This is a genomic window from Pseudovibrio denitrificans JCM 12308, assembly GCF_001310815.1.
GTDB classification, from domain to species: Bacteria; Pseudomonadota; Alphaproteobacteria; order Rhizobiales; family Stappiaceae; genus Pseudovibrio; species Pseudovibrio denitrificans.
The window spans coordinates 57672-109037 of the sequence record NZ_BAZK01000019.1; the positions used below are offsets into that span (position 1 = coordinate 57672).

The following is a 51366-nucleotide window of genomic DNA, read 5'->3' on the forward strand; positions in this document are numbered from 1 at the left end:
TACAGTGACATTGCCCGTTTTGCCGCTGGTGTTGTCGGTCTTTATGATCTGACTGGTGCAGTAGAGAGTGTCGCCGCCGAAGATGGGGGCGGTCATGGAGATATTCTCGAATGCCGTGATGCGTTCCTTGCGGGCGAAGGTCTTCCAACTCATGCCGAAGATCTTTTGCAAGGTGAGCGTGGAGACGACCAGCGGCTTTTTAAACTCGGTCTGGGCGGCGTAGTGCTCGTCATAATGCAGCATTGCGGAGTTGAGGGTGTCAAACGCTTCCTCTGCATTTTCCTGCTGAGAAACCGTCATACCGGGGCGATGATGAAACACCTGGTCTTCAGCAAATTCTTCGAAGTTCAGGCCATAGATCTCCAGAAACCGTGTTTCGGAGATTTGTGCGTAGGCTGAGTACATGGCGGGCTCCTTTCAGCCTAGTAGATGGTCAGTTTCCTGGCCTCTTCGCGCAGCTCATCGCGAAACTGAGGGGCGGCGAGCTCGATGAGAGCGTGGGCGCGCTCAGAGGTGGACATGCCGAACAAGTTGGTGCAGCCGTATTCTGTGACAACGAAGCTGACGTCGTTGCGCGGGGTGGTGACGATGTTTTGCAGGCGCGGGACGATCTTGGAAACCGTGCCGTTTTTCGCCGTTGCATGGGCTGCGAGCACGGCGATCCCTTCTTTGGAGCGGAAGGCGCCGCGCACAAAGTCCAGCTGCCCGCCACTGCCGGAAATCTGGCGCCAGTTGACGGATTCTGAGGCGACTTGCCCGAAGAGATCGATCTCGACGAAGGAGTTGACGGAGACCATGCGGTCGTTCTGCGCGATGATGTGTGGGTTGTTGACGTAGTGAGCCGGATGGCAGGCCATAGTGGGGTTGTTGTCCATGAAATCGTAGTAGTCGCGGTTGGAAAACAGGGCGACGTTGAACACGGAGTGGCCCACATCCAGCTGCTTGTAGCGGTTGGAGACGTTACCGGCCTGTATCAGCTCTATCATGGTGTCACCGAGCACCTCGGTGTGCACGCCCAGATCATTCTTGTGTTTCAGACGTTTGCCAACCTCATTGGGCACGGCGCCGATGCCCAACTGCACACAGGCATGGTCCGGCACCAGGTCTGCTACGAAATCGGCGATTTTGCTGTCTTCCGGGCTCTCGGCCTTTTCAGGAACAATGGTGAGTTCACTGGTGTGCTCGATGATGGTGGAGACCTGCGAGACGTGGATGACGCCCGGCCCGAAGGTGCGGGGCATGTTGGGATTGACTTCCACAATGAGCTTTTCAGCGGCAAAGGCGAGCGGAATGGACATGCTGCCATCCACCCCAAAGCTGAAGTAGCCGTGCTCGTCCATGGGGGAGACCTGAAAGAGGTGCACATCCGGCTTGCCACGGCGGGCCAGCACGCCTCTGGCATAGAGGCTGAAGTGTTCCGGCAGATAATGCGGGATGATCAGGTCTGGATGACTCTCGCTCATTTCCTGTGCCCGGTCGGCCAGCTGGCGCACGCTGCCGCCCAGAAACGGGCAGAGCAGGCGGATGCGTTTGAGGACCTCCACGTTGATGTACTGATCGACCACTTCTTTACCTGAGCGCAGCAGGTAGACATCCGGCGTGCCAGTGAAATAGTCAGCGGCGGCAGCTTCACAGAAGGCGCGGGTGAGGCGTGGAGGGGTGCCGCAATAGCAGCCAAAGGTGATCAGGCTTGTGTCTCGTGCCAGCGTTTTGATGGCCTCATCGGGGCTCATTAGTTTTTGATGATACAGCTGATCATAGTTGGCGGCTGGCATGAGGCTCTTTCCGGGATTTGCTAGATTTGGACCAGCTTGATCCTATCTATTCTCAGGAAATTAATTGTTACTGAGCTACGTTCTGCCTTAGCGGCATCAATGGATTAAGTTGGAGTTCCGGTGTGAAGAGCCTGTTATTCTTACCTGCAGACAAAGCCCATCTTTTCTCAAAGGCAATAGCATCGGGAGCAGGGTGCGTGGTGCTGGATTTGGAGGATGGGGTTGCTGAAACGCAGAAGCCCGCTGCACGAGATCTTCTGCGTGGTTTGCAGGATCAGATACGGGAGCAGGAGGGGTGTGAGATCGGCATCCGCATCTCCTCACTGGGTACACCGGATGGCTTACAGGATATGCTGCGCCTTCAGGAGCTGACCCATCTGCCGGACTGGGTGTTCCTGCCTAAATGTGAAAGCCCTCGGGATCTGGAGCAGCTGGACCACTTGCTGCAGGCGCATCCCAGTAAGGAAATGACGCGGATCTGTGCGCTGCTGGAAACGCCTGCCGGGCTTTCCAATGCGGAGGCGATTGCATCTACATGCACCGCTGCACGCCTTGGCTTTTGGCTATGCGGACTATACGGCGGAGACGGGCGGTACCATGGGGTGGAACAGCCTTGTTTGGCCACGTGGACAGCTGCTGAATGCGGCGGTTCAGAACCATCTTTGGGCGATTGACGGAGTGTTTCTGGATTTCAACGATCCTGAAGGGCTTGAGGATGAGGCACAGAATGCGCGTGACATGGGCTACAATGGAAAGTTTGCCATTCATCCCTCTCAGGTCAGTGTGATCAACACCTGCTTTGAGCCAAGCGATGAAGAGGTTCAGTGGGCGCTTAATGTGCTTGAGCAGCAGAAAAACTTTGCGGGTCAGGGTGCCTTTGTGGTCGATGGCAAAATGGTGGATGCGCCAGTCATCTTACGCGCCCGCCGTGTGCTGGGATTGACGGATAGTGATGCTCATCCATGAGGTTTTAAGAGGTTACGTGCAGTGCTGCACTCTCTGTTCTTTCAAGCAAATGTCTATCTCCGCGCCGTCATGTGTTTGCTTGTCTTGCTAAATGTTTATTTATGTATAGTTGTAGTATAATATAATAAATTGGCGCATAATTATGAGTAATTCCATAATCTACCTTATGCATATTTGGCGATAATTCACGATGGAAGGGGTTATTTTAAGTATAAGTTGGTTTATGGGTTTGATTTTGCTTTCGGTCGGTGGTCTAGGTGAGGGGTGTTTTCCGAAGAGTGGACTGGCAACTGAGAGAGACTCAGGTGTTCTGCATATCCTCGTATTTTCTTTTACGTAGAAAGACTAAGATACTGAATTCATTTCACTTTACGGAAATGTATGTCCTTGAATACATGATTTTTAGGGATGTGATTTGGGTTTGAAAGAACAAGCTTTTTTAACTTTGAATGACCCTGCTGAAACGCTGTTAACCGCAGAAGTATCCTTGAAATATCATCTCTTTTATACTTACCAGAAGGTTTGTTAGGCTTGCTGTAAATGCAGGTATTTTGTGCTCGCATTTGGAAAATTTAGCTGTCCCTGTATGCTTTTGGGCCGCTCTGGCCCGAACAGGTTTAGGAGCCCGTCATGTCTATGATGAGAGCAGCGGTTGTGCGTGAATTTGGTGCGCCGCTGGACGTGTGTGAAGTTGAAAAACCTACAGTAACTGACGACACAGTTGTGGTGAAGATTGAAGCCACAGGCGTGTGCCATACAGACCTTCATGCTGCTGAAGGTGATTGGCCGGTCAAGCCGACGCCAGCCTTTATTCCGGGCCATGAAGGCGTTGGGATTGTGGTTGAGAAAGGCCGCAATGTGACCTCGGTGAAGGAGGGGGATCGTGTCGGAATTCCCTGGCTCCACACGGCTTGTCGGTGCTGCAGGCACTGCGTAGATGGCTGGGAAACCCTTTGCGAAAACCAGCAGAATTCAGGTTACAGCGTCAATGGCAGCTTTGCAGAATATGCTGTGGCGGATCCGAATTTTGTGGCTCATTTGCCAAAAGAGCTTGAGTTTGCGCCAGCGGCTCCAATCCTGTGTGCAGGTGTGACAGTCTATAAGGGCTTGAAGGAAACCGAGACAAAACCGGGGCAAACCGTCGTGATTTCCGGTATTGGCGGTCTGGGCCATCTGGCTGTTCAGTACGCTAAAGCCATGGGTTTGCATGTGATTGCGGTTGACATTGCGGAAGACAAACTGGAGCTTGCAAAGTCTTTGGGCGCTGACATGACGCTTAATGCCTTCAAGTGTGATCCGGTGGCAGAAGTGCAAGCCGGCGGCGGTGCTGAGGGCGTGTTGGTGACAGCGGTGGCTGGCAAGAGCTTCCAGCAAGGCGTTGGCATGCTGGCCCGTGGTGGCACGATGAGCCTTGTGGGGCTGCCACCAGAAGATTTCCCGCTGAACATTTTTGATATGGTGCTGAACCGCAAAACACTGCGTGGTTCCATTGTGGGTACGCGAAATGATCTGCGCGAGTCTTTGGAGTTTGCTGGCGATGGCCAGGTCGCAGCGCATTACACCACAGAGCCGCTGGACAACATCAACGACATCTTCGATCGCATGCGTAATGGCAAGATTGATGGTCGTATCGTGATGGATATGTAAAAGCCTGATTTGAGTATTGTGATGCCGCAGACACATGCGTGTCTGCGGCATTGGCTTGTCTGTAGTTGGTTTGATGGAACGCGTTTGAAGCCAGTTCCGAGCTTGCCAGCACCACAAACCGTGCCATGGGGCGTCTATATCACTAATACGCATAAGGTAGATTATGGAACTAAATGATAAAAGGTCAGATTCTGATTAGTGGACTGACTTTATATGGTTTTCGACGGCAGCTGCGATGCGCTGTGATGCGTGGCCGTCGCCAAACGGGTTTTTGCGGTCGATCTTTGTCCGCTCACATTTCAGAATATGTGCAGCTTCGTCTGCGATTGTTTGCTCGCATGTGCCGACCAGTTTTGCAAGTCCGCTGGTCAGAGCTTCCGGTCGTTCGGTTGTCTTGCGCAGGATCAGCAGCGGCGTTCCGAACTCAGGCGCTTCTTCCTGTATGCCGCCGCTGTCTGTCAGGATCAGATCTGCATCCCGTTCCAACGCCACGAGCGCTTCATAGGACAGCGGCTTGACCAGATGAACGCGCCTGACGTTTTTCAGCACATCCTCAACAACGTCTCTGACCACTGGATTCGGATGCACCGGTAGAACCACCTGCAGATCATCATGGGTGTCGATCATGTGTTTTATGGCCTGGCAAATGCGGCGCATGGGATCGCCCCAATTTTCACGTCGGTGTGTGGTGACCAGTGCCAATCGCTTTTCAGGCCCCAGTACGTTCTTTAGCTCATGGAGCTCTCGTGCTGGTTTGATCTTCTGAGCCAGATGGCGCACGGCATCGACCACGGTGTTTCCGGTGGTGAGGATTTTGTCTTCGCTCAGGCCTTCGCGCAGCAAGTTGTCTTTGGCGATGGATGTTGGCGCGAACAGTCTGTGACAGAGTTGATCCGCCAGCCGCCGGTTCGCTTCTTCGGGAAACGGGTCCGTCAGCTCGCCGCTGCGCAGACCGGCTTCCACATGCCCAACTGGCACGGCGCTGTAAAAGCTGGCAAGCGCACCAACGAAGCCTGTTGTGGTGTCGCCATGGACCAAAGCGTATTTGGGATGATGCACGGCCATATAGGCGTTGATGCCTTTGAGCAGTTCACCGGCTTGGTCGGCCAGTTTGTGGCTGGTGCTGGACACATCGAGCCAGTTGATTTGGGTGATGTCAAAGGACTTTAGCGCTTCGGATGCGATTTCGCGGTGCTGGCCTGTCATGAGAACATGGGCATGAAGATTTGGGCAGTTTGCGATGGCAGAGATAACCGGCGCCATCTTGATAGCTTCCGGGCGCGTGCCGATGACGCACAGGACTTTCGCCGCGCCCGATCCGATGATCTCTGGTTCCTTCATCCTATGTGCTTCTGTCCTTTATTGCGGCGTTGACGTGTTTGCTGTTTCCAGCTCTATGCCATTGCAAACCTTGGTGTTTTGCTTCAAAAACGTCTCAATGTCCCGGCTGTGCTTGTTATCGAACTTGAGCACGTGACTGGATAATGAGAACAATGCCACCGGGTTGCCCGGAGCAAAGCGAACGTTTTTCAGGCGGCTTTTCATGGTGCCAACGGTGGTTGGGATTGTCTTGAAATCAGCGGTGCGCGGGTCAATCTCAAAGATCTCAACCACTGGAATAACTGTATGTTTTTGCTTACGAAACGCTGTGCTGACCGCATTGTGCAGGCTGCGGCTGGAATAAGGTTCCATAAGCTTGGCCCCTAGCCCATCCTGCAAAAGCAAGATGTCCATGGAGGACTTGCTCATCAGCTTATCCCAGTGACCGGCCAGTTTCTTCGGTTTGCTGTTCAAATCAGTGTATCCAGATATGGCCACCGGGCCTGGCAAGATGCTTTTCAGGATTGCCCGGGTCTGGGTGGTGTACCTGGTGACGAGCTTTCTGAGGTTGCTATCCAACAGCAGTTCGCCGTCGATTTCATCTGAGATATACCAGCCCGCGAAAATCTTATTGGGCTCGGATGAGACATAGAGGATCTGCGCCTTCAGTGCTTTGGCGAGCTGCTGGTTTCCTGAAGGCGTTGATGCAGATAGCGCTGCCGTTCTGTTTCAGCTTTTCGATGAAGGACGGATCGTAACGCAGGCCGAACCAAATCTTGGCACCGGATTCATCTGCACCGCGGATCGCTGCTTCCACCCACATGGGAAGTTTGACTGGCTGGCTGACATCCGTGCCCCACAAGGTCCACTGCAAGACCACTTCATTTATGCCAAGTCTTTGATGTGAAAGGAGTTCACTGCGCCATAATCTGGGGTTAGGAAAATATTCATCGCCCCACGGTTGAATGAAGCTCATGCGGATAGGAATACATTCCGGCGCACCCGAATCTTGTCGTGCAAGGGTTTTATGTGGTGCTATGAATGTGAGGAAAGAGAGGCAGAACAGCCCAAAAATCAAGTACTTAAAAGTTTGCTTGTAGGCCGAGAAGAACCCGGCTGGTTTGGCTGTCATCGGTGTTCAGTACTTCATGTCCTACTCGCCCGAACACTTCCAGCTGAAGCAGGTCACCGTAGGTTTCGGTGTACCACCCTCTCCACTTCAAAGATGCTCCCAGCCCTGCTTCTATGGCGACAGCGCTGGTTTGGGAGTTCCAGTTTCCGCTGCCTATGGAATACGCAAAGGGCGACAAAATCAGGTTAGGATCGAGCCTAAAAGTGTAACCAAGTCGGCCATCTCCATAGAACAGGATGGTTTTTTCGTTTTCGAAGAAACGACCACCTTCCACGTAAAGACTGACGTAAGGCTCTTTGTCGATGGGCTCACCGGAGTACATATCGTAAAGGGGCAGGAAGTCGTTTCCGGTGGTAAAGGACCAAAGCACCCTCCCCAGCCAATTGTCTTCGGTAATGCTGCCGCCCTTGAAGAAACGTTCCAGACCGATTTTGAGGTTCTGGGTCATAAAGGGCTTGAAGCGCAGGCCGACGATGGTTTGGTAGGTGTCCGGATTAGGGCGGAAGCTGTAGCGCTCGTTGAGCCATTGGGCGCGGGCGATAATCTCGAAGACGCGTCCGTTCTGGTAGCCGATCACCGGTGGTCGCCACGCCACCTCCAGGGAGCCAAATGGGCTACTGGAGGGAATGCCGAGGATGGCGCCTGCGAAGTCCTCTTCGTCTTGCCGTGATGGGCTGGCACCGTCGAAGAACAGGAAGCTGATCGGGATTTCAAGGATGCGGAGCTGGCGCTGGAAACGCTCCAGTTTGCCCTGCTCGTAGATGTCGAGATGCTGCTGGTTCAGGGCATGGATTCGCTTGCGAAACATTTCAGCAGCCTTCTTGTTCTCAAAGGCTGCCAGATAGGTGTATGCGAGGTCTTCCTCCAGATTGGCCTGATCCGGTTTTTCATGCAGCGAGTGCTCAAAGCGCGTGATGGCGAGGTCGTAATCGCCCTGTGCCCGCGCCAGATAGCCACCGAGGGCCAGAGTGGCCGGGTTGGTTTTATCTGAGGACGGCAGCTGCTCATATTCGGCCTCAGCTTCCTGCAATTGATCCAGCTGGAACAGAACCTGAACTACAGAGAAGCGATTGTCAGGTGTTGAGGATATGGCACGTGCTCTGCGGAAGTCGTCCAGAGCGCTTTCCAGCGCCTCGTAGGATTGATCGCCTTTGTGGAGGGTGAGCTGTGCTCTGGCGGCGTAATAGCCTGCCATTTGCTCCTGTGAGAGCTTTGCGGGGTCGAGATCGGCCAGAAGCTTTTCTGCTTGCGCATAATCCATCTGGCGCAGGTTGATGAAGAGCAGCGCCATGCCAGCGGTCTGGTCGTCGTGTTCTTCAAAGCTCTCCTCAAACCATTCCTCAGCTTCTTCGATCTCGCCCAGTTGCTGATAGAGGAAGCCCAACTGATTGGCTGTGGCTAGGCTTGGGCTCAGCTCATAGGCTTGCTGAAGCTCCTGACGGGCCTTGTCCCTATCTCCCAGACGCAAATAGAGGCTTGCCAGTGTCAGGTGTTTATCTGCGCTTGCGGGCTGGGCCAGTGCTTCTTCCTGAGCACAGGCCAGCGCTTCCAGGTTGCGGCCCAATGAGCGATAGGCTTCGCACTTGATGGCCATGATGCGTCGATGTTCTTGGTCTGGTCGAGCTTCTGGACCAGCATCAGCGCGCGTCTGGGGTGATTGAGCTGTAAGGCCAGATAAGCTGCTTCCAGCCGTGTTTCGACTGCCGGGTTTAGCCTCAGAGACTGGCGGTACATCCTTTGCGCCTCTTCCGGCTGGTCTTCTGTTTTCAGGAGCCGTGCCAGCGAGAGGAAAGACGCGGCGTACATCTCTTTGCTCTCAATAGTCAGGTTCGCCGTGTTGGTGTAGGCGAAAACGTAGTTGAGCCACATGTTGGCCGTGACGTCCTTGGCGGTACTTTCCTTCAGCATCAGGTAGGCTGGCAGGACGAGCGTAGGATCGGGCTGAAGCTTCCAGTCCGCGATCAGATAGTCCAGCGTGCTTGTCCAGTCCTCATTTGTGGCCGAAACGGCGGCCAGATCAAACAGAAGTCGTGCATAGGCTTTTTTGTCGTTCTCATTAAAGGCACCGGCAGCACGGGCTCGTTTGGCGCGGGCCAGAGCATCCTGAAGCACTGCGGAGGCGATGCGGTGTTTATTGGAGAGAAGGGCGACCTGCCCGCGCTTTGCCGTGATGCGCCAGTTGGGCATCAAGGCTTCAGCTTCCTTCAATACTTCGTTGGCGAGGTCCAGATCCCCTGCTCTTCGCGCCAGATCAGAGAGTGTTTGCAGCAGCTCCACCCATGCTTCCGGTGATTTTTGCCGGTCTGTGAACTGGGTGATGGCGCGCAGTTCCACAAGGGCGTTGATGGCCTGCGTTTCCCAGCCGTTGGCGAGCGCGACCTTACTGAGCTGGAGGCCGTACTCCGGACTGCGGGTGAGCTTGATCAGCAACCGACCTGCGGTGACGGCTCTGGCGTCATCTCCGGCGCGGATGGCGATGTCTGCGAGCGCCAGATAGTAGTTGGCGGCTTCTTCCGGTCCTGAGGCCTTGGTGTCCAGAATTCTGCCATCTGCGGTCAGCAGTGCCATTTCCGCTTCAGCGCTGGAGCCTTTCTTCACCAAAGCATAGGCGAGCTGCACCCGTGTCGATAATCCTAGAAGGTCAATGCGACCGGGAAGGAGGAAGGCTAGCAGTTCATCAAGGTGGCCGGAGTTAAGTGCGGCGGCTGACAGGGCTCTTGCGAAGGTGCGTTGTTCCAATGCGGAAGACTGGCGCCCTGTGAAGAGACCATTCATTTCACCCCGAAGCAGCAAGCGGTAGGCGTCTTCGTCCTTGCCTTGCTCTAAAAGCAGGAAAGCTTCATTGAGGATTGCTGTGCGCTGGGTTCTGGGCGCATTATCCAGTTTGGAGAGTTCATCCCACTCGCTGCGGGCTTCTTCCAGCTGATTGAAGTTGCGCAAGAGGTCGGCGCGGATCAGGCGCTGTCGCGGTGTGGCGGCGCCCAGCTCCCGCAGGATGTTGAGGGCGTGGAGCGCTTCCTTTGTTTTGCCGAGCTTGATGGCAGCTTCTGCGGCGCCGGCCAATGCTTCCTCCCGATCACTCGGCAGCAGCTTGCCGGTTTCGATGGCGAGGCGGAAGTCATCAAAGGCCTCGGCATACTCGCCCGTGAGCATTTGCAGGTGGCCGAGGGAGAGATAGCCGCGACTGAAAGCGGGTGCGAGGGTTTGCAGGGTTTCCAGTTGGTCGATGGCTGCCAGTGGGCGGTTGAGGCCAATCAGGAGCTGAACCTTTTGCCAACGGGCGACCAGATGATCAGGATCCTGTTTGAGCAGCTCATCCAATTCGCGCAGGGCATCTTCTGTTCTGCCTTCTGCCAGTAATCGGTAGGCCAGATCCAGCAAGGGGTATGAGCGGTAATCGCGCCATTTGCTTTGCAAAAGTGACTGGCTGTCCTGCCTGTCCTTCAGCAAACTGATGTAATAGGCATCCTTTTGAGCGTTGGTGTATGGCGTGTTGCCAGAAATGGTGCTCGGTTCAGGCTGAGGAGCCGGGTTCTGGGACTGGGTTGGAATGGACAGGCCCAGAGCAAACATAACCACCCACAGCAGATAGAATGCCGAGTTCCGGTTTGCCTCCTTTCGTGCGTTGTGGGATGAGCGGAAGCGGGTCATGTGGGCGCTTCCTGTTTCACCGGGATGTTATGAAGCTGTCATCATCCGGATAGTCGTGGGCTGTTTTGTCCCATCCGATCACCTCGCCTGTGCCCAGATGGCGGATCCATGTTTTGATGGCGCGCATCATGGCGATGTAATTGATGATGATGGAAACGAAATAGCGCAGGGTGACAGGCGCCAAAGCGCGCAGGCCGTAGTGGTAGCCGGTCCAGATATGACGTTGAAGGAGACGGTGGGCCAGCAGAAGCACGTTGAACCAGATCACGTACCAGAACGGGCTGTTTTCCGGCAGTAACGGAGGCAAGTGGTAGGCGTCTGGTGCGAGGTGCTCATAAGCGCGCAGGCACCAGTAGAAGATGAGTGAGATATAGCCGATGATGATGGCGTGGCTGAAGAACACCATCTTCCTGTCGCGCCAATAAAAGTACTTATCGGCGAGCCCTCCTTTCCACCCCAGCTGCGCCCAACCCTGAAACGCGATGCCGATGGTCCAGCGGGTTTTCTGGCGCACGCTCTGCCAGAAGCCGGAGGGAAACAGCTCCTGGGTGACTGCGAAGTCCGTGTGATCGCTCTTTTGGGATGGATGGACCCAGAGCAGGCGGTGGGTGAGCCCCTTCCCTGTAAGCCTCATAGCCAGATCATAGTCTTCTGTGAGTGAGCCGGTGTTGAAGACTTCCGGGATGCCGCTGTCATCTGTTCCGGATATGGACTTGGCGGTCTCAATTGTCTTCTTGGAATAACAGGTGCCAACGCCTGCGCCGGGGACGGTTCCGGTCAGAAACCCTCTGACGAGCACTTCCTTGGAGTGGAACTCGGCGAACTCGTCCATATAGTGGCCTGCTGTCAGGTCTCGTCGGCGGCGTGGCAGGGACAGAACGGGCAGCTGGACTACATCGGCCAGCTCCAGACTGGCGTTGAAGATGTGCAGGGCGTTTGGATTGAGGATGTCTTCGGCATCCTGCATGACTATGCCTGCAAAGGAGATGTTCTGCTCCTGTTCGAATTTTTCTATCTCCGCGATGATGGTATTGACGCAATCGGCCTTGCAGGTTGGGCCGGGGTTGTTGGTGACCACGACCCGCAGGTTCTCATGCTCTGCTGCGAGCCGGTTTGCGGCCTTCTGAGTAGCCTCGTCATTGGGATAGACGCCGATGAAGATCCAGTAGGACGGGTAATCCAGCTTGCGCATGATGCCGGTGACAGCGGGATAGAGGATAGCTGCTTCATCCCACGCGGGCAGCATGATGGCGAGCGGCCTTGGTGGCACATGGCCGGTTTCGTCAAACAGGCGCTCTTCAGTGCGCCCTACGAGCGGGCCGCGATACCAGGCGACGAAGAAGTAGTAGAGTGTGTCAACAAACAGGTCATCCGCGCCCGACACCGCAAAGACATAGGAGGCGACGAGGAAGAGGCCCTGGGTAACAAGAAACAACAAGACAAAAGCATCTGTTACCAGCATTCTCCGGTAGACCTCTTTCGCAGTAACTGATCAAAGTTACCCTAGGAGATTCGGGAGAATGCCCTCAGTCATGGGATGTTCTCAGAGGATTGGGCGGAGGCAGTTATGACGTGGGAGGGAGTGCTGAGGCCCCCTCCTTTCTCCGTTTGTTTCGCCTCGTTAATTAACGCAGATTCAGGCCAAAGTTTTGCTCTGCTGCATCTCATCGATGTCGCTTTCAGAAAAACCAAGCTCCTGTAAAACCTGTGAAGTATGGTCTCCGGTTCTTCCTGCTGGTTCAGGCGTTTGCGGAACAGTGCGGCTGAAGCGCGGTGCGGGTGCTGCCTGTGTGACGCCGCCCAGACGGATGCGATTGGCGCGTTCGGTGTTGAGAGCGGCTGCGTTGGCCTCTTCAATGGAAAGTACCGGAGCAACGCAGGCATCTGTTCCGGCAAAGACGCCGGTCCAGTGATCCAGCGTGTTGGCTTTGATGGCCGCGCCGATCTGTTCTTCCAGTTTCGGCCATTCCTTCATGTTCATCTGGATCTTGGAGAGCTCTGGCGGCAGGTCCAACCCTTTCAGCAGTAATGCGAAGAACTGAGGTTCCAGAGAGCCCACTGACAGGTAGCGGCCATCGGAGGTTTCATAGCAGCGGTAGAACGGGGCGCCACCGTCCAGCAGGTTGGTCTGGCGCTTGTCCTGCCACAGGCCACGGCCCATCAAGGAGTAAATCAGGCCCATCATGCTGGTACGCCATCGACCATGGCCGCGTCGATCACTTGGCCCTTGCCGCTTCTGGAACGCTCAAACAAGGCTGAGAGCACACCCAGCAGGAGGAACATGGAGCCACCGCCATAGTCTGCGGCCATATTGAGAGGCGGTACCGGTGGGCGGCCTTCTTCGCCAATGGCGTGGAGCATGCCTGTCATGGCGAGGTAGTTGAGATCGTGGCCTGCAGCATGGGCCAGTGGGCCGTCCTGCCCCCAACCGGTCATGCGGCCATAAATCAGGCCGGGATTTCTTGCGAGGCATTCGTCCGGCCCCAGACCAAGGCGTTCCATCACACCTGGGCGGAAGCTTCGATCAGGATGTCGGCTTTTTCAATCAGGGAGAAGAATACATTGACGGCGCCTTCGCTCTTCATGTTGAGTGCGATGGATTTCTTACCGCGGCGGTTCACATCCTTGTCGATGCGCTCGCCGGTGCGCCTGTCTATGACGATGACATCAGCCCCAAGATCGGCAAGCAACTGTCCAGCCATGGGCGCTGGGCCGAGGCCTGCCATCTCCACCACCTGAAGTCCTGAAAGTGGTCCTGCTTTTGCTGCTGTCACGTATGCCTCCCCAGTCAGCCAAGTTCTGCGTGCATGAGTGCCCTTGGTGAGCGCTCATTGCCGGAGCTGATTGCTCCCAGTGCAGATTTGAGTATTCAGTCTACCTGACTTCTGCGCTGGGCGGATAACTCCGGCTCGCTTTCTTAGATCAACCTTAAAGTGGCTGAGGGTGGCTCCACAACTCTCCATTTGGTGAATAGCCTATCCATTAGGTTAAGAGAGATTGTGGGGGCTGGGAGTTTGAGGAGGTGCTGTCCGATGAGGCTTGATGATGAAATGCGTTCATCTGGCGGGCAGCATAGCAACTTAAAGTAACGCATGAATCTCTTAAGCCACGCAAATGAACGCACATAAGAACGCAAAACTACGCGGTTTAGAAAGATCTATATATTACAGCATGATACAACTATGTATTCAACATAGTTGTGAGGAGAAGGCTATCTGCCTGTTCCAGTGCCTCTACCACGGTAAAATGGTTTTTGCCCGGGTCCTCATAGGCCGTGACCTGCGTTTCAAAACCGCCCCACATGGCACAGTGAGCCGCATTCTGACGGCGGAACTCGGCAAGCTCTTCTGCCCCAACCCAGCCGGTAAAGCGCAGGTTATCAAGAGGTTCGTGCAGCACTGGACTTTCCGTCAGCGCCTCCGCCTCGTCGATATGCAACGTCTCGTTCATCGCCGTCCTGCGGATCGGCCGCAGATCGTAGACACCACTGATGCCAAGGATGTGCTTGATCCTGCCAGTGATACTATCTGGTATCATCGCGTTTTTACAGCCGAGCCTTGCTACCAAGTGACCACCAGCGGAGTGACCGGTCAGATGAATCGGTCCTTTAACTTGTTCAGCTGTAACTTCAAGAGCACGCTGCATCTGTTTGGTAATATTAGTTATTTTCGTATCTGGCAAAGGTCATAGGATGGCACCGCAACGGTGTAACCCATCTCCGTTGCCCCCTTTGCCAGATGGCTGAATGCGGACTTGTCGAAGGCCTTCCAGTACCCGCCATGGACAATCATGACGAGCCCTTTGGATGCCTCGGGAGCTTTGGGGAAGAAGAGGTCAAGCTTTTCTCTCTCCCCGCTTCCATAGGCGATATCCAGCTGGTTGTTTGATGTTTCGCGAAACGCTTTGGAGCGCTCAACCCATTGATCGAACAGCACTTGCGCGTTCGGCACTATGCCGGAGTTATGGTAAGCCGCGTCCCAATCCCGCATCACGTTATCCCGCTTTTGGCAGCACTGCTGTTGCTTCAATTTCCACCTTGGCCTGATCTTCCACCAGATCAGCCACCTGGATCATGGTCATGGACGGGAAATGACGTCCAAATACAGAGCGATAGGCCTCACCCACTTCGCGCAGACGTGCGGTATAGTCCTTCTTGTCGACCACATACCATGTCAGGCGCACCACATGCTCTGGCTTTGCCCCTGCTACGGCTAGGATTTCGCGAATGTTCTCAAGCGTTTGCTTGATCTGATCGACGAGGTCATCGCTCTCGAACACTTGCTGTGCGTTCCAGCCGATTTGTCCGCCCAGAAAGATCGGAGTGCCTTCCGCCATGATGCCATTGGCGTAGCCGGAGGCTGGCTTCCAACCTTCTGGCTGGAGATGTTTGAACAGTGCTTGTTGTGTTGTCATGAAGGTCCCTCTTCCTTCAGGAAAAATTCCAATTGTTTTCTAATGGTTTGCGGCCAACTTACAGGCTTTTTGTCCTCGCCTTTGACGTAGACAATGACTGAGCGGCTGGTAAGACGAAGCTCGTCCTCGCATGTCACCGTGAACTCCAGGTGGACGCTGGAACGGCCCAGCTTAGTCACCTGAAGTGCGAATAAGAGTGTGTCGCCAAGCTTGCTTGGCTTTTTGAACTCTGTTTCGATTTTTGCGGTGGGGACTGCATCCCCTTGATTTATATGAATGTCTACGAACGACGCCCCGAGCGATTGCTCGAACCACTCCTCGGTGACCTGATTGATCATCTCGTAGTAGCGGGGATAGAAGACAATTCCAGCCGGATCGCAGTGCTGGAATGCCACTTTTATCGTGCGTTCAAAGACCAAGGTATCTGTCCTTCATTTCCTCAGTGAGCGTGTCCGGACGTCCCGCCCAGACGGACTCGCCTTTTTCCAGAATGACGGCCTGATCCGCCAATGGCAGGAGTTCCTTCAAGGTCTTATCGACGATAAGGATGGACAGTCCTTCCTTCTTCAACTTGGCAATAGCCTGCCAGATTTCCCCGCGGACCACCGGCGCCAGACCTTCTGTTGCTTCATCAAGGATCAGCAATTTCGGGTTTGTCATCAGGGCTCTGGAGATAGCGAGCATTTGCTGTTCACCACCGGAAAGCGTGTTGGCGCTCTGGTTTTTCCTCTCCTTGAGACGCGGAAACAGGTCGTAAACGCGGTCCAGCGTCCACTCTCCTTTACGCGCAGCGGCAGTGAGGTTTTCCAGAACGGACAGGTTCGGAAAGCAGCGGCGCCCTTCTGGCACCAGTCCCAGCCCCAATCGTGCTGCCTTGTGGCTGGACATGCGGTTCAGGCTTTGGCCGCGGAACTCGATGGTGCCCTTGGTTGGTGTAACCATCTGGCAAATCGAGCTGATTGTGGTTGATTTGCCCATGCCGTTGCGGCCAAGCATCGCCACCATCTCACCTTCGTTGACGGTAAGGTTGACGCCGAACAGCGCTTGCGCTGCGCCATAGTGGGCTTCTAAGCCTTTGACTTCTAACAGCATCAGGCTTCCTCCCCGAGATAGGCTTCTCTGACCAACGCACTGGCACGGATCTCGTCGACGGAGCCTGACAGGATGGCCGCACCGCCTACCAGCACCGTGATGCGGTCAGCCAGACGGAAGACAGCATCCATATCGTGCTCAATGAGCAGGATCGGAATTTCTGGGCGAATTTCCTCAAGGAATTCAGTGAGCTGAACTGATCCTGTCGGGCCGAGACCTGCCATCGGCTCGTCAAGCAGCAGCGCCTTTGGTTTCATGGCCAGAGCACAAGCCACTTCCACCTGACGGCGCTCGCCGTGAGACAGTTCAGAGACCGCGATATCCTCACGTCCGCCAAGACCGACCTTTTTCAGCCAGTTTCCGGCGGTTTCACGCAGCTCCTGATCGGATTTGGTCTGCTTCCAGAACCGGAAGCTGGAGCCCTGACTGGCCTGTACAGAGAGCATCACATTGCGACGTGCACTCACTTCCATAGCCAGTGAAGAAACCTGAAAGCTGCGCCCTAACCCCTTGCGGGAGCGGCTGGCGACTGTCTCTGTAGTGACGTCTTCTCCATCCAGATAGATGCTGCCAGCGTCTGGTGTGATCCAGCCTGCAATCTGTCCGATGAGTGTTGACTTACCTGCACCATTTGGACCGATAAGAGCATGAATCTCATTGGGTTTCAGATCCAGACTGACGTTTTTCGTGGCCTGAAGCGCGCCAAAGTTTTTGTGCAGGCCTTTGACTTCAAGAACCGGTTTAGTCATGGCGAGCCCTCCCTGAGATCAAGCCCATCACACCGCCTCGGGCGAAGAGAACGACACCAAGCAAGGCGAAGCTAGCAGCAGCTGCCAATGTTCTGTCCATTCGCCGATGTAGGTTTCCAGCAGCACGAACAGTGCAGCGCCGATCACAGGGCCGTAGAGACGCCCTACACCGCCTAGGATGACAAACACCATGATCTCGCCGGAACGGTGCCAGGAGAGCATTGAAGGGCCTACAAAGCCGTTCAGCTCGGCAAATAGTGCGCCAGCAAGGCCGGTGATCATCGCCGAGATGACAAAACCGGTGAGTTTGATCGGGAATGGATCGATGCCAGACGTCGCCAGTCGGGTCTCGTTCATACGCGCTGTGCCGAGAGCTGCGCCGAAGCGGGAGCCTGATAAGCGAGCGGAGACAAAGATGGAGCCAAGTAGCAGAATGAAGCAGATAAGGAAGAACGTCAGCGCGCTTTCTGCATCCACCATTGGCAGTTCGTTGCGCAGGTAAATGGAAAGGCCGTCTTCACCGCCGTAAGTTGGCCAGGAGATGGCGAAATAGTAGATCATCTGGGCAAATGCCAGAGTGATCATGATGAAGTAGACGCCTTCCGTACGCAGAGAAATTGCGCCAATTGCAAGTGCAGCAAGGCCGCAGAGCACCATAGCGACAATCCAGATAATGAGCATCTGATTGGTGCCGGAAATGGCAAATGGCATGGCCATGAAGAGTGTTTCTTCAAAGCTGTGAAAGGCTGCAATGCCAGTGGTGTAGCCGCCAATACCAAAGAAAGCTGCGTGACCGAAGCTGACCATACCACCCTGCCCGATGGCAAAGTTGAGGCCTACGCCAGCGATCGCGAAGATGGTGATCAGGCTCGCCAGATTAACGTAGTAGTCTTCGCCAATGGACGACGCCCACAGAGGCAGCGCCAACAGGATTGCCATGACGGCGATGTTGACTAAGGTCTCGCGGTTGAACTTAGGCATGGTGACAGATTGCGGAGCTGTATCAGTTTGCTGCATTGAAGAGCCCCTTTGGTTTTACTGCCAGAATGCCAGCCATCATCAGGTAGATGAGCATGGAAGACAGAGCTGCTCCAACGCTGTTCGCGCTGGCGTTTTCCATGAAGAACTTCAGAATAACCGGCAGGAAGATGCGGCCAAGAGTATCGACCAGACCAATCAGGATAGAGCCGATCAAGCGCCTTTGATGGAGCCAATGCCGCCGATGACAATCACCACGAAAGCCAGAATGAGTACAGGCTCGCCCATGCCAACCTGAACGGAGCGCAGTGCGCCAACGAGTGTTCCGGACAGGCCTGCGATTGCAGCGCCCAGAGCGAAGACGATGGTGTAAAGCGTTTTGATATCAACACCGAGGGCTGCGATCATCTCGCGGTCGCTTTCACCCGCGCGGATCCGCATGCCAAGGCGTGTTTTGGAAATGAGCATGTAAAGGAGCACAGCAACGGCCAGTGCTGCCAGAATGATAAACAGGCGGTAGACTGGATAGGCTTCCACGCCCGGCAAGGCTACGGTTCCGCTCAGTGCCTCAGGGATGTTGAGGTAAAGCGGCATGGAGCCGAACACCATACGGGTGCCTTCGGAGAAAATGAGAATGAGCGCGAAGGTTGCCAGCACCTGATCCAGGTGATCGCGGTCGTAAAGCCTGCGGATGACAAGCATTTCGATGAGAGCGCCCGCTGCTGCTGCTCCAAGGACACCACCGCCCAGACCCAGCCAGAAAGAGCCGGTCTGCTGAGTGATCCAAGCGCAACAAAAGGCACCGATCATATAAAGCGAGCCATGAGCAAGGTTGATCAGGCCCATCACGCCGAACACCAGCGTGAGGCCAGCTGCCATCAGAAACAAAGTGAGACCGAATTGCAGCCCGTTCAATATCTGCTCAAAAATCAAAGCTGCCATCATTTATGATATTCCCGAGGCTTCTTTTTCATTATCAGATCAGTATGAGGGGATCAGCGGAGAAGAATTGGGATTCCCCGCTGATTAATAATGTTAGTTCAATAAGTTGACTTACTTCATGCGGCACTTGGATGCGTAAGCATCCTGATGGCCTTTGATTGCGACACCAACGATTTTGTTGGTGATCTGGCCGTCTTCTTTAATCACCTCACGGACGTAAATGTCCTGAATTGGGTGGTTGTTGTTGCCGAACTTAAAGTCACCGCGTACGGAAGCAAAATCTGCCTCTTTCAATGCTGCGCGGAACTCGTCCTTGTCGCTCACATCAGCTTTCGCCATTGCGGAGAGGATCAGGTTTGCAGCGTCGTAGCCCTGTGATGCGTAAAGTGATGGCAAGCGGCCATAAGCTTCCTTGAAGCCTTTGACGAACTTCGCGTTTACTTCGCTCTCGATATCCTTACCCCACTGAGAGGAGTTCGCTACGCCAAGGGCTGCATCGCCGATCGCAGGCAGAATGTCCTGCGAGAAGGAGAAGGCCGGCCCCATGACAGGCACATCAACGCCGGATTGGGCATACTGCTTCATGAACGCAATGCCCATGCCGCCAGGCAGGAAGAAGAACACGCTGTCAGCACCGGATGCGCGGATTTGTGCGATTTCTGCAGCGTAATCGTCCTGACCGAGCTTAGTGAAGAGCTCACCTGCCAGCTCACCCTTGTACATACGCTTGAAGCCCTTCAGAGCGTCCGTACCAGCTGGGTAGTTTGGTGCCAGAATGAAGGTCTTTTTGTAGCCTGCTTTGTTGGCGTGCGACCCCATTGCCTCGTGGAGGTTGTCGTTCTGCCAAGCCACGTTGAAATAGTTTTCGTGGCATGCTTTACCCGCCAGTGCAGATGGGCCTGCATTCGGGCTGACGTAAAGTGTGCCTTTGCGGGTGGCTGACGGAACAACGGCCATGGCAAGGTTGGACCAGATAATGCCGGTCAGAATATCAACCTTGTCTTTTTGAATGAACTTATCTGCCAGTTTTTTGGCAACGTCCGGCTTGCGGGCGTCATCTTCTACCAGCAGCTTAACATCGGAAGCGCCTGCCTGTTTGAGAGCGAGCTCAAAACCATCGCGGACGTCGATACCGAGTGTGGAGCCACCGCCTGACAAGGTGGTGATCATGCCGATTTTGACTTCGGCTTGCGCCACGCCAGCTGTACAACACAGAAGGGCGGCTACTCCGGCTGAAACGAGTTTTTTCATATAAGTTCCCCTGATTTATCCTCGACCGGTTGTTCCTTCAGGCGGAATCTTTGAATTTTCCCAGTCGCGGTTTTTGGTAGCGAATCTACCAGTTTAAGTGAACGAGGGTATTTATAAGGCGCTATAGTAGATTTTACATAGTCCTGAAGACGTTTGATGACCTCTGCATCTTGTGGGTGGTCCTCCACCAACACCACATGTGCTTCGACAATCTGTCCCCGGTCCTCATCAGGCACGCCTATAACTGCACACTCGGACACTTCCGGGCTGCTTAGCAAAGCAGCCTCGACCTCAGGTCCGGCAACGTTGTAACCGGACGTGATGATCATGTCGTCTGCGCGGGCTGCGAAGTGGAAGTAGCCTTTTTCATCCTGATAAAAGGCATCTCCTGTCAAATTCCAGCCGTCACGCACATACTTCTGCTGTCGGTCATCCTGCATGTACCGGCAGCCTGTTGGTCCTCTCACAGCCAGTTTGCCAACTGTGCCGCGTGGAACCTCCTTCATCTCTTCATCCACCACCTTTGCGGAGTAGCCTTTAATCACGCGGCCTGTGGTGGCCGGTTTGGCGTCTTCCAAGTGATTGGAAATAAAGATGTGCAACATTTCCGTTGCGCCAATTCCGTCCAGCATTGGTATGCCGGTTTTAGATTTCCACTGCTCGAAAACAGGTGCTGGCAGTGTTTCACCTGCTGAAACTGCGATGCGCAGCGAGGACAGGTCTGCACCCTCTTCCATCGCGGCCATCATGCGCGATAAGCCGTTGGAGCCGTGAAGGAAATGGTCGCCTTGTAGGTCTCAATGATTTCAATGAGCTGCTTCGGGCCAGCCGTTTCCAGCAAGGTTGCAGTTGCACCAAAGCGCAGTGGGAAGATCGCCAGACCACCGAGGCCGAACGTAAAGGCCAGTGGTGGACTGCCAACGAAGACGTCTGTTGGCTGTACGTCCAGTACTTCCTTAGCGTAGGCATCTGCGATGATCAGCAGATCGCGGTGGAAGTGCATGGTTGCTTTGGGCTGGCCGGTGGTGCCGGATGTAAAGCCCAGGAGGCAGACATCGTCCCTGCCCGTTTTAACGGCATCAAACTGCACTGGTTTTGACAGGGCGACTTTGTCCAGCTCTCCAGCGAAGTTGGCCGTGCCATCAAAGCTGACGATCTTGGTCAGATGGTCGTTCTGCTCCAGGCAAAGTTCCATCTCTTCCATAAGACGCAGATCGCACATAGCGAGTTTGATTTCGGCCTTGTCAACGATCTGGCTCAGCTCGCCTGCACGCAGCATGGGCATGGTGTTAACCACCACTGCGCCTGCTTTTGTGGCAGCAAGCCAACAGGCGACCATGGCCGGATTGTTGGCTGAGCGGATCAGAACGCGGTTACCCGGTTCGATACCGTAATCTTCCTGCAGGGCGCGGGCGATGCGGTTCGTCCAGTCCGCAAGCTCCTTATAAGTGCGTTTCCTGCCATTGCCGATGAGAGCAATGTTGTCACCAAATCCGCGCTCGACCATTTTATCGGTCAGCTCTACTGCAGCGTTGATGTAGTCTGGGTACTCAAACCCCTCCAGCTGAAAAACTGGCTGCTGATCAACTGGTGGCAGCCTGTCCCTTGTGAAGGTGTCCTTGTGTGCGCTTGGTCCCAGCATTTCTCCCCTCCTGAGAAAGCAATTGCCTTGCTACTATTATTTTTTGAACATCGGATGCGCCTTCGTAAATGCGAAGGGCTCTGATTTCGCGATAAAGTTTTTCGATAGTATTGCCTGAACGGACGCCCTCGCCGCCGTGGATTTGTACTGCCTTATCAATAATTTGTTGGGCCTGATCGGTCGCAAACTGCTTTGCCATAGCCGCTTCGCGGGAAACCCGTGCAGCGCCCATGTCTTTCGTCCAGGCTGCGCGGTAGATCAGGAGTGCGGATGCATCAATATCGATGGCCATTTCTGCCAGATGACCCTGCACCATCTGCATGTCTGCCAGAACGCCACCACCAAGTTTGCGGGTTGTGGCGCGGGCAACGGCTTCTTCCAATGCACGGCGGGCAAAGCCTAAAGCGGCAGCGCCAACAGTGCAGCGGAAGACATCCAGAACCGACATTGAAATCTTGAAGCCCTCTCCAGCTCCTCCAATGCGGTTCGCAGCAGGAACACGCAGTTGCTTAAAGCCCAACCGCGCCAGCGGATGCGGTGCCATTACATCGAGCCGTTCTTCAATGGTCAGGCCCGGTGTATCTGCAGGCACGATGAAGGCACTGATACCTTTGGCGCCCGGTGCTTCGCCCGTCCTTGCGAAGACAACGTAAAGGCCAGCAATGCCACCGTTGGAAATCCAGGTCTTTTCACCGTTCAGCACATAGTCATCACCATCGCGGATGGCTGATAGCTCTATGTTTGCAACGTCAGAGCCAGAATCTGGTTCTGTCAGTGCAAATGCAGAAAGTGTCTGACCTGCTCTGGTCTTGTTGAGCCACCGCTGCTGCTCCGGGGTGCCAAACAGACTGATAGCACCTGTTCCAAGGCCCTGCATGGCAAAGGCGAAGTCTCCCAGTCCGTCATGACGGGCCAGAGTTTCGCGCATGATGCAGAGGCTGCGGACATCCAGTGGTTTGGGATCTGCTGGATCAACGGCAGTAAGCTTTAGGAAGCCAGCGGTACCAAGATCATTTACGAGCTTGATACAGGCAGCATCCGTGTCAGAGTGGTCTGCGGGAAGGTTCTCGCAGCACCAGGTTTCAATAGATTCGGCCAGCTCTCGGTGTTTTTCTTCAAAAAACGGCCATGTGAGGAAAGTGGTGTCAGCCATTTACGCTCCCTCAAAACCGGTTTTCTTTTGCTACGAAAGCTTTGTAGGCGGTTTCAAAATCTTTGGTCTGCATGCAGATGGCCTGTGCCTGCGCTTCAGCCTCGATGGCCTGATCCAGACCCATGTTCCATTCCTGATTGAGCTGTGTCTTGGTGATGCCATGGGCGAAGTTTGGACCAGCGGTGATACGCTGTGCCATGCGAATGGCATCGGCCTCCAAGGCTTCAGAGGTGGACATGGAGTTGAAGTAACCCCAAGTGTAGCCCTCTTCTGCGCTCATGGAACGACCTGTATAGAGCAGCTCGGCTGCACGGCCCTGCCCGATGATGCGTGGAAGAATGGCGCATGCGCCCATATCACAGCCTGCAAGGCCGACGCGGGTGAATAGGAAGGCGGTTTTTGCGTCAGGTGTACCAATGCGCAGATCGGATGCCATTGCCATGATCGCGCCTGCGCCCACGCTGATGCCGTCTACTGCTGAAATGATTGGCTTGGTGCAATTGATCATTGCTTTGACCAGATCACCGGTCATGCGGGTGAATTTCAGCAGATCCTTCATGTCCATGGAGACAAGAGGGCCGATGATATCATGGACATCGCCACCCGAGCAGTAATTGCCCTCATTGGACGCGATTACTACTGCGTTGACGTCATCGGCATAAACCAGATCGCGGAATGTATCGCGCAGCTCGGCATAACTCTCAAAAGTCAGCGGGTTTTTGCGGTCCGGTCGGTCAAGCTGAATGACTGCGACGTCGCCTTCCATGCGCCAGAGGAAATGCTTTGGCTGCAGATCCGCCATTTTGTAGGTTGTTAGCATTATCGGGCCTCCCCCTCCCAATCGCTGGCGAATACCTTCAGGGTCTCGGCAAGTGTTTCGGCTTCTTCCGGAGAAAAGTGCGAGAGAAGCTCGTTGATCCATTCACGATGACTGGCGGCCATTTGCTCGAAATTTTCTCTGCCAGCTTTGGTGAGCAGAACAACAGAGGTTCTGCGGTCGCCGTCTCTCAATGTGCGCTGAACTAACCCGTCCGTGGTCAGGCGATCAATGAGGCCGGTGACGTTGCCGTTGGATACCATCAGGTACTTTGAAAGCTGGGACATGAGCATGCCCTCTGGCTCCCGGTACAGTGCTGCCATCACATCAAAGCGTGGCAGAGTTACGTTATATGTGGTGCGCAGCCGTTCCCGCAGTTCGCTTTCAATTGCGCGAGAGGCACGAAGTAGCCTCAGCCAGAGGCGAACACGGGATTTGTCATCGGTTGCGTTGTTTGCTTTGAGCATTTCCTGAGAGGCTGTCATTGGGTCTCGCCTCCTGATACCGAAATGGATTGTCCGGTGACTGAACGGGCTCCATCGCTGATGAGCCAAGCAACCGTTGCAGCGACTTCATCTGGCTGGATGAAACGCTGCTGCGGGTTGTCCTTATAGAGCGCAGCGCGGGCCTGCTCTTCGTTCATTCCGGTTTTCTGCATGATGTTTTCAATTGAGCGTTGCAACATTGGGGTCTCTGTGAATCCAGGACACACAGCATTGACCGTAATAGGCTTGCTGGCAAGTTCAAGAGCGAGTGATCTGACCATGCCAACGACCCCATGCTTGGCGGCGGCGTAGTGAGAGACATAGGAGTAACCACGCAGACCTGCTGTCGAAGCGATTGCGATCAAGCGCCCGTATTCCTGCCCTTTCAGATGCTCCAGACCCTTCTGGAAGGTCAAAAAAGTACCAGTCAGGTTGATGTCGAGCATGCGTTGGAAGCTGCCCCGGTCAATCTTGCCAAATGGAGCAGATTCAGCTGCGCCCGCATTGGCAATTACGATATTGACCAGTCCGTTTACCTCGACAGCCTTTTCGAACATTTGAGCAACGGACACCTCATCTGTGATGTCTGCTGTCACTGCTTTAATGCGGCTGTTGGCGCTTGCGACCAGATCAAGCGGCTCGCGTCTGCGTCCTGCAACGGTGACCTTTACTCCGGCCTCCGCGAGGTGGCGGGCAATTTCGGCCCCAACTCCGGTACCGCCACCTGTTATGACTGCATGCTTTTCCAAACTGCTCTTCCTTACACGCGAACTTTCATCGTCTCGGCGCGTTCTGCCAGACGATACAACTGATCACGACCGGCATGATATGGTTCTGGCCAGTAAACGCCTTTATCACCCAACTCAGCCGCTGCGTGCAGGGTCCAGTATGGATCTGACAGGTGTGGACGTGCCAGACAGACAAGATCTGCGCGCCCTGCCATCAGGATCGAATTCACATGGTCTGGCTCGTAGATGTTGCCTACGGCCATGGTCTTCATGCCAGCATCATTGCGGATGCGGTCTGAGAACGGCACCTGGAACATGCGGCCATACACTGGCTGTGCGCGCGTGCTGGTCTGGCCCGCGGATACGTCACAGATATCAACGTCGGCTGCGTCGAGCATGCGAGCGATTTCAACGGCTTCTTCCGGAGTAAGGCCTTCGTCCTCTACCCAGTCTGTTGCAGAGATACGCACAGACATTGGTTTGTCCTGTGGCCATGTTTCACGCACGGCTTTGATGACTTCCAGTGGGTATCTCATACGGTTTTCGAGAGAACCGCCAAACTCATCCTCTCGCTTATTGGTGAGCGGTGAGATGAAGGATGACAGCAGATATCCGTGGGCACAGTGGACTTCGATCATATCGAAACCAGAGGCATCTGCCATTTTGGCTGCGTTCACGAACTCATCTTTCACGCGGTCCATATCTGCGCGATCCATCTGCTTTGGTGTCTGGTTGCGTTCGGACCAAGCAATTGGAGAAGCTGCGAGCAGAGGCCAGTTGCCGTCTTTCAAAGGTGCATCCATCTCTTCCCAGCCGAGCTGAGTGGACCCCTTTGGTCCCGCATGGCCGAGCTGGCAGCAGATTTTTGCGTGGCTGTGTTCATGGACAAAACTTGTGATGCGTTTCCACGCCTTCTCATGTTCCGGTGCATAAAGGCCCGGACATCCCGGTGTAATGCGGCCATCAGCGCTCACACAGGTCATTTCTACGACCACCATACCAGCACCGCCTTTGGCGCGTTCGCCGTAGTGAGCCAGATGCCAATCAGAAACAGTTCCGTTTTCCGCTTTATACTGCGCCATTGGAGAAACAACCACGCGGTTGTTCAGGTCCATCTCGCGCAGTTTGAACGGTGCAAACATTGGTGGGCGTGGTGCATTGTCAGTGTCAGACACACCAGCCTGATTTTGGAACCAGCCTTCAGCTGTGCCCAACCACTCCGCGTCACGCTCGCGTAAGTTCTCGTGGGAGATGCGCTGAGAGCGGGTCAGAAGTGAGTAGTTGAACTGGACCGGGTCCAGATGCAGATAGCGTTCAACGTTCTCAAACCATTCGAGGGAGTTACGCGCTGCGGACTGAAGCTTCAGCACTTCCAGACGACGCTCATCCTCGTATTTCTGGAAAGCATCCTGAACGGACTTTTCACTGTGCAGGTAGTCTGCCAGTGCGATTGCACTTTCCATGGCAAGCTTTGAGCCAGAACCGATGGAGAAGTGCGCGGTTGCAGCAGCGTCGCCCATCAGAACGAGGTTCTCGTGAGACCACTTTTCGCAAAGAACACGTGGGAAGTTGATCCATGCGGAACCGCGGATGTGGTTCGCGTTGGTCATCAACTCATTACCGCCGAGATGCTTTTCGAAGATCTTTTCGCAGGTTCGGCAGGATTCTGCCTGGCTCATGTCTGCGAAGCCGAATGCTTCGTAAGTCTCTTCGGTACACTCTACGATGAAGGTCGCGGTATCATCGTCAAACTGATAGGCATGTGCCAGATCCAGCCGTGCTCTGTTTCTTCAAAGATAAAGGTGAAGGCATCGTCGAACTTCTGGTGCGTGCCGAGCCAGACGAACTTACATTTGCGGGTGTCGATGTCTGGTTTGAAGTGTTCTGCAAACTCGGTGCGGCTGGTGGAGTTCAGACCATCAGCTGCAACAACGAGATCGTAGTCGCCCATGAACTCTTTGGCGCTGGTGTAGTTCCGTTCAAACTCCATGTTCACGCCAAGTTCGCGCGCCCGGTCCTGAAGGAGCAGAAGTAGCTGCTTGCGGCCAATGCCGCAGAAGCCGTGACCGCTGGAGACATGGCAGGTGTCTCTGTAGTGAACTGCGATATCATCCCAGTAGGCAAAGTGAGCGCGAATGGCTTCCGCGCTTTTTTCGTCGTTGACCTTGAAGTTGTCCAGCGTCTCATCTGAAAGAACAACACCCCATCCAAAGGTGTCGTCAAACTTATTCCGCTCAATGACTGTCACCTCATGCTGAGGATCACGAAGTTTCATGCTGATTGCGAAATAAAGACCTGCCGGGCCGCCTCCAAGACATGCGACTTTCATTGCTCTCTCCCCCCTCAGGCTGCAAGCGCCTAATTTCAACTTGGGACAAGCGTGACAGGTTTTTTGGATTATTTCAAACATAAAATATCTAAGCATAAAATATATGTGATGCTACAGAAAATATCTGTAACCTATTGTATTTTATAAATTTATGTCTGATTTAGAGTGAGCCGACTAAACCGACTTGAAAAATATATTTATCACGCACGCGTCGCTGATATATCTATATCAGCACAAAAAGCGGAGCCGTGGCAAGTAATGATTCTGTGTAGGTATCATAAAAAATGCGACGGCTTTAAACCGTCGCATGTGCTGGAAATTCGACTGCCCGGCCATCAAAAGCGGGAGACACGTTCTCAGGCAACTGTGATTTCAATCGCTGATAATCCAGATCACAGTGCAAGTTGGTGAGGATGCTGTTTGTCGGTTTCATCCGCTCAATCCACTCCAGCGCATCATTAACGCAGAAGTGGCTTTGGTGCGGTTTCTCACGCAGTGCATCGATGATCCACGTGTCCAGCCCCTTCAATGCATGAAAGCTGCTTTCCGGTATGTCGTTGACATCCGGTGTGTAGGCCAGATCCTGAAAGCGAAAGCCAAGGGCATCAATATCACCATGATGAACGAGAAATGGCAGAGCAGTGATCGGTCCCCCTGCTCCGTCAATGGTAACCGGTGTTCCGTCGGTCAGCCGGTTCTCACTCAAGATTGGCGGATAGCCGGAGCCCGGTGGCGTCACGAAGCAATAGTCAAAGGCAGAACGGACGCGCTTTGACGTGAACTCATCCATGTAGACAGGTACTTTGGCGCGCTGCATGAGCGCAAAAAAGCGCAGATCGTCGATGCCGTGCAAGTGGTCTGCATGAGCATGGGTGTACAGCACAGCATCAACATGTGCGACGCCAGCAGCCAGCATTTGCTCACGCAGGTCGGGGCCGGTATCAACAACGATGGTGGTGGTACCGTTCTCGGAGAACCTCTGGACCAGCAGAGCGCATCTACGGCGACGGTTTTTGGGCTCGTTGGGATCGCAAACGCCCCAATCTCCGCCAATCCGTGGCACGCCGGTCGATGAGCCGCAGCCCAGAATGGTGACCTTAAAATTACTGGTCATTGGTCCTCTCAAAGAATAGTGGCAATACGATCCGCGTCAGTCTAGCCAATCATGCTGGCCGTGGCACCTTGGAAAACAGGCGCAGGAAGTTTTGTGTTGTAGCGTCTGCCATCTCTTCTTCTGAAACGCCAAGAGCTTCCGCCAGTACCTTGTTGGTATGCGCCACATAAGCTGGTTCATTGCGTTTGCCGCGCCATGGTTGTGGTGCAAGATAAGGCGCATCTGTTTCAACAAGAAGGCGATCCATCGGCAGTTCTGCTGCGATCTCACGCAGTTCCGTAGAACGCTTGAATGTGAGAATGCCGGAGAAGGATACGTAAAGGCCAAGCTCAAGGCCCTTCATTGCCAGTTCTTTGCCGGAAGAGAAGCAGTGAAGAAGTGCTGGAAACGCACCGATCTTCATCTCGTCTTCCAAAATACGCATCATATCGTCGTCAGCATCGCGGCTATGGATTACCAGCGGCAGCTGCGTTTCGCGCGCGGCTTTGATATGCGTGCGCAGGACCTTTTCCTGATCTTCTGGAGATGCGTTGTCGTAAAAGTAGTCCAGACCAGCTTCACCGATTGCGACCACTTTGGGGTGCTTTGAAAGTTCGATCAGCTCTTCTGCGGTCACGTCGGTCTCTTCTCCAGCCTGATGCGGGTGAGTTCCAACGGAGCAATAAACGCTGTCGTAAGCTTCTGCGATCTCTTTGATCTGCTCAAACTTGCGGACGCGGGTGCAGATGGTGACCATCAGCTTGACGCCTGCTTCGTGGGCGCGCTCGATGATCTGGTCGCGTTCTTCTGCGAAATCCGGAAAATCCAGATGACAATGACTATCAACTAACATGGTCACAGCAAGAGCGCCTCCAGCGCGATTCTGTCAATTGGCCTTACCGACCTCTTGTGATATCCCTCGCGGAAAATGCCAGTGCACTTCCCTCATAAAAAAGGGAGGCTCATGCGCCTCCCCCTTCAAGCCAGATAGATTGGCGTTTTATTCTGCAGTTTCCGGCTCAACATAGCGTGGGAACACGCCCTGTGGCTTCGGCAGTTCACGACCGCCTTGCAGGCGGCCAGCTTCACCCAGCTCCGCAAAAGACCGCTCATCGTCAGAAAGCACCAGCAGATCCAGCAGTTTGCCTGCAGAAGTCGGCATGACTGGCTGCGCCAGAATACCAACCTGACGGATGATCTCTGCGGTGGTGTAAAGCACTGTGCCCATGCGTTCCGGATCGGTCTTCTTCAGCGCCCATGGCTCCTGAGAGGCGAAGTAACGGTTTGCTTCGCCAACAGTTGACCAAATACACGCCAGAGCGTGATGGATTTCCTGCTTTGCCATGAAGCCACGGCACTTTTCAAGCATCTCATCAGCCTGCAGCAAGATAGCCTTGTCGTCCGCGGAGAACTCGCCAGGAACCGGGAGTTTGCCTTCACAGTTCTTGAAGATCATGGAGAGCGAACGCTGCGCCAGATTGCCAATATCGTTGGCAAGGTCAGCATTGATGCGGTTCACCATTGCTTCGTGATTGTAGTTGCCATCCTGACCGAATGGAACTTCGCGCAGGAAGAAATAACGGATCTGATCCAGACCGTAGGTTTCCACCAGATCACGCGGTGCGATCACGTTGCCCAGAGACTTGGACATCTTCTCACCGGAGTTGAAGAGGAAACCGTGTGCAAACACGCGCTCAGGCAATGGAACACCAGCAGACATCAGGAATGCTGGCCAGTACACCGCGTGGAAACGGATGATATCCTTACCGATGATATGAGCGTTTGCAGGCCAGAACTTAGCCATATCGCCGTCCATATCCGGATAGCCAAGCGCGGTGATGTAGTTGGTCAGTGCATCGACCCAAACATACATAACGTGCTTTTCATCGCCTGGAACCGGGATGCCCCAGTCGAAGGTGGTCCGGGAGATGGAGAGGTCTTTCAGGCCGCCTTTTACGAAGCTCATCACTTCGTTGCGGCGTGCGTTTGGTCCGATAAAGTCAGGGTTCTTCTCGTAAAGCTCAATCAGCTTGTCTTCGTAAGCTGAGAGACGGAAGAAATAGCTTTCCTCTTCCACCCATTCAACAGGTGTGCCTTGAGGGCCGTAGCGAACACCGTCTTCACGAACTTCGGTCTCGCCTTCCTGATAGTAGGCTTCATCGCGAACGGAGTACCAACCGGCGTAGCTGTCTTTGTAGATGTCGCCAGCGTCAGCCATTTTTTGCCAGATTGCCTGACAGGACTTGTAGTGACGCTCTTCGTTGGTCTGAATGAAATCGTCGTTGGAGCAGCCAAGCATCTCAACCATTTCGCGGAAGAGCTTGGAGTTCTTGTCAGCAAGATCTGATGGTGACATGCCTTCCTTGACGGCGGTCTGAAGCATCTTCTGGCCGTGTACGTCAGTACCAGTCAGGAAGTGTACTTCACGGCCATCCAGTCTCTGGAAACGGGCCAGCACGTCAGTTGCAATTGCCTCATAGGCGTGGCCGATATGCGGCTCACCATTTGGGTAGGAAATTGCCGTTGTAATATAGAAAGGCGATTTTTCTGTCATATCCTAAGGTGATCTCTTGATCCGGGATCTAAATCTGGAAAGTTCTTTGAGTGTTAGCTCAAAGATAACAGTCGTACGTCAGCCAGAGCTTGCTTTCCGCAGGTCAACGAGGAAAGTCAACACAACTTGCTTCCGATCGAGGTTTAAAGCATCTGCCGTTGAAGCAGCGCGGCCAACCTTTTCCCACAAGTCAGCCCACCTGACAAGCGCATCCGGCTTTGTGCTTGCATCTTTACGCAGTTGATTGCTCAAGAATGTGCGCGCAAGCTCCAAAAATGTGTTCCAGGCATCCTCTGCACCGCGTGCCGCGATCTTATCTGCAAAGCCATGCGCACGGATCATGTCCAGATTTGTGATGGTCTCAACCAATCCGGTGAACTCCTGCGCAATATCCAGTGCGCCGCCGTTTGCAGCCAATGCTGCCTGACGAAGGCTCCCATCAGCCAACGTGTGAAGGGCTTCTGTGTTCCCTGAAGGGTTACATCCCATTTCTGTAAGGGCATGCTCAATCATCGTCTCTTCCAATTTGCGCATGGTGAGTTTGCGGCATCTGGAACGGATTGTTGGCAGCAACCGACCTGGATTGTGGGAGAGCAGAATGAACAAGGACTGTTTTGGTGGTTCTTCGAGAATTTTGAGCAGCGCGTTGGCTGCGGACTGGTTCATATCATCGGCAGAATCAACAATACAGATGCGCCAGTTCCCACCAGCTGCCGTAGAGCCAAAGAAACCTGTCGTCCTACGCACTTCGTCGACTGGAAGATCTCGCTTGAACCGTTTGCCTTTCAAATCCCATGGACGGCGCAAGTGCAGAAGGTCTGCATGGGAGCCTGCGGCAACCATTTGTGCGCTATGGCTTTCCGGTGGAACGTAAAGGCTGTTGGCTGCCATTACAGGCGTTGAAAAGCGATCAGGATGTTCAAGGATGAAGCGCGCGAAGCGAAATGCGAGCGTGGCTTTGCCAATGCCTTTGGGGCCTCCGAGAATCCAGGCATGATGAAACCGCTGCGATCTATAGGCATCAAGCAGTTCAGTTTCAGCTAGCTCATGGCCGTAAAGACGTGTTTGCTCGCGTGGGAGCGGTAGGCCGTCGACTTCGTCAAATTCAGGGACTTCTTCGATTATGGAAGCTTTTGCCATCCTCACCCTTCCCTGTTTGCGTCAGGTTCGCCTGCTTCCTGCTGGATCTGCTCAGCGAAGCGGTCCTGTACCGCCTGCCAGATGTCATCGGTTACTTTATCCTGAGGCTGGTCTCCGTCAATCACCACGATGCGATCTGGCTCATTGCGGGCCATGTCCAGAAACAACTCCTGTCGGCGGCGGTGCGTTTCCAGTGTATCTGTTTCAAACCGATCCGGGCCGTCAAACTCAACGGGTGCTGTGCGCTTTGAGACGCGGGCCAAGCCAACTTCTGGTGTTACGTTGATGAGCAACGTCATATCCGGATTGTGACCTGCGATAGCAACTTGCTGCAGAGCTTCCACAGTTGGTGTGGGTACACCGGATTCGCCCTGATAAACGCGGGATGAATCTGCAAAGCGGTCACACAGAACCCATTTGCCATCCTCAAGCGCAGGTTTGATGAGCGTATCTATGTGGTCCGCGCGGGCTGCTGCGAAAAGAACGGCTTCGGCAGTGACGCCGTAGTCTTTTGCTGCGCCAGACAGGAGAACTTCACGAACCAGTTCAGCGCCTTGTGAGCCGCCGGGTTCGCGTGTGGTGATAGCTTCAACTCCTTTGGCCGCGAGTTTGTCGCGTAAGCGCTGGATTTGAGTCGACTTACCGGCGCCTTCACCGCCTTCAAAACTGATAAAAATACCCGACAACGTCGAACAGGCCTCCAAGACCTTCGGAATTCAATAGTGCTGAAACCCGGTGCTAAAACAACTGGTAGAAGAACTCTCCAAGGGCATCCCAAGCGCGGCCCTGAAGGTCTCCAATGGCTACATCTTCTCCTGTAACCAGTGTTGCCCGATAAATCACGTCATTTTTGGAAAGAACTTGCAGTTCTCCCACTTCCATTCCTTTTTCGACAGGTGCTGGAATGGGGCCATTATAGACGACACGGAGCTTATACTTGTCTTTCTCATTCGGGTTGATGAGTGTTGCGACAGCATCATTTGTCTTTAAAGATACAGTCGTTTTCTTGCCACCGTAGACTTGTGCATCGCTAACAAGTTCGCCTTTGCGATAGAACTGCTGCAGCGTCAGGCCGGAAAACGTGGGCAACAGCAGCGTTTTCATGTCCTGAACACGATCCTGAAGCGTCGGAGAGGCTGCAATCGCTGCAACGTAGCGGTGCCCGTTGCTGTCCAGTGTTCCGAGCGCTGCGAAGCCTTCTCGCTCAGAGAACCCAGCACCAAATCCATCAAGGCCTTCGATATCACGCATGAGCGGGTTTTTGTTGCGCTGGGTGATTTTGTTCCAGGTGAAGCGGTCCATGGCAAAGACGGAATGCAGCTCCGGCTCATGTTCCAGAACGTAGGCGGCGAGAATAGTCAGATCTTCGAGAGTGGTCTTGTGGTTCTCATCGGGAAAGCCAGTTGGATTGGTGAAGTTTGAGTTCTCCATACCAATGGACTTGGCCAGCTTGTTCATTTCCCGGGCGAAGTTTTCTTCGCTGCCAGCAAGCCCTTCAGCCAAAATGATTGCGGCATCGTTTGCGCTGTGTACGATCAGGCCATACATCAGATCATTGACAGACACCGATGAGTTCAGTCGCGCAAACATTGTTGTGACGCGTGCTGGTGCACCGCCAGTGCGCCATGCATGTTCACTGACTTTGAACATGGTTTGTGGTGTGATGTCACCTGCATGGATGGCCTGCTGCACGGTGACGGCAGTCATCAGTTTTGTCAGGTTGGCTGGAGCATCAGAACCTGAGAGTTTTTGGAGAAGACGAGTGACTTGTTTGTGAAGTCGTAGAGCGTTGCGGCTTTGGCTTTGATTTCGACAGCCTGAGCTGTTGGGGCTGCGAGTATGCTGCAAAAAGCCAATACAGCGATGGCTGACGCTCTCCAGTTTTTAGGAGATGTCCAGTACCTGCAGTTGTCTTGAGATTTATGCTGTTTGCACTTCTTCCACCCAACTTGCACGCCTGCGTCTCCCTGATTGATTTTGGTGGGGCTATGCTACGCCCCATCCCTTAAAACAAACACTAACGCAGGTGTGCTGACTGGGTAAAGCCGTTTAGAACTAAATGACTTAGTGATTTTGACCAGTACGAGATAGCAGTAGCTCTTTCAGGCCTGAACCACCAGAAACAGACTTGAATGCATCATGCGCACTGTTGAGCCTGTGCTCAGAAGCATAAGATGAAATTGCATTGCCAGTCTGGAAGGTTGGCGCACTGCTGGTCGGTGTTTTGTAGACCCCAGAGCTTGGTGGTGGCAGCAGAGATGTTCCAAAGGAAGTCGAAACGGGCTGTGCTGCAATGGCTGGTTTTGGAGCGTTAGGATTTGCGCTGGAGGATAATGCGCTGTTGATCCGGTTTTTGAAACTGCTGATGGATGCAACCTGTGTTGTGCTCAGGTTACGCTCGTAAACCACTGCTGGATCAAGCTGGTTGGCATTGAACGCCAGAACGTTCTGTGCTGCCAAAATAGGTGTGTCGTATGGCCTGCTTTTCGGCATTGGTGCCGGGCCAGAGATACGGTTCACAGGATTTGCAAAGGCGAACATGGTGCGCGGTGCAGAGCTGCCGCCATTCCAGTTGCCACCGTTGCCGGAATAGGAAGCCAGAAGCTTTTTCTCATCCCGTCCATGGAGTGGTGCACGACCAACGTATTCCACGCGAACCTTTGCAACGCCGCTGGATTTGGTGCCGAGCATGCCAGCAACGCGTTCTGACAAGTCGATGATGCGATTGTCATGGAACGGGCCACGGTCATTCACACGCACAACCATAGACTTGCCGTTTTGCAGGTTTGTCACCTTGGCGTAGCTTGGTAGCGGCATGGTTGGGTGAGCGGCGGTCAGCGCGTTCCGATCAAAGATTTCGCCGTTAGCGGTTTTGCGGCCATGGAAGGTTGGGCCGTACCATGATGCCTTGCCGGTTTTTTTGTAGTTGTCGTCTCTTTTGGGATAGTACCACTTGCCGGCCACTTTATATGGTTTACCGACAACAGCGCGCCCGCCTCCCTTGGGAACCGGCTTCGAGCCTTTCACCACACGAGGACTCGCAGCTACGCCGTATTTCTTTTCACTGAACTTCACTTTATCCGTGCCGCCACCACAGGCTGCAATGCCTGCGCACAGGGCAACCACAGATATGCTGGTCGCTATGCGTTTGATCGTTTCGGGAGCAGGTGCTTTCACCGAATAGCCCCAATTCAGTAAAGAAGTCATACCGTTGTTACTCACTACATGTTCGGCACTGACGGATTTCAGATTGGTTGAGCAGAAATACCCGAGCTCACTACAAACTGAACCAATATTAAAAAGATAGCCGATAAACCTTAACTGAATCCGATCAAAATGTCTCCACAAGAAAGAGAGATTTTCCCCTAAGCTAACTTCCTTAGGGGAAATGGCGGTTTTGATAGGACTGATTGATTTCACTGTGAAAAAAATAAATTCATGCTGTGGAACAAGTTTTACGCCCGCTTGACTTTGAGGGCCGCATGAACGAAATAGAGCCCACACCACACAGCGCCGGAGAGGTGGCAGAGTGGTTGAATGCACCGGTCTTGAAAACCGGCGGGCGTGGAAGCGTCTCGTGGGTTCGAATCCCACCCTCTCCGCCATCTATCTTATTGATAGATAAGGCAAAAAGAACCCACCTTCGCGGTGGGTTTTTTGCTTTCTGGGCTAATGCAAAAATGGCCTGGACTTCTGAAAAAAATAGAGAGAGTGTTCCCGGTCATCTGGGGGAGGCGTTTCAGGATATGGTGCTTAGTCCTTCAGAATACCTTTGAGAAAATTGCAAGATGGACAGTCGGAAACGGCGTAGCCACACTGGCACTTTCATCACGGGGATTTTCTATGAAACGTTTAGTTTTGGCTGCCGGCCTCTCCTGCTCGCTCGCTGTGCCTGCTTCGGCACAAGCGCCTAAAGATATGATCAAAGAGATTTTTCTGATCGACACGATGGATAATTTCTGTGAGCTCGGCATCGTGCATGAGCGGACACTGGATTACATCAGGGAAAACAAACTCAAAGCTACGCCCAACTACATCATCCTTGTCCAGCAAAGTATCAGCCTGGCGGGTGAGGTTCAGCATACGCTGGAAGATGCTCATGAGGATGCAAGTGGTGTCGTCTGCATTCAGATCCGTGAGCGTGCTAGAGAGCTCAAGCTGCTAAGTAAGTAAGTCAAAGGTGCAGATTTAGGACGACTGGGTGCAAAAATGAAAAGAGCTGCAATCAATTGATCGCAGCCCTTCGTTTTGATTGATTAAATTAGCGATCAGCCCTGTGAGGATAGCGCTGCAGCCATGAGACGGTAGGTGATCTGAGCGGCGGTAAAGTCCCATGCGGCATTCCCATCTGGGGCCAGCTCAACAACATCAAGACCGACGCACTTGCGGCCTTTAAGGGCATGTTCCACCAGATGGATGGCCTGATAGTAGCCAAGGCCTCCTGGAACCGGTGTGCCTGTGGCTGGCATCTGGGATGGATCGAGGCCGTCAACATCAAAGGAAATATAGATGTTCTCCGGAAAGTCTTCCGGCAAATCAACAGCATGCAAGCCTCTGGTCACCAGCTCTTCCGCGTCGACAAAGAACACCTTGTTCTCTGAGCGACTATCCATTTCCTGCTGGCAGAGTGCACGTACGCCGAACTGTGCGAGGGAGTTCCCCCCTTCCACCAGAAGGTTCATGACAGAGGCGTGGGAGTGCTTTTCACCCTGATACGCAATGCGCAGATCTGCGTGCGCATCCACCTGTACTATCCCCACTGGCTTACCAAGTGCGCGAGCGACACCGGATACGGCGCCGTAGGATAGAGAGTGTTCGCCGCCGAGGGTAACCGGGATCTTGCCAGCTTTGACTGCAGCTTCAGTACGCTGTGCCAGACGTTCCATCACCTCTGGCAGAGGGCCATCGCACGCTACTGGCTCTTGTGTGGAGATGCCGGAAGCGCATGGCTCAACGCCATTGCTGCCGCGCTCAAGTTCGTTACTTGCTTCGATGATGCTTCTGGCCCTTTTACGGTGCCAGAGCCATAAGAAACGGTACGCTCCAGAGGCATTGGAATGATGGTGAAGAGCGCGTCTTCTGCCTTGCGTTCTGCTTCAGTTAGCTCACTGTCGAGAAAAACAGACATTTTGTACCTTTAGGAAAGACGGTTCAGGAAATCATTGTAGGAGAACTCGCGGATAATCTTGAGTTCGTCGCTCTCAGAGTTCCATAGGGCGATTGTTGGTAGAGGAACACCGTTGAAGGTGTTGGTCTTCACCATCGAGTAATGTGCCTGGTCAAGAAATGCGAAACGATCGCCAATCTGGAGAGGCTCTGCCCGGGTGTAATCTCCTATAACATCGCCCGCGAGGCAAGATGGACCGCCGAGACGGTATTTATGCCCCTCTTTCGCTTCACCCAGCATGGCTGGGCGATATGGTGCCTCGATGACGTCCGGCATATGACAGGTTGCGGAAATGTCCACGATCGCCAGATCCACGCCGTTTTTTGGCAGGTCCAAAACTTCGCCAATCAGAATACCTGCATCCAGTGCAACAGCTTCACCTGGCTCCAGATAGACTTCCAGGCCCGTTTCTGCGCGCACATCTTTGATGAAGGCGATAAGGGCTTCGCGGTCGTAATCTTCGCGGGTGATATGATGACCACCGCCGAAGTTGATCCACTTCAGCTGGTCGAAATACGGTGCAAGCTTATCCTTAACTGCGTTCCATGTACGCTGGAGAGGTTCGAACTCCTGCTCACAGAGTGTGTGCATATGGATGCCATTAACGCCTGTCAGAACTTCTGCACTCAGCTGGGAAACCGGAAAACCGAGCCGTGAGCATGGGGCGCAGGGATCGTACTTTTCTACTTCGCCTTCGGAATGCTCCGGGTTGATACGCAGGCCTACATCCACATTGTGTTTCGCGGCCCGTACATTTGGAAGAAAGCGATCCTTTTGGGCCGCTGAGTTGAAGATCATGTGATCGGTGTAGCCGATGATCTCATCAATCTCACTGGCCTTATAGCCGCGCAGAACGTAGCAACTTCACCACCATACTTTTCGCGGCCCAGACGCGCCTCATAAAGGCCAGAAGCACAGGTTCCTTCCAGATACTCACGTACCACTGGGGCCAATGCGAACATCGAGAAGGCTTTTAGGGCAGCGAGAACATGCGCACCGGAACGGTCAGCAACGTCTTTAAGCATAGAGAGGTTGCGGCGGACCGCAACCTCATCAACAACGAAACAGGGACTTGGTACTCGGGAGAGATCAAAAGATTTGAACGCTCCTGCGTCACCAGCCTGTGTCTGCATCAACTCTGCCATCAGCTTAGAACTGAACCGGACCGTCGAGTTCTTTAACCTGCCATGGCAGGCCGTGCTCGTTCAGCATGTCCATGAAGTTGTCTGGGTCCAGCTGTTCCATGTTCCACACGCCCGGCTCTTTCCAGTTCCCTTTCAGGATCTGTGCTGCGCCGATCATTGCAGGTACGCCAGTGGTGTAAGAAACCGCCTGAGAGCCTACTTCTGCGTAGCACTCTTCGTGGTCACAAATGTTGTAGATGTAGTAGGTTTTCTCGCCAGAACCGTCTTTTGCCTGACCGGTTGCGATATCACCAATACAGGTTTTACCTTTGGTCAGCTCCCCCAGACCGCTTGGATCTGGCAGAACGGATTTGAGGAACTGCAGCGGAATGATTTCGTGGCCTTCGTGCATGACTGGCTCGATTGAGGTCATGCCGATGCCTTCAAGCACGCGTACGTGGTTGATGTATGCATCGCCGAAGGTCATCCAGAAACGTGCACGTTCAATTTCGGTGAAGTGGGTTTTCAGGCTTTCCAGTTCCTCATGGTACATGAGGTACATGTTTTTCTCGCCAACACCAGGGAAGTCGAATGCCACTTTGTGGGTCATGGCTGGAGACGTTACCCAGTCGCCTTTTTCCCAGTGACGTGCGTCTGCGGTTACTTCACGGATGTTGATTTCCGGGTTGAAGTTGGTTGCAAATGCTTTGCCGTTGTCACCACCGTTACAGTCGAGGATGTCGATCTGACGGATGTTTTCGAGCTTGTGCTTCTTCAGCCAAGTTGCGAACACGGAGGTTACGCCCGGATCGAAGCCAGAGCCGAGGATTGCGGTCAAGCCAGCTTCTTTGAAGCGCTCCTGATAAGCCCACTGCCAGTGATACTCGAATTTTGCTTCGTCTTCTGGCTCGTAGTTGGCGGTGTCCAGATAGTTGATGCCAGCTTCCAGACATGCGTCCATCAGCTTAAGATCCTGATATGGCAGCGCCAGGTTCACCAGTAGCTCAGCGCCACTTTCTTTGATGAGAGCAACAACTGCTGCGACGTCCATTGCATCAACTTCAGCGGTCTTGATCTCTACGCCGGTCTTCTCTTTTACGCTTTTTGCGATGTCGTCACACTTGAACTTGCGACGGGATGCCAGCGTGATTTCGGAGAAGATGTCCGAGTTCATTGCCATTTTGTGTACGGCTGCGGAGGAAACACCACCAGCGCCGATTACCAGAGTTTTACCCATGTCTATTCCCCGGTCCTTGGATTATTCGTAATAGGTGTAGCCGTTGATGCTGTCACGGTAGGCAGCAACCAACGTACGTCGGTCAGCATTCTTGAGTGTGCCGGCGGAGACCGCCTCATCAATGAGTTTACGGAAAGCATCTACGCAGTCGCGCGGATCATACTCTACATAAGAGAGAACCTGCGAGATTGTATCGCCTTCAACTTCCTGAAGCAGATCAAATCCGCCATCTGCTCTCAGGTCAATGGTTGCGACATTGGTGTCGCCGAACAGGTTGTGTAGATCACCTAATGTTTCCTGATAGGCACCAACAAAGAAGACGCCAAGATAATATGGCTTACCTTCTTCTAGCGTATGCACCGGCAGAGATGGTGAGATACCATCTGCCAGGATGAACTTGTCTACTTTGCCGTCACTGTCGCAGGTAATGTCTGAGAGCACTGCGCGGCGATCAGGAACTTCGTTCAGGCGCTGCAACGGAACAATCGGATGCAGCTGATCAATTGCCCAGACATCTGGCAGAGATTGGAAGAGAGAGAAGTTGCAGTGATAGATATCAGCGACTTTTTCAAGCTGCTCATCAATCTCCGGCGCTGTACCCGCTGGTGGTGCAAGTTCTTTGATCTTGGACATCAGATGCAGATAGATGCGTTCAGCACGACCCATCTGGCGTAAGTTGATATAGCCACGGCGGAATAACGCGCGAAGCTCATTGCGATAGAAAGTGGCGTCGTTCAAGCACTCCTGAAGACGCTCTGCGTTGAGGTAACCTTCAACGGCTGCAAGGTCTGCGACCAAATGGTGGTCGTCTTCTTCAGGCTTTGGTGCGGTTGGCGCATCGAACAATGTCGCCTCAAGAACATTGAAGAGCAGCATTGAGGATGTTGCAACAACAGCGCGACCACTTTCTGTAATTAGAGTAGGATGCGTGAGTTCAGCTTCGTCCATTGCGTAGGCAACAGTTTCCACCACGTTGGCACAGTACTCTTCAACGGAGTAGTTGGTGGAGTTCTCGATTGCCTTCTTTTCGCCGGTATAATCAACACCGAGGCCGCCGCCCAGATCAAGATGGGTCAGTTCAGCCCCTTCCCTTGTCAGCTCAACGAAGTAGCGACAGGCTTCACCAACGGCACGGCGGACGTCATTGACGTCAGGTACTTGTGAGCCGAGATGGGAATGCTGAAGTTTCAGGCAGTGCAGAAGCTTTGCTTCGCGCAGCTTATCGATCACGGAGACGAGCTGGTCGGTGTTCATCCCGAAGGTGGAACGATCACCGGAACTTTCTTCCCATTTACCACCAATCTGATTGGTCAGCTTAACACGCACGCCGAGAAGCGGCTCTTCGCCCAGTTCTTCCACCACATCGATAACGGTTTCAAGCTCTTTCGGGCTTTCCAGAACGATGATGGTGTTGAAGCCGAGCTTGCGCGACAGAATTGCAAGACGGATAAACTCTTCGTCTTTTACCCCGTTGCAAACAATCAAGGCATCTTTTGGCAAGCGGTGCGCGAGTGCAATGACCAATTCAGGTTTTGAGCCAGCTTCCAAGCCGTAGGAGTAAGGGCGACCAAACTCAACGATACGATCAACAACCTGCGCCTGCTGGTTCACCTTAATTGGGAAAACACCGCGATATTTACCCTTGTAGCCAACGCGCTTGATCGCGTCCGCCATGGAGTTATTGATGTGTGCAATTTCGTTTTGCAGAAACGAGCTGACGCGCAGCAAAAGTGGAGAATGGATACCACGTTGTTCAAGGTCGTGAACGATCTCCGGAAGACTCACCTTCGGAGCGTCCGGCATCAAAGGATTACTTAGTGCAATATCGCCGTTCGGCAGCACAGAGAGAAGATCTTTACCCCAGCGCCCCATGCCGTAAATGGCATGAGCAGTACCTTGATTATTTGGCAACCATTTATCCCCTTCCAGAATTGATTTTGCCCCATTTACTCATGGTGTATCCATCTGACAAGCCCAATCTTAGTGTTCTAAACATCAGAGCGGGCAGAACAGGTGCACAAATCATTTTTTGCGGAAATTAAACCTACAACCTGAGATTTTGCTGATAGCGAAAATCGAGTAGTTTTCAAAAAGGTGTAAGCCAGTTGAAGACATCAGTAGGATGTCCCCCTGATTTTTTGCGGATATCTTTCTTGGTTATTTATTTGCGAGCAATCGGGGGATAGATTAATTGCACTAACCGGATTACTTCTCCATGAGACTTTGTTTTTAGCGACTGCAGAGCAACCATGACTTGGCAAGAGCGACTTCAAAAACTTCGCAAGCAGAATGACCTTACAGTTAAAGATTTGGCAAGGCGTGCAAACGTTGGTTATGACAATCTTTACAAGATCGAAAAAGGTCTCATCGAGAATCCGCGTGGGGACACGCTTGGAAAGCTGGCACAAGCGCTTGGCGTAAATGAGCAGTTTCTTCGTTTTGGTCTTCATGGAGTTGGAGACGCAAAGTATCTTGATGATGCGCAGATTTTGGCTGAGTTGGAAGAAAATACGAGCCAGACTGACCTTGATCTGATTGATAGTGCCTGGAAGCAAGCGCTTGAGATTGAAACTCAAGTGTACGGTCCCGGCAGTAAAGCTCCTACAAATTTTGTATCGATGATGTTTGCGCGTATCTACCAAGAGATGTTGAAGCGTAATGAGCACTAACTAATGCAGGTTTGTCTGTTAAAGGAGTTCAGCTTAACTCTGATAGATCGGATTGCGTGAGCATTCTGAAAATCGATGCAGTGGAAATAGCTTAGCCTCCCTGACCTAAAGTTCCTCAAATCTTATTTTGTCCTCCGTTCGTGATTTCAGTTAAACCTTGTAGGGGGTTTCCACCTATTGGGTAGAATGAGAAGCAAACTCTTTTTGCGAGTTATCCGAGATATTTTCTTTGGAATATGTTTTGTGTATTCATCAGTTCGTTAACTTATCCAATGCCGTTGATGTAATCCTACACGTCTGTATTTTATAAATAATTTCGGATGATGCTTGTTTAAGAACCTATTCATCAACTATGTGCGTGATGCATGTTATTTAAAGCTTGAGTTTATTTACCTTTCCACCATCTTAAATCTAAGATATGGATTTATTATCCAATTCAACTTTGATTTGTATGCCCTGTCCCATTTTGCAGGGAATAGCTTTGGGGATTGGAAACCTGTTTGGACGGCTTGTCTTGATTGGTACTTTTTGATTTTGCTTTTAGTTCTCTAGTTGAAAGAGCTCTTATGCCCATCGACTTAAATCGCGCTGATCATTCTAATGAAGTGGAAAATAAGCACTCAACTGCGCGGCAAGATGTTTTTGATGAACTTCTGAAATCAGCAACTGCACATGGTTCCGAAACCGGATCTGATGTCGATTTTCTGAACATGTTCGGTTCAGACATCTCACTTTGTGAACCCGAGCTGGGTTCTATTGTGAAGCATAGAGATACAGAAGAAGTTGGATTTGTATGCGGTGAGACGACGATGCTGTCCGGGCTTCGTGCGTTCAAGTTTAGGCCCTTTGATAGTGCCCCAACTGAAAGCGTAACGTGTGACCCGGATGAGCTAATAGTGGTCGGGGATCCTAAACTTCGGGTTGGCTATCCAGTTCATTGTAAAAACTGATAGAGGCTGTGATCAGCTAACTCAGACGTAACAAACAAAAAAACGCTCCATTTCTGGAGCGTTTTGTTTTTTTAAGCTTGCTTAACGGTTAATTGTTGGAAGCATCGCTAAGTGTAAACTCAACAGGTTTGAGCACATACTCACTCGGGATTTCGGCAAGCTTAACAATCTTACCTCCATTCTCAGCTGAGAATTTTTCTGCGCCTGCTTTGGTTCCAAATGGGATTGCCTCTGGGGCTCCCATTCCGCCTATTTGTGAACTCTCAATCACAAAGAAAGCGGCATCTGCATCTATCCAGTTGTTGTTACCTGGCTGCTCCCAGCTTTCGGCTTTGTCCATGTCATTCACATAGATAGCTACATAGTCTTTGGATTCTTCCGGAAGACGCGTGAATGCGACAGCGTCACGTATTTGAGAGAACCATAACGGGAATGGATTACCGGCAAGGTGGATCTGTGCCTTTGGTCCTTCGTGGTCCAATATGGTCATCTGGCAGTAGTGACCTGCAGCTTCAGCACTCAGCTCCATAGCAGCTGGTTTAGCGATTTGCTGCTCTTCCTGACAAGCTGCCAGAAGCAACGTGACTCCAACGACTGCAAACAGTTTCTTCATCATGGGGAGACCCTCTTAAGCAGTAGGATAGCACCAGACATGGCAACGCCAGCGAACACGAAGATGGAGCAAGTGCCGCTGCTGGTGGGAATGGAAGACTTTCTGCAACGCCCGCCATACCACCAACCATAGCGTTTGCATTCAACGCAGAGAGGTTGAAGAGACGGAAAGCATCTGCTGGATTTGCCAGTAGTGCAAACGGGAAGACGGTAGATGCAAAGAACCCTTCGCTATCTGCAACGAGTGCACCGAGCAAAGCCAGATCATAGAGAACGATCAGAACAAGCCAGATACCAATCGCCATTGCGGCTGCAGTTGTGACCTGACGCACCAATGCACTGACAATGTAACCAAGTGCGAGGAATGCAAAGCCGAGGATCGCAGAGGTACCGATCAATCGTGCGAAATCGATGAAACCGCTTGTATCTCCACCACCTGTTGCTGCCAGCATACCTGCTGTTGCTCCATAACCTAATGTCAGAGCCAGCAATAGGACGCAGATGTGACCGACTGCCTTACCAATGAGGAACTCACTTCGCGTCATTGGAGAGGAGAAGATCAAGAGCAATGTACCGCGTTCGATCTCGCCGGCAACTGCATCAAAAGCCAGCAATAGTGCGATCAAGGGAACCAGATAGACTGATAAGCTGGAGAGTGATGCCACGGTGATGGTCATGCGGCTCACGTCGAGTGTACCAGCTGGTGCAGAACCAAGTAGTGCGAGCGCCATGGAAAATGCTGCCAGAATAACAACGGACAGCAGGATCCAGCGGTTACGCAGACCGATACGGAACTCTTGGCCAGCTACTGTTAGGATACGCTGAAACATGACTCAAGCCTCCCCTGCACTATCTTCGGCATTCGCCTTTTCGGAGAAGTGCTTATAGACGTCGTCCAGTGTTGGCAGATGCACATCGATATCCTCGATCATGGCACCCAAGCTGGTAACAGCCGCAATTCTCGCGATCTTGTCTTCATGTGCGCACATGATCTCTACACTGCGGCAGTTAACTGGAGTGCCACCAAGACGGTTTGCCAGCTGCTCAGCTGGTTCGTCCTTGGCTTTCACCTTCAGGCGAATTGGCAGACGGGCTGCTGTGCGCAGGTGTTCCAGAGTGTCATTGGCAACAAGTTTGCCTTTAGACATGATCAAGATGCGATCTGTGCGAGCTTCCATTTCTGTCAGTGCATGAGATGACAGAAGTACGGTTGCGCCGTTTCCAGAAATCTCTGTTACGAGATCGTAGAAGTTCTGGCGTGAAATCGGGTCCAGACCACTGGTTGGCTCATCGAGCAACACCAGTTTGGGTGTGCCGATTAAGGCTTGTGCGAGGCCAAGACGCTGCCGCATACCTTTTGAGTAGGTGCCAACCCGGCGTGTACCAGCTTCTGCAAGACCAACGCGTTCGAGCAGTCCGACTGCTTTCTTCGGGTCTTCGCCTTTTAGCTTGGCGTAGTATTTGAGAACTTCAACACCTGTCAAAGTCCTTTGGAAGGCAACAGATTCTGGCAGAAACGCGGTGGAAGAGCGCGCTTTATCACTACCAGGCTCTGCGCCCAAAACTTCAATCCGTCCAGCAGATGGTGTCAGGAAGCCAAGTGACATTTTGAAGAATGTCGTCTTACCTGCACCGTTATGACCGAGCAGCGCTACCCTCTCTGCGCCTCCCAGTTCAAAGGAAAGATCTTTAACAGCATCCCGTCCATCGAAGGTCTTGCGGACGTTTTCAGCTCGAAGAACTGTATTATTCATCTTCTTGCTCCTACCTTCGGCATTGCTATTTCCGGAGCGTGCATCAGAGGTTTGGTATCTACGATGCCACCTGGCAAAAGTGCCGGAAACTGCGATTGGGTCCAGCTGAGGAGCTGGACTGCAGGACTTCCGGTGAGCAGCTTTGCGGCAGGCTGTGTCCAGAGAATTTGATCGACCATGTCGTTTGGCCGGTAGGCGGTGTCAGCTACTCCATCTCCATTCATGTCAAAGGCTGAATGATCACTCCAGAAGTTTCCGCGGCCTTCGTATGTCCATTCCAGGTGGCGTGTGCCCACGTACTTCACCTGTGTCTTGTTTCCAATGAAGGCATTGTTGGAAAATTTGTTTTTTGCAGAACCTGCAGTGAAGTGAACCCCGATGTCACAGCGCTCAAACTTGTTACCGTCAACAATGTTTTTGTTGGCGTTGTACATGAATAAACACTTCTCAGGAGAAGCTTTCACATAGTTTCCGGTAATCACGGCATTGTTGGCGTAGTTCAACATCAAACCATGGTCACGGTCATTTTTAGAGATGTTGCCCGTAATCGTGAGTTTGTCTGAGAACATCAGCGCATAACCGATGTGATTGCCGACTGACACGTTGTTGGAGATAGTGCCCTTATTGCCGTACATGTAATGCACCGCAAAGCGGGTTTTTTCGAAATAGTTGTTTTTGAAAGTATCGTTCGGGCTGGTGTTTACGAAAACGCCGTCCCGACCATATTTGATGGTGTTGTATTCCACCAAAAGTCTTGGTGAGTTCCAGACATAGATGCCATTTCCGCGCTCGTTAGGGCGCAGATCGCGACGACCTTCAATCAGGTTGTCGGCAATGTAAGCATCATCCGCTCCGTGCGCATCGACACCAACCAGATTGTTGAGGAACTTGTTACCTGTAATTCGGGCACGATCTGCTTTTTTTGTCAGCTTCACGCCTGAATCGATTGTTTGGTTGGAAAGACCTGAACCGGTGATGACCAGTCCATCGACGACCACATCTGGTGCTTCGACAGTTATTACTGAGCCTTTGCCATTGCCTTTAAGCTCTGCGCCTGGCTCTCCTTTAAGCACCAAAGACCGATCGATGACGACCGGTCCCTGATGAACTCCAGCAGATAAGCGCAAAACGTCTCCGTCCTGCGCCTCTCTCAAGGCGCGGGCTAAGGCATCAGGCTGTGCCGGTACAATGATTTCAGCGGCGTGAGCAGAAACGCTCACGCCAACCAAAGCCGTCGCACCTAGCAGCAATTGCCAGAGGGACCTTGTCATGCCCGCAACTCCCTTATGCGTCGCGTGGCTCAACGAACATACGACCGCGCATTTCCATGTGCAGTGCATGACAGAACCACTGGCAATAGAACCAGTGAACACCTGGACGCTCTGCGATAAAGGTTACGGAAGCAGTTGCCTGAGGCCCAATTTCCATTGCTACATTGTAGTTAGAAATACAGAAGCCGTGTGTCAGGTCATCGATGTCATCAATGTTGGTGACATAAACGGTAACTTCGTCGCCCTGCTTAACTGTGAACTTCTCAAGAGAGAAAGTTGGCGCAGCAGAGTGCATGTACACACGAACTTTGTTGCCGTCGCGGATGACGTGTTCTGCTTCTTCCAGATCCACACCGTCAGCTTTAGCCTGTGCGACAGCATCAGCGAACATTGGGTCGTCACGCTGCCAGACAGATGCAGGGTTCACAACGGAGTTGTGTACGATGATGACGTCGTGCGGTTCTGCAAAGGTAGGACCATCGTGAACGATCTTCATTTCGTCGCCAGAAATATCGATCAGCTGTTCGTTTTCTGGTTTCAGAGGACCAACGTTCAGGAAGCGGTCTTTAGAGAACTTGTTCAGAGATACAAGCCACTTACCGTCTGCTTCTGATGTTTCACCCATAGAGGTGTGGTTGTGACCTGGCTGGTATGCCACATCGATCTTGGAGTGAATTGGATCGACGTCTTCGCCTGCATACTGACGGATCGCTTTGTCGATGTCCCACTTAACCATCTGGCTGTCGAGGAACAGAGTGGTGTAAGCGAAGCCGCGGTTATCGAATGCAGTGTGGAGTGGGCCAAGACCCAGCTCTGGTTCAGCAACAACTGCGGAGCGTGGATCTGCACCGTCGAATACTGCGTCCAGTTTGGTCACGTCGATAACAGAAACTGTTGGAGACAGCTTACCGTTGATCATCAGGTGTTTTTTGTCTGGGCAGGTGTTACAGCCGTGTGGGCTGTTTGGTACAGGGATGTACGCGGTGTACTTTGAGCCTTTACGGCCATCAAGAACTGGAACACCGTTCAGCATCTGGTAGTCGCCGTTTTTGACGCCTTCTTCGATGCGTTTGATGTTGAACACCACGCAGTGGTCCATTTCAGAGGCTGTCATTTCTGCCAGGTTTGTACCCATTTCTGAGTTGTAGCTGGTAGAGAAAGCGTATTTACCCTGATAATCAGCGTCACAGTTGTCCAGGTTACCGGTTACGATGACCTGCCATGCAACTTCCATGGTATCACCATCGAGTGCGGTGAAGATGCAGCTGTACTTATCTGGCTCATCCAGGATTGTGCCGTCGTTTACGAGTGGAGCTTCATGCTCACCGTTTGCGAAGACGTAGCCAGTACGTGGGTACTTCTGAGGACGCAGACCGTGAATGTCATGTGCATTTGGAATTTCAGTGATCTTGTCACATTTCATAACGTCACAGCGTACACGTGCAACACGGGTGTTCGCTTTGTCGTTCATGAACAAGTAACGACCGTCATATGTACCTTCGGTGAAGGACATATGTGGGTGGTGAAGGTCACCGTTGTCGTAGTGTTCCATGCCATGCGCAGCCAAGAACTCTTTGGTTTCTGGCAGCATGTTTTCCTGCAGAATCTTCTTAGATTCGTTGGTCTGACCCCAACCGGTTGCAGAACAACGGTTGAATACAGGAATACGCATCAGTTCGCGCATGGATGGCAGACCCATAATGCGCAGTTCGCCAGTCTGACCTGATGACCAGAAGCCATAGTATTCGTCCAGCTCGCCTGGACCTACATGGTACTTGAGGCCACCTTCAGCAGCGCGAGCTGGTGCAAAACCACCAGCGCCTGCTGCAGCAACGGCACCCAAACCAGCTACTGCAGCGGTCTTTGCGGTACCACCAAGCAGTGCGCGGCGTGAAAGGCCTGTTTCTTTTTTATCAGTCATGAAAGTCTCCCTTGATACTTTCGAGTTGATTTGGCTTAAGCCGGTTGTTTGACGGAAGTGCCCTTTTCCGTCTTTGAAATACCCGTCTGCGCTTCGAATTTCTTGCGTCGTGCAAGCTTCTTGATGCAGACCGGACATTTATCGTCGCTCTGATACAGAACCTGACAATGCAGGCAGTTCAGGCATTCGTTTGGATTGATGTGACCCTCAGGATGGATAGCTCCGACCATGCATTCTTTTTCACAGCGAGCGCATGGGTTGCCGCATTCCTTGTAACGCTTGAGCCAATCGAACATGCGCAGGCGTGCCGGAATGGCGAGAGCTGCTCCCAAAGGACAGAGGTAACGGCAGTAGAACCGCTCGATGAAGAGACCAGCTGCCAAGAGTGCTACTGCAAAGAGCACATATGGCCACCCGCGCTGGAACTTCAGAATAATGGCGGTTTTGAATGGTTCGACTTCAGCATAATGCTCAGCCACTGCCAGTGAGTAGAGTGAGAGACCAAACAGTCCCAAGAAGATCATGTACTTCAGAGCCCACAGGCGTTCATGGAGCCCCCATGGCAAGGTTACCTGCGGTACTTTGAAGAACTTTGCAATTCGGTTTGACAGTTCCTGCAGGGCGCCAAATGGGCAGAGCCAGCCACAATATGCGCCGCGACCCCAGAAGATGAGAGCTGCTGCAACTGCAAACCAAAGCAGGAAGACCAATGGATCCATCAGGAATGCGCTCCAGCTGAACTCTGTGGTCAGCGCTGAGAAGAGCGCAAGAACGTTCACAACAGAGAGCTGCGCATTTTCCATCCAGCCGAGCCAGACCAGAACAAAGGTCAGGAAGCCAATGCGGAACCAGAAGGTGAATTTTTCAGACTTGGCGACCTGCATCTGGAAGAAGAAGACGCCTGTCAGGATCGTCAGAGCGACACCGAGGACCGCAATATCCACCTGACGGTCATTCCAGATGCGTTGCCACAGTTCAACGCGCTGTTCTTCAGCAGGAGCTGCAGCTGCGCCCTCGCCTGTACCTTCTGCTGCTACTGGCGCAACTTCTACCTTCTTCAGGTATTGCTGCGGTAACTGATAGCCCAGATCAAAGGTCAGGAAAGTCTTTTCAATCGCGCCAATTTCGCGATGAACCAAAAGCTGTAGACGGAACGGCTTGCTTGGATCAAAACCTGAATCTGCTGGAATTGTGAAGATGTCCAGTTCTTTGAATGTTGGAGCATCACCAGCATCAATAACATTCAAACGCTTATGTTGACGATCTTTGAAGCGGACAGAAATATCGTTCTGGATCAACTGAATTCGGTCGAAGATACCACCACGAACATACCCAGTGCCTTTGAAGGAATACCGACCACGACCAAGCACCACTATGGCGTGGTCACCTTCCTTCATGCGTTTTTTGAGGTTGGCGTACTCTGCGTCTCCCAGGATGGTGCGACCAATAACCGGGACGTCAGCAAGGCCCATATACATATCAACATAAGAGTCGGTATCAGGACCTTTTGCAGGGCGTTTGATGGCCTTCGGATTGCCTTGCTCAACAAAGGCAGCATTAATCTGCCCCACATCAAGCGTGAGGCGGCGAAGTGAGCCATCACCCGTTAGTGTCATCCAATCTGAGGCTGTAGTCTTGTCCGGATCAATGACGAACTTTGGACCGGTGTCTGCCTCAGCACCTTTAAGACCGCCGATTCCAAGGGTGCGTGCTACTTTCAAGCTCGCTCTCACAACAGAATCGTCAATCACCATGATGGTGACGGTTGCGCCAGAAATAATGTCGAGTTCGTGAGCAGAACCACCCTGCTCTGCTTCTTTCTTTATATCGAGGCCAGCGTAGTTCTCTGTGACTTGCTTGATCTCGCTATCAGGGATGCCGATAAGAACGATTGGTTCTGCGTGTTTAACCAGCTGCACGCTTGTGAGCATGCCATTTGGATCAATGCCAACCAATGTGTCGATTGGCTTACCGGAGTACCCGGTCGTGGAGACCAGATCGGTGGTCAGAAAGACCCAGCCCAACACTTCCTCGCCGGCCATTGCAGGTAGAACCGCGATGTCCTCACGCAGTTCCCCATATCTGTCGGCTTTCGGGAAGAATTTGGTGACCTCAACTTTCTTAGAGAAATTAAGGACACGATTTGAAGAGTCCGACGCAGCTATCGCGTAGTTCGACGCACTGAGAAAGAACGTAAAAATAAGAAGGAAGACAGTGCGCAACCTGAGAGCTCGCATTTCCGAGACACCTTATCTCGCATGAAAAATATACATTAAGTAGGTGCGCTTATTCGGGACGGAGTTCTTTGCGAAAAATCAAAAAGCGTTTTGCCCTCATCGATGAAAACCGTCATCTCCACAGTATTTAGATATTTCACAACTTTTGATTGATTTTGCAGATATGTGTCGCACGATTTGGTGTGACACATCCGCTTAATCTATTGTTTTTATTTAGTGTTATTCGAAATTTTAAAGTGCGATGGTATGGGCTGAGATCACAATAAATGCAGTGAATATACGTAGGTAATCAGGTGTTTGGTTGTATTTCTGCGTAGAAATCGGGACAATTTGACCTAGGGAGAAAGTCGCGATGAGGAATGCTTTGAAGCTGATCTGCTCTCAATCTTCTGATTGGTGTGTTCAGGGCGATTCCTTGAATTGAACGAGTTCTCATTTTTTGTAATGGCTACATCATTCATATTTAAGGATCTCATTGATGGTGCATCGAAAGCCAACCCTCTTTAAGTTCGAGGTGATGGCTCTCAAGCTCTCGAAAAGCAATTTTGCTGCACTGTGTGGAAAATC

At 52.8% G+C, this 51366-nt stretch carries 45 protein-coding genes, 1 tRNA gene and 5 pseudogenes (1 of these 51 cut by a window edge); 7 read left to right on the forward strand and 44 right to left on the reverse strand.

Going from position 1 to position 51366, the window contains the following annotated elements:
• Together JCM12308_RS21110 and JCM12308_RS21115 are read right to left on the reverse strand one after the other, a co-directional pair.
• Positions 1-405, reverse strand: partial view of a MaoC family dehydratase gene (locus JCM12308_RS21110; protein ID WP_054784981.1) — the 5' end (the start) only. 639 nt of this gene lie to the left of the window's left edge; 405 of the gene's 1044 nt are visible here — the first part of the coding sequence; it begins with the start codon at positions 403-405; its stop codon lies off the left edge, out of view.
• 17 nt (positions 406-422) lie between these two features.
• Positions 423-1775: an acetyl-CoA hydrolase/transferase family protein gene (locus JCM12308_RS21115; RefSeq protein ID WP_054784982.1), complete on the reverse strand. Its 1353-nt coding sequence runs from the start codon at positions 1773-1775 to the stop codon at positions 423-425.
• Positions 1776-1897: 122 nt separating this feature from the next.
• On the opposite strand from JCM12308_RS21115, the gene JCM12308_RS30625 reads away from it, so the two are divergent.
• From JCM12308_RS30625 to adhP, 3 genes are all read left to right on the forward strand, one after another.
• A complete protein-coding gene (locus JCM12308_RS30625; protein ID WP_208978815.1) occupies positions 1898-2449 on the forward strand; it encodes an HpcH/HpaI aldolase/citrate lyase family protein in 552 nt (183 codons plus the stop codon).
• Positions 2373-2741 carry an HpcH/HpaI aldolase/citrate lyase family protein gene (locus tag JCM12308_RS32530; protein WP_280138411.1) on the forward strand — a complete coding sequence of 123 codons (369 nt, stop codon included), beginning with the start codon at positions 2373-2375 and terminating at the stop codon, positions 2739-2741. Before JCM12308_RS30625 ends, JCM12308_RS32530 begins: the two co-directional genes overlap by 77 nt.
• A 630-nt stretch (positions 2742-3371) precedes the next feature.
• Positions 3372-4388 (forward strand): alcohol dehydrogenase AdhP, encoded by a 1017-nt coding sequence (gene adhP / locus JCM12308_RS21125; RefSeq protein ID WP_008547091.1) that lies wholly within the window; start codon positions 3372-3374, stop codon positions 4386-4388.
• Positions 4389-4583: 195 nt separating this feature from the next.
• Here the strand turns inward: adhP and wecB are convergent, their stop codons facing one another.
• The 30 genes and pseudogenes from wecB to JCM12308_RS21255 all read right to left on the reverse strand — a co-directional run bounded on the left by wecB (position 4584) and on the right by JCM12308_RS21255 (position 35064).
• Positions 4584-5729 (reverse strand): non-hydrolyzing UDP-N-acetylglucosamine 2-epimerase, encoded by a 1146-nt coding sequence (gene wecB / locus JCM12308_RS21130; RefSeq protein WP_054784983.1) that lies wholly within the window; start codon positions 5727-5729, stop codon positions 4584-4586.
• 18 nt (positions 5730-5747) lie between these two features.
• Positions 5748-6377, reverse strand: a complete 630-nt coding sequence (locus tag JCM12308_RS30635; RefSeq protein ID WP_373282400.1) for a DUF4434 domain-containing protein — start codon at positions 6375-6377, stop codon at positions 5748-5750.
• On the reverse strand, positions 6337-6840 hold the full coding sequence (locus JCM12308_RS30640) for an alpha-amylase family protein (RefSeq protein ID WP_208978817.1): 504 nt from the start codon (positions 6838-6840) through the stop codon (positions 6337-6339). The genes JCM12308_RS30635 and JCM12308_RS30640 overlap by 41 nt, the downstream gene beginning before the upstream one ends.
• Entirely contained in the window at positions 6791-8434 is a 1644-nt protein-coding gene (locus tag JCM12308_RS30645; RefSeq protein ID WP_208978818.1) for an NfrA family protein, read from the reverse strand. The genes JCM12308_RS30640 and JCM12308_RS30645 overlap by 50 nt, the downstream gene beginning before the upstream one ends.
• Positions 8326-10491: a tetratricopeptide repeat protein gene (locus JCM12308_RS30650; RefSeq protein WP_208978819.1), complete on the reverse strand. Its 2166-nt coding sequence runs from the start codon at positions 10489-10491 to the stop codon at positions 8326-8328. Before JCM12308_RS30650 ends, JCM12308_RS30645 begins: the two co-directional genes overlap by 109 nt.
• Positions 10492-10507: 16 nt before the next feature.
• Positions 10508-11953, reverse strand: coding sequence for a glycosyltransferase (locus JCM12308_RS21145; RefSeq protein WP_054784984.1), 1446 nt, complete (start codon positions 11951-11953; stop codon positions 10508-10510).
• Positions 11954-12127: 174 nt separating this feature from the next.
• Positions 12128-13265: pseudogene (locus JCM12308_RS33110) on the reverse strand (CaiB/BaiF CoA transferase family protein).
• Between the two features lie 406 nt (positions 13266-13671).
• Positions 13672-14136: an alpha/beta hydrolase family protein gene (locus tag JCM12308_RS30655; protein ID WP_208978820.1), complete on the reverse strand. Its 465-nt coding sequence runs from the start codon at positions 14134-14136 to the stop codon at positions 13672-13674.
• A 17-nt stretch (positions 14137-14153) separates the two neighbouring features.
• On the reverse strand, positions 14154-14480 hold the full coding sequence (locus JCM12308_RS30660) for an alpha/beta hydrolase (RefSeq protein WP_208978821.1): 327 nt from the start codon (positions 14478-14480) through the stop codon (positions 14154-14156).
• A gap of 4 nt (positions 14481-14484) precedes the next feature.
• Positions 14485-14904, reverse strand: coding sequence for a RidA family protein (locus JCM12308_RS21160; RefSeq protein ID WP_008547140.1), 420 nt, complete (start codon positions 14902-14904; stop codon positions 14485-14487).
• Positions 14901-15323 carry an acyl-CoA thioesterase gene (locus tag JCM12308_RS21165; RefSeq protein WP_083416401.1) on the reverse strand — a complete coding sequence of 141 codons (423 nt, stop codon included), beginning with the start codon at positions 15321-15323 and terminating at the stop codon, positions 14901-14903. Before JCM12308_RS21165 ends, JCM12308_RS21160 begins: the two co-directional genes overlap by 4 nt.
• Entirely contained in the window at positions 15313-15996 is a 684-nt protein-coding gene (locus JCM12308_RS21170) for an ABC transporter ATP-binding protein (protein WP_054784985.1), read from the reverse strand. The genes JCM12308_RS21165 and JCM12308_RS21170 overlap by 11 nt, the downstream gene beginning before the upstream one ends.
• A complete protein-coding gene (locus tag JCM12308_RS21175) occupies positions 15996-16745 on the reverse strand; it encodes an ABC transporter ATP-binding protein (protein WP_054784986.1) in 750 nt (249 codons plus the stop codon). The genes JCM12308_RS21170 and JCM12308_RS21175 overlap by 1 nt, the downstream gene beginning before the upstream one ends.
• Positions 16738-17762: pseudogene (locus tag JCM12308_RS21180) on the reverse strand (branched-chain amino acid ABC transporter permease). The gene JCM12308_RS21175 and the pseudogene JCM12308_RS21180 overlap by 8 nt, the downstream one beginning before the upstream one ends.
• A pseudogene (locus JCM12308_RS21185) lies at positions 17749-18668 on the reverse strand (branched-chain amino acid ABC transporter permease). Before JCM12308_RS21185 ends, JCM12308_RS21180 begins: the two co-directional pseudogenes overlap by 14 nt.
• A 108-nt stretch (positions 18669-18776) precedes the next feature.
• Positions 18777-19916 carry an ABC transporter substrate-binding protein gene (locus JCM12308_RS21190; RefSeq protein ID WP_054784987.1) on the reverse strand — a complete coding sequence of 380 codons (1140 nt, stop codon included), beginning with the start codon at positions 19914-19916 and terminating at the stop codon, positions 18777-18779.
• Positions 19913-21558: pseudogene (locus JCM12308_RS21195) on the reverse strand (AMP-binding protein). Before JCM12308_RS21195 ends, JCM12308_RS21190 begins: the two are co-directional and overlap by 4 nt.
• Entirely contained in the window at positions 21500-22711 is a 1212-nt protein-coding gene (locus JCM12308_RS21200; RefSeq protein WP_054784988.1) for an acyl-CoA dehydrogenase family protein, read from the reverse strand. Before JCM12308_RS21200 ends, JCM12308_RS21195 begins: the two are co-directional and overlap by 59 nt.
• A gap of 10 nt (positions 22712-22721) precedes the next feature.
• The gene (locus JCM12308_RS21205) at positions 22722-23531 is read right to left on the reverse strand and encodes an enoyl-CoA hydratase family protein (protein WP_244271979.1); all 810 of its coding nucleotides are present in this window, start codon (positions 23529-23531) and stop codon (positions 22722-22724) included.
• Entirely contained in the window at positions 23531-24013 is a 483-nt protein-coding gene (locus JCM12308_RS21210) for a MarR family winged helix-turn-helix transcriptional regulator (RefSeq protein ID WP_008546910.1), read from the reverse strand. The genes JCM12308_RS21205 and JCM12308_RS21210 overlap by 1 nt, the downstream gene beginning before the upstream one ends.
• Complete coding sequence (locus JCM12308_RS21215; RefSeq protein ID WP_054784989.1) at positions 24010-24762, reverse strand: SDR family NAD(P)-dependent oxidoreductase; 753 nt, start codon at positions 24760-24762, stop codon at positions 24010-24012. Before JCM12308_RS21215 ends, JCM12308_RS21210 begins: the two co-directional genes overlap by 4 nt.
• Positions 24763-24773: 11 nt before the next feature.
• Positions 24774-27070, reverse strand: a pseudogene (locus tag JCM12308_RS21220) (bifunctional salicylyl-CoA 5-hydroxylase/oxidoreductase).
• A gap of 295 nt (positions 27071-27365) precedes the next feature.
• On the reverse strand, positions 27366-28184 hold the full coding sequence (locus tag JCM12308_RS21225) for an MBL fold metallo-hydrolase (RefSeq protein WP_054784990.1): 819 nt from the start codon (positions 28182-28184) through the stop codon (positions 27366-27368).
• 49 nt (positions 28185-28233) lie between these two features.
• Complete coding sequence (locus JCM12308_RS21230) at positions 28234-29016, reverse strand: TatD family hydrolase (RefSeq protein ID WP_054784991.1); 783 nt, start codon at positions 29014-29016, stop codon at positions 28234-28236.
• Between the two features lie 147 nt (positions 29017-29163).
• A complete protein-coding gene (gene metG / locus JCM12308_RS21235; RefSeq protein ID WP_054784992.1) occupies positions 29164-30717 on the reverse strand; it encodes a methionine--tRNA ligase in 1554 nt (517 codons plus the stop codon).
• 78 nt (positions 30718-30795) lie between these two features.
• On the reverse strand, positions 30796-31857 hold the full coding sequence (locus JCM12308_RS21240; protein WP_054784993.1) for a DNA polymerase III subunit delta': 1062 nt from the start codon (positions 31855-31857) through the stop codon (positions 30796-30798).
• Positions 31858-31859: 2 nt separating this feature from the next.
• Positions 31860-32543 (reverse strand): dTMP kinase, encoded by a 684-nt coding sequence (gene tmk / locus JCM12308_RS21245; RefSeq protein ID WP_054784994.1) that lies wholly within the window; start codon positions 32541-32543, stop codon positions 31860-31862.
• Between the two features lie 52 nt (positions 32544-32595).
• Positions 32596-33564 carry a D-alanyl-D-alanine carboxypeptidase family protein gene (locus tag JCM12308_RS21250; protein WP_208978822.1) on the reverse strand — a complete coding sequence of 323 codons (969 nt, stop codon included), beginning with the start codon at positions 33562-33564 and terminating at the stop codon, positions 32596-32598.
• A gap of 8 nt (positions 33565-33572) precedes the next feature.
• Entirely contained in the window at positions 33573-33713 is a 141-nt protein-coding gene (locus tag JCM12308_RS30665; protein ID WP_208978823.1) for a hypothetical protein, read from the reverse strand.
• A 208-nt stretch (positions 33714-33921) separates the two neighbouring features.
• On the reverse strand, positions 33922-35064 hold the full coding sequence (locus JCM12308_RS21255) for a septal ring lytic transglycosylase RlpA family protein (RefSeq protein WP_054784995.1): 1143 nt from the start codon (positions 35062-35064) through the stop codon (positions 33922-33924).
• Between the two features lie 308 nt (positions 35065-35372).
• On the opposite strand from JCM12308_RS21255, the gene JCM12308_RS21260 reads away from it, so the two are divergent.
• Together JCM12308_RS21260 and JCM12308_RS21265 are read left to right on the forward strand one after the other, a co-directional pair.
• Positions 35373-35462 (forward strand) — tRNA-Ser (locus JCM12308_RS21260).
• Between the two features lie 238 nt (positions 35463-35700).
• Positions 35701-36030 (forward strand): hypothetical protein, encoded by a 330-nt coding sequence (locus JCM12308_RS21265; RefSeq protein WP_054784996.1) that lies wholly within the window; start codon positions 35701-35703, stop codon positions 36028-36030.
• A 95-nt stretch (positions 36031-36125) separates the two neighbouring features.
• Here the strand turns inward: JCM12308_RS21265 and JCM12308_RS21270 are convergent, their stop codons facing one another.
• From JCM12308_RS21270 to speA, 6 genes are read right to left on the reverse strand one after another with little or no spacing between them, the layout of a single operon-like run.
• Positions 36126-36854 (reverse strand): agmatinase family protein, encoded by a 729-nt coding sequence (locus JCM12308_RS21270; protein WP_208978828.1) that lies wholly within the window; start codon positions 36852-36854, stop codon positions 36126-36128.
• Positions 36770-36985: a hypothetical protein gene (locus JCM12308_RS30670; protein WP_208978824.1), complete on the reverse strand. Its 216-nt coding sequence runs from the start codon at positions 36983-36985 to the stop codon at positions 36770-36772. The genes JCM12308_RS21270 and JCM12308_RS30670 overlap by 85 nt, the downstream gene beginning before the upstream one ends.
• Positions 36986-36994: 9 nt before the next feature.
• On the reverse strand, positions 36995-37822 hold the full coding sequence (locus JCM12308_RS21275; RefSeq protein ID WP_208978825.1) for a type III PLP-dependent enzyme domain-containing protein: 828 nt from the start codon (positions 37820-37822) through the stop codon (positions 36995-36997).
• Positions 37819-38169: a type III PLP-dependent enzyme domain-containing protein gene (locus JCM12308_RS30675; RefSeq protein WP_208978826.1), complete on the reverse strand. Its 351-nt coding sequence runs from the start codon at positions 38167-38169 to the stop codon at positions 37819-37821. Before JCM12308_RS30675 ends, JCM12308_RS21275 begins: the two co-directional genes overlap by 4 nt.
• A gap of 4 nt (positions 38170-38173) precedes the next feature.
• Positions 38174-39385, reverse strand: a complete 1212-nt coding sequence (locus tag JCM12308_RS21280) for a saccharopine dehydrogenase family protein (protein WP_054784997.1) — start codon at positions 39383-39385, stop codon at positions 38174-38176.
• 21 nt (positions 39386-39406) lie between these two features.
• Positions 39407-41296: a biosynthetic arginine decarboxylase gene (gene speA, locus JCM12308_RS21285; RefSeq protein ID WP_083416409.1), complete on the reverse strand. Its 1890-nt coding sequence runs from the start codon at positions 41294-41296 to the stop codon at positions 39407-39409.
• Positions 41297-41634: 338 nt separating this feature from the next.
• Here speA and JCM12308_RS21290 point away from each other — a divergent pair, with 338 nt between their 5' ends.
• Both JCM12308_RS21290 and JCM12308_RS21295 read left to right on the forward strand, forming a co-directional pair.
• Positions 41635-42054, forward strand: a complete 420-nt coding sequence (locus JCM12308_RS21290; protein ID WP_054784999.1) for a helix-turn-helix domain-containing protein — start codon at positions 41635-41637, stop codon at positions 42052-42054.
• A 566-nt stretch (positions 42055-42620) separates the two neighbouring features.
• Positions 42621-43004, forward strand: coding sequence for a hypothetical protein (locus JCM12308_RS21295; RefSeq protein ID WP_041768579.1), 384 nt, complete (start codon positions 42621-42623; stop codon positions 43002-43004).
• Between the two features lie 88 nt (positions 43005-43092).
• Here the strand turns inward: JCM12308_RS21295 and JCM12308_RS21300 are convergent, their stop codons facing one another.
• From JCM12308_RS21300 to JCM12308_RS21325, 6 genes are read right to left on the reverse strand one after another with little or no spacing between them, the layout of a single operon-like run.
• Positions 43093-43620: a nitrous oxide reductase accessory protein NosL gene (locus JCM12308_RS21300; protein WP_014285693.1), complete on the reverse strand. Its 528-nt coding sequence runs from the start codon at positions 43618-43620 to the stop codon at positions 43093-43095.
• Positions 43544-44446 (reverse strand): ABC transporter permease, encoded by a 903-nt coding sequence (locus JCM12308_RS21305; RefSeq protein WP_208978827.1) that lies wholly within the window; start codon positions 44444-44446, stop codon positions 43544-43546. The genes JCM12308_RS21300 and JCM12308_RS21305 overlap by 77 nt, the downstream gene beginning before the upstream one ends.
• Before the next feature lie 3 nt (positions 44447-44449).
• Positions 44450-45370, reverse strand: a complete 921-nt coding sequence (locus tag JCM12308_RS21310; protein ID WP_054785000.1) for an ABC transporter ATP-binding protein — start codon at positions 45368-45370, stop codon at positions 44450-44452.
• Positions 45367-46641, reverse strand: coding sequence for a nitrous oxide reductase family maturation protein NosD (locus tag JCM12308_RS21315; protein WP_083416411.1), 1275 nt, complete (start codon positions 46639-46641; stop codon positions 45367-45369). The genes JCM12308_RS21310 and JCM12308_RS21315 overlap by 4 nt, the downstream gene beginning before the upstream one ends.
• Positions 46642-46654: 13 nt before the next feature.
• Positions 46655-48562 carry a TAT-dependent nitrous-oxide reductase gene (nosZ, locus tag JCM12308_RS21320; RefSeq protein ID WP_008546345.1) on the reverse strand — a complete coding sequence of 636 codons (1908 nt, stop codon included), beginning with the start codon at positions 48560-48562 and terminating at the stop codon, positions 46655-46657.
• Positions 48563-48597: 35 nt separating this feature from the next.
• Positions 48598-50799, reverse strand: coding sequence for a NosR/NirI family protein (locus JCM12308_RS21325; protein WP_054785002.1), 2202 nt, complete (start codon positions 50797-50799; stop codon positions 48598-48600).
• Between the last annotated feature and the right edge of the window lie 567 nt (positions 50800-51366).

Coding starts and splice junctions, on each gene's coding strand:
- JCM12308_RS21255 (WP_054784995.1), bottom strand. CDS start 35,064: ATGACTTCTTTACTGAATTGGGGCTATTCGGTGAAAGCACCTGCTCCC.
- JCM12308_RS32530 (WP_280138411.1), top strand. CDS start 2,373: ATGGGGTGGAACAGCCTTGTTTGGCCACGTGGACAGCTGCTGAATGCG.
- JCM12308_RS21295 (WP_041768579.1), top strand. CDS start 42,621: ATGCCCATCGACTTAAATCGCGCTGATCATTCTAATGAAGTGGAAAAT.
- JCM12308_RS21315 (WP_083416411.1), bottom strand. CDS start 46,641: ATGACAAGGTCCCTCTGGCAATTGCTGCTAGGTGCGACGGCTTTGGTT.
- JCM12308_RS21275 (WP_208978825.1), bottom strand. CDS start 37,822: ATGATCTTCAACTCAGCGGCCCAAAAGGATCGCTTTCTTCCAAATGTA.
- JCM12308_RS21280 (WP_054784997.1), bottom strand. CDS start 39,385: ATGGGTAAAACTCTGGTAATCGGCGCTGGTGGTGTTTCCTCCGCAGCC.
- JCM12308_RS21210 (WP_008546910.1), bottom strand. CDS start 24,013: ATGACAGCCTCTCAGGAAATGCTCAAAGCAAACAACGCAACCGATGAC.
- JCM12308_RS21190 (WP_054784987.1), bottom strand. CDS start 19,916: ATGAAAAAACTCGTTTCAGCCGGAGTAGCCGCCCTTCTGTGTTGTACA.
- JCM12308_RS30660 (WP_208978821.1), bottom strand. CDS start 14,480: ATGCGGGATTGGGACGCGGCTTACCATAACTCCGGCATAGTGCCGAAC.
- JCM12308_RS21205 (WP_244271979.1), bottom strand. CDS start 23,531: ATGCTAACAACCTACAAAATGGCGGATCTGCAGCCAAAGCATTTCCTC.
- adhP (WP_008547091.1), top strand. CDS start 3,372: ATGTCTATGATGAGAGCAGCGGTTGTGCGTGAATTTGGTGCGCCGCTG.
- JCM12308_RS21300 (WP_014285693.1), bottom strand. CDS start 43,620: ATGATGAAGAAACTGTTTGCAGTCGTTGGAGTCACGTTGCTTCTGGCA.
- JCM12308_RS21115 (WP_054784982.1), bottom strand. CDS start 1,775: ATGCCAGCCGCCAACTATGATCAGCTGTATCATCAAAAACTAATGAGC.
- nosZ (WP_008546345.1), bottom strand. CDS start 48,562: ATGACTGATAAAAAAGAAACAGGCCTTTCACGCCGCGCACTGCTTGGT.
- JCM12308_RS30655 (WP_208978820.1), bottom strand. CDS start 14,136: ATGCAGCGTGCTCTTGAAGTTACAGCTGAACAAGTTAAAGGACCGATT.
- JCM12308_RS30650 (WP_208978819.1), bottom strand. CDS start 10,491: ATGACCCGCTTCCGCTCATCCCACAACGCACGAAAGGAGGCAAACCGG.
- JCM12308_RS21265 (WP_054784996.1), top strand. CDS start 35,701: ATGAAACGTTTAGTTTTGGCTGCCGGCCTCTCCTGCTCGCTCGCTGTG.
- JCM12308_RS21170 (WP_054784985.1), bottom strand. CDS start 15,996: ATGCTGTTAGAAGTCAAAGGCTTAGAAGCCCACTATGGCGCAGCGCAA.
- JCM12308_RS30670 (WP_208978824.1), bottom strand. CDS start 36,985: ATGTCTGTTTTTCTCGACAGTGAGCTAACTGAAGCAGAACGCAAGGCA.
- JCM12308_RS30645 (WP_208978818.1), bottom strand. CDS start 8,434: ATGGCCATCAAGTGCGAAGCCTATCGCTCATTGGGCCGCAACCTGGAA.
- JCM12308_RS30675 (WP_208978826.1), bottom strand. CDS start 38,169: ATGGCAGAGTTGATGCAGACACAGGCTGGTGACGCAGGAGCGTTCAAA.
- JCM12308_RS21240 (WP_054784993.1), bottom strand. CDS start 31,857: ATGGCAAAAGCTTCCATAATCGAAGAAGTCCCTGAATTTGACGAAGTC.
- wecB (WP_054784983.1), bottom strand. CDS start 5,729: ATGAAGGAACCAGAGATCATCGGATCGGGCGCGGCGAAAGTCCTGTGC.
- JCM12308_RS21305 (WP_208978827.1), bottom strand. CDS start 44,446: ATGTTTCAGCGTATCCTAACAGTAGCTGGCCAAGAGTTCCGTATCGGT.
- JCM12308_RS21310 (WP_054785000.1), bottom strand. CDS start 45,370: ATGAATAATACAGTTCTTCGAGCTGAAAACGTCCGCAAGACCTTCGAT.
- JCM12308_RS21225 (WP_054784990.1), bottom strand. CDS start 28,184: ATGACCAGTAATTTTAAGGTCACCATTCTGGGCTGCGGCTCATCGACC.
- JCM12308_RS21230 (WP_054784991.1), bottom strand. CDS start 29,016: ATGTTAGTTGATAGTCATTGTCATCTGGATTTTCCGGATTTCGCAGAA.
- JCM12308_RS21290 (WP_054784999.1), top strand. CDS start 41,635: ATGACTTGGCAAGAGCGACTTCAAAAACTTCGCAAGCAGAATGACCTT.
- JCM12308_RS21160 (WP_008547140.1), bottom strand. CDS start 14,904: ATGACAACACAACAAGCACTGTTCAAACATCTCCAGCCAGAAGGTTGG.
- JCM12308_RS21175 (WP_054784986.1), bottom strand. CDS start 16,745: ATGACTAAACCGGTTCTTGAAGTCAAAGGCCTGCACAAAAACTTTGGC.
- JCM12308_RS21200 (WP_054784988.1), bottom strand. CDS start 22,711: ATGGCTGACACCACTTTCCTCACATGGCCGTTTTTTGAAGAAAAACAC.
- metG (WP_054784992.1), bottom strand. CDS start 30,717: ATGACAGAAAAATCGCCTTTCTATATTACAACGGCAATTTCCTACCCA.
- JCM12308_RS21325 (WP_054785002.1), bottom strand. CDS start 50,799: ATGCGAGCTCTCAGGTTGCGCACTGTCTTCCTTCTTATTTTTACGTTC.
- JCM12308_RS30640 (WP_208978817.1), bottom strand. CDS start 6,840: ATGACAGCCAAACCAGCCGGGTTCTTCTCGGCCTACAAGCAAACTTTT.
- JCM12308_RS21145 (WP_054784984.1), bottom strand. CDS start 11,953: ATGCTGGTAACAGATGCTTTTGTCTTGTTGTTTCTTGTTACCCAGGGC.
- JCM12308_RS21250 (WP_208978822.1), bottom strand. CDS start 33,564: ATGACTGCCGTCACCGTGCAGCAGGCCATCCATGCAGGTGACATCACA.